Genomic DNA, 57671 nt, shown 5'->3' on the forward strand with positions numbered 1-57671 from the left:
AAAGGACTGTTGATTCATATCTTCGGAAAAATCGCTTCCGCTTTTATAAACTTAACATTTTAACCCTTGATTCGCATTATCAATGTTATTATAAGCATAATCCAAGTTATAACACTCATCACCCAGGCCCTTGAGATAAGTTTTTGATTAAAAGTATTGCTGATGAAATAGCAATAAGTGATAGAATTACTAAAGTTATATTTTTTCTGACAGCCATTTGAACAATGCTATGATGGTCCATTAATGGATTTTTCCACAAAAAAGTATAATATTGATTGCAAGTTAAATAGACAAAAAACCATATTAAAATACCGAGGCAAATCTGAATTCCAGATAGTATAATTTCAAACATTCTCCAATTATGTTTCATTGACTTCCGCTAAATTAAACATTGTGCATTCTCATTTTTGTTGGTACTGAATATGTTCTTTGGCGAACTGGATAGAGGATTGATAGCTATTTTTTGGATTTACTTCTTCACCAACTCAAACACCAAAACCTGCGTTTTTTGTTTATCTGAAAAATTATTATCTGAAATGAAAATAATAGATTGATTACCATTTGCCAATTTTGGACCAAAAGTAAGTCCTTCGATATTATCAATAAAAATTCCCAAATCATCCATGTTAAGTACCAGTTTTTTAGAAGCCAATTCGAATTTTTGATTTTGCAAAGAGCTGTAGTTTTTTATATTAGTTGCTTTTTTTAAATCACACATAAATACTTTAACCGAACAGGCTTGTGTCCCGGTAGAATAGGAGCGTTCCACAACCAGCAATTGGTTTTTACCATAATACTGAATTGCCGAAACGCCATTTACACCAAAAGCACCTTTCGGAACAGGTTCATGAGCAATAGGTTCCAGTTTATAGCCGTATTGAGCGGTGTTCTTTTTTGTTTTGGCATCAAATTGATACAGCCGAATCAAACCGCCTTTGCTAGTATTGGCTTGGTCGCCATCTTCAAATAATGGTTCTTCAATATTGGTATAGACATTTTTATAGTTTTTGTCAAAAGTAATTCCTTCTAAAGTGCCGTTGTTTCGCGGACCTTTTTCCAGTTTCTGCATTTTTAAATTTTCCGGTAAGGTGACATTGCCTAGAAAATCACCTTTTAAATTCATGAAATTTAGAGAAGGATCTTGTAAAATTTCTTTATCTGCTGTTAGCACTCGAGCGCCTTCGCTACTCCAAACCAAAGTGTTCGTTTTTGGATTGAATCGGATGTCTTCCGGGTCTGCTGAAGTAGTTGGCATGGTGTTCCAATTGCCAAACGCTTTCCCAGTTGCATTTTTTAAAGTGGTGACACTTTGGAAATCAATACGTTCAACTTTATTTTCGAGCAAATGAATTTTTGCCGTATAAAATCTTGAATTGTTAAACATGGATCTATCGTCACTGATCAAATAATACAAATCATTCTTGGCATCATAATCGATTCCGGACAATCCGCCCACTTTTGTGTTTTGAAACGTTTCCTCAAAAGGAATTTCAATGGAACTGATTAGTTTTAAACTTGGGGTTGACTTGTTGTCAGCTGTTTGCTTTAAATTGGAACAAGAAATGAGGAAAGCTTGTAAAACGACAAGTAATAATAAATTGCGCATATAATAATTTGTTGCTGTTTGCAAAAAGGAACATATTTTGGATTAAACCCACTTTAAAAACTATGAATTGTCCGTTTGACTTTTCTCAAGATTGCGGAAGTAGTCAATTTTGTAATTAAACATTTCAGCCATATTTTTTGCCCGAAGTTTAGCTTCGTCGGCTAATGGACCAGAAAATAAGTTGTCAGTTGTTTCAGTGAAAATTTGCATCCAGCGGTCAAAATGTTCTTTGGCGACCGGTAATTGTTTGTGTGGTGGAAATGGACTTCCGGAATAGGAATGCACTTCAAGTAAAATAGTTTGCCAAAAGCGATACATTTTTTCTAAATGTTCCGGCCAGCGATTGCCTATTTTTTCGTTGAATATGGGTCCGATAAATTCGTCTTTTTGAACTTTAGAATAAAAAGTATTCACTAGTAATTTGATATCTTCGAATGTGGAAATGTCGTTAAATTGTGCCATAATTAGGTATAAAAAAAGCCTACGCAAAGGTAGGCTTTTATGTTGAAATGTGATGGTAAACTATTTTACTTTGGGCGGAAATTGTTCAAGAATTTTTGCCACAAATTCGTTGATTTGTTTTTCTTTTTCACTTCGGGTTTCGGTCAAATAACCAACTCCTTCGCCTTGCCAAACCAATTCTTTTTTCTTGGCATCAATTAAATCAATATACAATGTCCCTTCTGTTGATGAGGAAACAAAACTGCTGCGGCCTCCCCAAAAGTAAGGATTCCATCCCCAACCCCATCCGTAACCCCATCCTGCGTTGAACTGATTTACGTCAGTGCGTTCTCTTTCTTTAGTTAATATATTAATCAGCAAATCTGGATTTTCACTTTTGGTCATTCCTTTTTTGCTTAATTCTCGATCTATGGCATTGAGTATTCTTTTTTTGTCCAATTCTGATATTTCAACTCGATCTATGCCTTTTTTATGAAAAGCATACGTTTTGTATGGAGTAAAATCGACATTATTATCATAATCAGAATATACTTTTACGGAAGCGCAAGAGGCAAATACTAAAAGTAGAAATGCGAGAAGGAGTTTAATTGCTTTCATGACCTGTTTTTTTTGATTACTAAATGTTTATTAAAGATACGTTCAAATTTTTAAAAATCCAACAAATTGTCAGCGACTATATTAGGGATGGTTACTTTCAATAAAGGTTCCGTTTGCATCGCTCTTTTTATTGCAAATACTGCTCCTTCATTTCTAGCCCAGCTTCTTCTGGAAATTCCGTTGTTGACATCCCAGAAAAGCATTGATGCTAAACGTCTTGACGCTTCCTTTGAACCATCAAGAACCATACCAAATCCGCCGTTTATTACCTCTCCCCAGCCCACGCCACCGCCATTGTGAATGGATACCCAAGTGGCTCCACGAAAGCTGTCTCCAATGACGTTTTGTATCGCCATATCGGCGGTAAATCTTGAGCCATCATAAACGTTAGAAGTCTCTCTGTATGGAGAATCGGTGCCGGAAACATCATGGTGATCGCGACCTAAAATTACGGTTTCTATTTCGCCTTTGGCAATAGCCTGATTGAAAGCTTCGGCAATATTTACGCGTCCTTCAGCATCTGCATAAAGGATTCGTGCTTGTGAGCCTACAACCAATTTGTTTTCTTGTGCGCCTTTTATCCAATGAATATTGTCTTGTATTTGTTGCTGAATTTCTTCGGGAGCTGTTTTGGACATTTCTTCCAAAACCTGGCAAGCAATTACATCTGTTTTGGCTAAATCTTTTGGTTTTCCCGAAGCACAAACCCATCGGAAAGGGCCAAAACCGTAATCAAAACACATGGGTCCCATGATATCCTGTACATAACTCGGATATCTGAAATCGATGTGATTCTCTGCCATGACATCTGCACCGGCACGGGAAGCTTCCAGTAAGAAAGCATTTCCATAATCAAAGAAATACGTTCCTTTGGCAGTGTGTTTATTGATTGCTGTCGTATGACGTCGTAATGTTTCTTGTACTTTTGTTTTAAATAAATCAGGAGTTGATGCCATCATTTCATTGGCTTCTTCAAAGGAAATGTCAGCAGGATAATAGCCACCTGCCCAAGGATTGTGTAGCGAAGTTTGATCTGATCCTAAATCAATATGGATGTTTTCCTGGTCAAATTTTTCCCAAACCTCAACCACATTTCCAAGATATCCGATGGACACAATTTCATTATTGGTTTGCGCCAAAGCGACTCTTTTTACCAGCGCATCAATATTTTCAATCACTTCATTAATCCATCCTTGACTGTGGCGAATATGTGTAATTTTAGGGTTTACTTCGGCACAAACGGTGATACAACCGGCAATATTTCCGGCTTTAGGTTGTGCGCCAGACATTCCGCCCAAACCAGAAGTAACAAATAATCCGCCCTTTGGACTGCGTTTTATTTTACGAAAACCATTCAAAACCGTGATAGTTGTTCCGTGTACAATTCCTTGCGGGCCAATATACATGTAACTTCCGGCGGTCATTTGGCCGTATTGAGAAACGCCTAAAGCATTCATTTTTTCCCAATCATCCGGTTTAGAATAATTAGGGATTACCATGCCGTTTGTTACTACAACTCGTGGCGCTTCTTTATGCGAGGGAAATAATCCCATTGGATGCCCGGAATACATCGTCAATGTTTGCTCATCGGTCATTTCTGATAAGTATTGCATCGTCAATAAATACTGTGCCCAGTTTTGGAATACAGCTCCATTGCCGCCATAGGTTATCAATTCGTGCGGATGTTGTGCCACGGCGGAATCCAGATTGTTTTGAATCATCAGCATAATTGCTTTGGCTTGTTCGCTTTTTCCAGGATATTCATTTATTGGACGCGCACGCATTTCATAATCGGGACGAAAGCGATACATATAAATACGGCCGTATATTTCTAATTCTTGTCGAAATTCTTTTATTAGCTCATTATGATGTTTTGGTTCAAAATAACGCAAAGCATTACGAAGGGCTAATTTTTTTTCTTCATTCGAAAGGATTTCTTTACGCTTTGGTGCGTGATTGATGTCTATATCGTATGGTTTTGGTTTTGGTAAAACCGATGGGATTCCTTGTTGTATTTGTTCTTGAAAAAGGGTCCTGGTTTCTGAAATCGGAATTGTGGTAGGAGTTATGTGAGGTGAATTAGTCATAGTAATGTAAGCTTTTATTATTCATAATCTCTTCTTTTTCCCCCTTTGGGGGTTAGCGGGCTTTTATACGGACAATGGCGACAGCCACTTTTACAGCAATAACCCCGTTTTAAATGGTGTTTTTCAGTAAAACATTTATAGCCTTCGGGTGTGTAATAGAAATCTTCCCCTTCTATTAATTTATTTTCAGTACTTTGGTCCATCATATTTGGTATTGTGCGATTGCAGGCGTCATTCGATTTCGTTCAATTGCTAAATTGGGATTCAAATGATTGCGCTTTTTCATTAAAAAGCACCATTTTAGTAGTACAAATTTATAATTTTATAGCGAATGTTTCTGATTGTTTCTAAATATTTAATTCCAAAAGGATATCATGGATTAGAGATGAAAAACGATTTCCATGAGTTGTCACTTCCAGCTGGTGTCAATAATACCCAGTTTGAAATTACCTTTAAAAACAATTCCCGTTTAGGAGTTGAAGAGGCAGTGCGTAAAAATTTTGTAATTTATCAAAACAATTCTGCAAAAGATCTAAAAATCAGTAATCTCTTGTTATTGGATCTTGTTGCTTGTGGTTTATATGATGTAGCCGGAAAATTGATTTTTTAAGAAAGAAAATTCGGGAGTTAATACCTGCTATGCGTTTTCTACTGCGGGTCTTTGCGATGGTATTTACATTGTAAAATTAGCTACAAAAGACAAAATAGAGGTGGTCAGAAAATTATAATTAAAAATTAAATCCACTTGAAAAGAATTAATACAAAATGCAATCTATAAAGGTTGTATTTTTTTATATATAAATTTACCTTTGTGTCAAAAAATATTCGTTTGAATCAAAAGGTAATTACAGCATTTCCGAACTCTATTTCAGTAACCATCAAACGAGAAGATTTGATTCATCCTTTTGTTTCCGGAAATAAGTTTAGAAAACTGAAATACAATTTGCTTGAAGCCAAAAAAAACGAGCAGACCACATTGCTTACTTTTGGAGGTGCTTTTTCCAATCATATAGCAGCTGTGGCTTATGCGGGAAAAGAAAAAGGATTTAAAACCATCGGGATTATCCGTGGTGAGGAATTAGAAAGTAAAATCTCAGAGAATCCAACATTAATTTTCGCTCAAAATTGTGGAATGCAACTGGAATTTATTTCAAGAGACGCGTATCGGTTAAAAAGTGATGACTCATTTTTGGAGAAATTAAAACAACAATTCGGTCGTTTTTATCTCCTGCCGGAAGGCGGGACTAATGATCTTGCTATCAAGGGATGTGAGGAAATTCTAACTCAGGAAGATGCTCAATTTGATTATATTTGTTGTGCGATAGGAACTGGCGGTACCATTTCCGGTATCATAAACAGTGCTTTGCCGCATCAAAAAGTTTTAGGGTTTCCGGCCTTAAAAGGCGACTTTTTGAAAGAAGAAATTCGTAGTTTTGTACAAAATGAAAACTGGGAGTTCATTACAGACTATCATTTTGGGGGCTACGGAAAAGTTAATGAAGCATTAATCGGGTTTATCAATTCATTTTATAAGCAAAATAAGATTCCTTTAGATCCAATTTACACGGGAAAGATGGTTTTTGGTGTTATAGATCTAATTCAAAAAAACTATTTTCCTGCCCAATCAAAAATTTTACTAATTCATACGGGCGGAATTCAGGGAATTCAGGGAATGAATATGAAACTTCGGAACAAACAATTACCAATAATTGAGATCAATGATTAAGAAAATCCTACTGCTATTTATACTAATAACTTTGGTGAGTTGTAATGCCACTAAACCAATTATTGTTACTACCAAAAAAGCGCCTTCAAAATCAAAAATTGCTACGACGGCTAAAAAGGGATATGAAAAGAAAACCAAAACAGTACGTGCCACCGCAGGAAAATCATCAAGTAAAGAACTGAATAATAGTGAAACGGAAGAGATTGTTTCAACTTCAAAAACAATAGTTACAAATGATGTGATTGTAACCTACGTTTCCATATTCAAAGATATTGCAATGGGCAATATGAGGAATTATGGTATTCCTGCAAGTATTATTTTAGCGCAGGCCATTTTAGAGTCTGGTGCCGGGAAGGGTAATTTGGCTTTAAATGCGAACAATCATTTTGGAATAAAATGCCATGTAGGCTGGACAGGTGAAAGTATCAGGCATGATGACGATGCTGCACAGGAATGTTTTAGAAAATATGACAATCCATCAGAATCATTTAAAGATCACGCTTTATTTTTAACAGGAAGAAGCCGCTATGCTGGATTATTTGAATTCTCAAAAGGCGATTATAAAGCTTGGGCCAAAGGCTTAAAAGCCGCCGGATATGCCACAGATCCTAAATATCCGGATAAATTGATTTCGTATATTGAACGCTACAATTTGCATGAATATGACAATCAGGTTCTGGATATTAATTATGTGTCCAATGAAAAACAAATGATAACAGAATTAACGGTTGAATCCAGAAATACAATCCCTAAGGGGCTGGATTCCTATGTGGTTCAAAAAGGCGATACGCTATATTCTATTTCGAAAAAATTCGAATTAAAGATTGAGGATTTAAAACAAAAAAACAACCTCTCGGACAATGCCCTTTCTATTGGACAAAAACTGGTAGTAAAATAATTTTAAAATAACGATAATTCATAATTTCATACATGTTATATAAAAGAAGTAGTCAGCTTTTTGCTGAAGCAGAAAAAGTAATTCCTGGTGGCGTAAATTCACCTGTAAGAGCGTTTAAAGCAGTGGGAGGAACTCCTATTTTTGTCAAAAGTGCCAAAGGTGCTTATTTGTACGATGAAGACGGCAACCGTTTGATTGATTATATCAATTCATGGGGACCAATGATTTTAGGACACGCTTACGAACCGGTTGTGAACGCCGTGATAGAGAAAGCGAAGTTGGGAACCTCGTTTGGGATGCCCACAGAATTAGAAACACAAATTGCTGCTTTAGCCGTTGCTATGGTTCCAAATATCGATAAAATTAGATTTGTAAACTCTGGTACCGAAGCCTGTATGAGCGCTGTACGGCTGGCTCGTGGTTTTACAAAAAAAGATAAAATAATCAAATTTGCAGGTTGTTACCACGGACATTCGGATTCGTTTTTGATACAAGCCGGAAGTGGAGCCATTACTTTTGGTTCGCCAAACAGTCCTGGTGTTACAGCAGGGACGGCCAAAGATACTTTGCTGGCACGATACAATGATTTAGAAAACGTAGCCACTTTAATAGATGCGAATAAAAATGAAATTGCTGCTATAATCGTGGAACCTGTTGCGGGGAATATGGGTTGTATTCCGCCTAATAAAGGCTTTCTGGAAGGCTTACGCCAATTGTGTACCGACAACGGAATTCTCTTGATTTTTGATGAGGTAATGACCGGATTCAGACTCGCTGCTGGTGGTGTTCAGGAATTATTGCATGTAACGGCTGATATCGTTTGTTTTGGGAAAGTAATCGGTGGAGGATTGCCTGTTGGTGCATTTGCCGCCCGAGCAGAAATCATGAATTATCTTGCTCCGTTAGGTCCTGTGTATCAGGCAGGAACATTGTCTGGAAATCCATTGGCAATGGCCGCAGGATTAGCCATGTTACAAGCTTTAGACAGTGATCGTACTATTTTTAAAAGACTAGAAGAGAAAACAGCGTATTTGGCGGCAGGAATTGATAAAGTGCTGAAAGCAAATGATGTTACATTTACAATCAACACTATTGGCTCAATGATTTCGGTTCACTTTGATGCGGCTCCGGTTGTAGACTTTCAAACGGCTGCAAACGGCGACAACGAAACGTTCAAGAAATTCTTTCACGGATTATTGCAGGAAGGAATTTATATTGCGCCATCCGCTTACGAAACGTGGTTTATTACGGATGCATTAACGTATGCAGATTTAGATTTCACCATTCAAGCGATAGCTAAAGTTTCGAAAACATTTTAAATCAAAAAAGCCCCAAATTTTGGGGCTTTTTTATGAAGTAAGATGAAATAAGTAAGTCGAAAGTTTAAAAGGCGTAAAGTCAAAAGAATTAACTTTAAGTAAAATAGTTTTAAATCAGATTGTTATATAATTTTATCCTGATTTTAAAATACGACATTATACCATGGTTATTACTTAGTTTAAGTGAAAGGATTATTTTTTATTACCCGTTTCTACTGGTTTTTTGTTTTTATGATGCATCATTCTTTTTTTCATTCCGTGATGTTTGTTCCCTTTCATTTCATCCCATTTTTTATATTGGTCTGCTGAAAGAATTTTTTTTATTCGTTTTTTCATCACAATTTGCTCATCTAACATTTGGCTTTTCTTAGCAAAAAGTTCGTCAGAAGTCGGTTGTTTTTTAGCTGAATCTTTAGTTGCTTTTCGTTCGGCCATTTTAGCTTCTCTTTTAGTACTTTGTTCCGCGATGATTGTACTCATTTCTTTTTGTTGTGAAGCATTCAAATCTAATTCCAGAGTCATCTTTTTTAACTGCAGTTGATTTCTTTGATCAGGAGTTAATTGCTCCATTTGAGCTCTTTCCGGTCTTGCTTCTTTTTCTTGTGCAAAGCTTGTCATTCCGACAACTAATAATGCAACGATAAATAATTTTTTCATTTGTTTTGTTTTAAGTTTTATGTATATAAGATAACAATAGACCTAAAAAGTTTAATCCTTAACAAAAAATTATCGTTTGATTTTAGGGTAGTAAAGGTTTAAATCATATTTAAAATCCTGATTTGGGATAGCTTTACTTATAATTAATGCGATAACTCAATCGTTAATTTGTTGTGAAATTCTAAAAAACTATCACTATGGTTTATTATTTGTTTTTTTGCACCCCTAAAACAGTAGTAATTTAACTCTAGACTCGATGGTAAAGACTATCAAAAAAAAGCTAAATATCGTAGTAAAAGAGTTAGATATGGTTTTGAAATCTAAATTTTATAGTACTTTAGCTAATTATAAAGCGACAAACAAAAACGAATAGCCATTGACGGAAATCGCTAAAAAAAGTGGAAGCTGGAATTTATAAAGGGATTAATTCCATTTGACTCTAAAACTAGGTTTTTGTTTTTCGTCTCGGAAAAAATAAACGAGATGTTGGTTTGCTCTTAACACTATTCAAATGATTACAGAAAGAAAACAATACCAATTATTCGGAAATATAATTTTTGAAAAAGTGACAATAGAAGTACCATTCAAAATCCCAAATCCAGTGCCTAATGAAGCTTGTTTTCTATACATGCTCGAAGGGCAAGTAGACTACAAAATGCAGCATCAAAGTATATCAGTACCCGTAAACGAAGCGGTTTTGCTCAAATGTGGTACTTACTTCAGTCAAATGAAAGGCAATACTCTTTCTAAAAAAAGTCAGATCGTATTTGTCCATTTTCATCCTGAAATACTCAAGAAAATTTATGAGACCGATCTGCCTAAGATTTTTCAGCAACCAAAATTAGTCGATCAAACTATTGATATAACCCAAATCAATAACGATTTTCTAATCCAAAAATACATAGAAGGCTTGCTTTTTTATTTTGACAATCCCACACTTATTAACGAAGATTTGTTAGTCATTAAATTAAAAGAAATAATTCTGCTTTTATGTCAAACCAAAAATGCGCCTGTTATTCAACAAATTTTATCTCAACTTTTTTCTCCTACTAGTTATACTTTTAAGCAAATTATAGAAAATAGTTTATACAATCCTATAAGTTCGGAAGAGTTGGCTCAAATGACCAACCTAAGTCTTTCATCATTCAAGAGAGAATTCAAAAAAAATTATGACGATAGTCCAGCCAATTATATTAGAAATAAAAAATTAGAAAAAGCAGCTGAACTTTTATTAATATCTGATGAACGCATTACAAACATTGCTTTCGATTGTGGTTTCAATGATTTAGCCAATTTTTCGACACTTTTTCACGAAAAATACAGTCAAACGCCATCGAATTTCCGTTTGAACCAATTATCCAAATAGTTGAACGAATTACAAAAGTCTAAGCTTCTTATTTGTTGCACCTTTGTAATGTTGAATAACAAATACTAATTAATATAAAACAAAAATTATGGCACATTTAAAATTAGAAAATAATCCAGTTTCTCCAATATCTCAAGCAATTTTTGACAACACTCAAAAAACATTAGGATTTGTACCTAATATGTACAAAGGCATGGGGCAAAATCCAGCGTTGTTAGATATCTATATTTATGGATACAACAGCTTTAGAGCCAATTCAGGTTTTAATTCTGTAGAACAAGAAGTTGTTTTTCTTTCGGTAGCTTATGAAAATAATTGTGAATATTGTACGGCTGCTCACAGTTTTATTGCCGATAAAATGTCAAAAGTACCCACTGAAGTAACCAATGCCATTCGCGATGGAAAAGAAGTGCCAGATCTAAAACTAGCCGCTTTATCAAAACTAACGCGTTCGCTTACTGCAAACCGCGGGAATGTTGCACAAGAAGAAGTTGATGCCTTTTTAGCCGCAGGATATACAGAAACGCATGTTTTAGGTATTATTGCTGGAATTGCGGTAAAAACAATTAGTAACTATTCTAATCACAACACAAATCCTGAATTAGATGATGCTTTTGCCGGAAGAGCTTGGAAAAAATAATCAGACATCTTTTTTAATTGCTAATGCAGTTACTCACTGTGTTGGCTTTTACCACAAGTCGTAAATGGATGAATTCCTTGGATAGTAACCATTAGTCCTATTTAAACTATATGACTATCCGTTACTTGTATCAATGGCAAAAAAGTATATATTTGGGTCTGAATCAAAAAAGTAACTGCTATGAAATCCGCGATATCGGGTTAGATTGATGATTACTGCTTTAGAAACAACTTGGTATCAGTTACGGACAGTCATAAAAAATAATATTCTTTATAAAAAAGGAGCTTCAATTTGAAGCTCCTTTTTTATAAATATAGCTCTATAATACACTTAGGCTTTCAATCGACACGCTTTGCTGTCGCCATTTACCACAACTTCGGTCAATCCTAAAGAAGATAAATTTTTCATGGCTTTATCCCATTTTTTACCGCTCAGTTCCGATTTGATTTTTAGTAAACCAAAATCCATTTGGTTTTCATTGACTTTCAAAAGGTCAATAATCAATTTTTCATCGTCTTCCAATTCAATTTTAACTTGAGTTTTTTCTGGGCGCATTTGCGGGAACAACAACACTTCCTGGATAGAAGCATTATTTGTCAAATACATAATCAATCGATCCATTCCAATTCCCATTCCGGATGTTGGAGGCATTCCGTATTCTAATGCTCTCAAGAAATCTTCGTCAATTATTCCTGTGGCTTCATCATCTCCTTTTTCAGCCAATCTCATTTGGTCTTCAAAACGGGCTCTTTGATCAATTGGGTCATTCAATTCAGAATAGGCGTTTGCCACTTCTTTTCCGCAAACCATCAATTCAAAACGTTCTGTCAATTCTGGATTGTCACGGTGTTGCTTGCAAAGCGGAGACATTTCCTTTGGGTAATCCGTGATGTAAGTAGGCTGAATGTAATTTCCTTCGCATTTCGCGCCAAAAATCTCATCAATCAGTTTCCCTTTCCCCATGGTTGCATCTACATCAATTCCCATTCCTCTGGCAGCATCAAATAACGCTGTTTCACTTTTTCCTGAAATATCAAATCCAGTAAAATGTTTGATAGAGTCCGTCATTGTCACTCTGGCGTAAGGCGCTTTAAAATTGATGGTATGTTCTCCAAAAGTAACTTCTGAGCTTCCATTTACGGCAATCGCGCAATGTTCTAAAAGGTCTTCGGCAAATTTCATCATCCAGTTGTAGTCTTTGTAGGCTACATATATTTCCATGGCAGTAAATTCTGGGTTGTGGGTACGGTCCATTCCTTCGTTACGAAAATTTTTCGAAAACTCATAAACCCCTTCAAAACCACCAACAATCAATCTTTTTAAGTATAATTCGTTCGCAATACGCATGTACAAAGGCATATCAAGCGAGTTGTGATGCGTGATAAAAGGACGCGCTGCAGCACCACCGGGAATTGGTTGCAAAACAGGCGTTTCTACTTCAAGATATCCTTTGTCATTAAAAAAAGAACGCATTGCATTGAACAATTTTGTTCTTTTGATAAACGTTTCTTTTACATGATCATTCACGGTCAAATCCACGTACCGACGACGGTATCTTTGTTCCGGATCAGCAAAAGCATCGTGTGTTTTTCCATCAGCATCCGTTTTTACAACAGGAAGTGGTTTCAAGGCTTTGGCCAAAACCGTCAATCCATAAACATGAACCGAGATTTCTCCCACTTGCGTTTTGAAAACCGTTCCGCGAATCCCAATAAAATCGCCAATATCCAACAGTTTTTTGAAAACGACATTATACATGGTTTTCTCCTCATCTGTCGAAATATCATCTCTCGAAACATAGATTTGAATACGCCCTTCAGCATCTTTCAATTCGGCAAATGACGCCTTTCCCATGATACGCTTCCCCATCAAACGACCTGCTAAAACCACTTCCTTACCTTCGTATTTTGCAAAATCAGCTAGGATTTCGCTAGAATATGAGGTTGTAATAAATTCGGCTGCAGGATAAGGCTCAATACCTAAATTGCGTAATTCTGTAAGTGCTTCTCTACGTAATATTTCTTGTTCGGATAATGCCATTTTATGCTGATTTTAAGAGCGCAAAGATACTATATAAGTTTTAAAATTTAAAGTTTAAAATGTACCGTTTTTTGGAGCAGAATATTTTGTTTCTTCAAGACGATCCGTCCCGCTATTCGTTCTATCTTTTTTCCTTGTTCAAAAAAAAACAAGAAAAAAAGGATGCCACTGCTATCGGGGCTATGCTACGACTTTTATTTTTTTAAATCAACATGAAAAATAGTACAAATAACATATATAGAAACCAATAAGTATTTTAAATTACCAAATGGAAAAACACGATTTACTGCTTTTAGTATTATTTTTGATCAGTTGCCAAGTAACAGAAACCATTTGTCTAAACCAAGACGGAACCGGAGAAATTGAAACAGAATTACTCCGCGATGAACATCGTTGTATGTAATTTATAGCTGAAAATCACTCCAAAGAAGACGTTTTTCTTGATACAACTTATGTTTTTAAAGATCTGATAACCAAAAATTCCGAGACGTTTTCCAAATTACCAGCATCCGAAAAAGCCATTTTTAAAAAAATTACTACGGTAAAAGTCCATAGTAAGAAAAGTTCCTTCGAGAAAGATTTTTGCATAATAATCAGTCAAAAATTTAATACAATAGCCGAAGTTGCTGATTTATACAAAACCGAAGAATAGGCGGATGATATAGAAAATAATTATGCATTGGTTGCCGAAGAACATTATTATAGTGTTAGCTTTACTTTTGATGGAAGTACTTTTAAAAGAATTGTCAAAATTACAGACGCAGTAGAATTAAAAAAGCAACAAGAAGAAATTGAAAGATTAAAAATACGCTTCCATAAATTTAAAGCCGTTCAAAATTTTATTTTGAAATATCATTTTCCTCGAAAAATAAAATCGGGTTCAAATATAAATTCAAAAATAAGCGATGACAAAAAAGCAATGGAAATGCAATTTCTAATCACAGATTGTTTAAAAATCCGGTGAGTATAAATCTTGAAGTTGTTTTGGAATAATAATATTGAACTTAAATAATCGCCTTATGGTCAAGTCGAGCGCAGTCGAGACTCATTTGGTTAGTCTCGACTGCGCTCAACTTGACAGAAATATGAGTTAATCCTTCAATGGTTTTTTCAAATCTTGTAGGTGACTTTTTTGGCGCAATGATAAAACATCGAAATTAGTTCAAGTCCGAGACTAATTATTTTTGATTCATAATTTTATATCATACCTGCAAGGTTTGAAAAAAAACCTTATAGGAAAAAACAGTAAACTCAAAACGTTGTACCTTTGTCATTCAAAAATAAGTGAACGAAATAGGATTGCTTCGTTCCTCGCAATGACACATGAATAAAAACATCCAACTTCAAGATTTAGGAACTAAAGGTTACAAAGAAACTTGGGAATACCAAGAAGAATTGTTCAAAGAAATAGTTGACTTAAAAATTAAAAATAGGAGAGAAGAAACGAGTTTACAAACACCCAATTATTTCCTTTTTGTAGCACATCCGCATGTATATACATTAGGCAAAAGTGGTGATTTAAGTAATTTACTTTTGTCTGAAAAACAATTGGAAGCTAAAGGAGCTACTTTTTATAAAATCAATCGTGGTGGCGATATTACCTATCACGGACCTGGACAAATCGTAGGGTATCCTATTATAGACTTAGAAAATTTTTTTACGGATATTCATAAATACCTACGGTTTCTGGAGGAAGCTATTATTCTTACCCTTGAAGAATATGGAATTGTTTGTGGCAGAAGCGAAGGCGAAACCGGCGTTTGGTTAGGCGCAGGAACACCATTTGCCAGAAAAATTTGTGCAATGGGCGTTCGCGCTTCCCGTTGGGTCACTATGCACGGATTTGCTTTAAACGTAAATGCTGATTTGGGTTATTTTGACAATATTATTCCCTGTGGGATTCGCGGTAAAGCCGTAACTTCTTTGAACGTAGAACTAGGCGTAGCCAAAGTGAATGAACAAGAAGTCAAAGAAAAAATCCTGAAACATTTTGCCATTCTTTTTGATGCCACTTTTGAGAAACCTGCACTCAAAAATCGTTACACGAGCCTGTAAGGCGAACTGGCGAAGCAATCTAAATTCAAAAATCAAAACAATACTGTTCCGGCAACAAACGAAATGTCATTCGGTGGTGTTTTGTAACCCCATATTTCCGAATGGCTTCCCGGTGTTCTTTGGTAGGATATCCTTTATTTTGTTTCCAATTGTACATTGGGAATTCCTCATGAATCCGATTCATATATTCATCCCGATACGTTTTTGCTAATACGGAAGCGGCGGCAATACTCATAAATTTTGAATCTCCTTTTATGATACTGGTATTCGGAATCGAATGTAGGATTTCAATTTCAGCATCGGTAAAAATCTTTCCTCCGCGATTTTTAATCCCACCCTTAGGAATCAATAGAGTATTTCCGTCTACAATAATGGATTCAGGTCTTGGATTTAGTTTTAAAATACTTTCCTGCATTGCTTTTATGGAGGCGTTCAAAATATTTATTTGGTCAATAATCAACGGTTCCAGATGGGTTACGGCAAATGAAACACATTCTTGTTCTATAATAGGTTTTAATTTTTCTCTTATTTTCTCAGACAATTGTTTGCTGTCATTTAATAACTCATTTTGGAAATGCGCAGGTAGTATTACGGCTGCTGCAGTCACGGGGCCCGCCAGACAACCCCGACCGGCCTCATCAGTTCCGGTTTCTAAATATGGCGTTAAAAAAAAAGGACTTAACATTAAATTGATTTTGACAAAAATAAGATTTTTGAAGTGATTATCCGCAGTTTGTAGTGTCATAATAACTAAATTTCATTGGTATGTTTATTTTTTGAAGAGGAATGGTGTCAAAAACACAAAGTGTTAAATTTTATAAAAGCTTGTTTATTTAAAGAATTATTAAGATTTTTGTGAAATAACTAATTCAAAACAAATTAATATGAGATCAAAATTTAAATGGATTTTTACGTTGCTGTTGGCTTTGTCAATGCAATTTGTGTTCGCACAAGAAAAGACCGTTACAGGAGTAGTGTCTGATGCTACAGGACCTATTCCTGGAGTGAATGTTATTATTAAAGGAACAAATAGAAGCACACAAACAGATTTTGATGGTAAATATTCCATTAAAGGAAGTAATGGGGAAGTTTTAGTATTTTCATTTGTTGGTATGAAAGATATGACAGCAAATATTGGAGCTTCATCCACAGTTAACATTAAAATGTTACAAGCAGATAATACCCTAGAAGAGGTTATTGTTGTAGGTTATGGTGTTCAGAAAAAGAAAGACCTTACTAGTTCGATTTCCTCCATTAGTGGAGAAGCTATAAAAGGTCTAATTACACCTAGTTTTGAAAGTCAATTAGCAGGAAGAGCTGCAGGTGTGCAAGTTACTACACAAAACGGGATTTTGGGTGTAGCGCCGAGGGTTAGAATTAGAGGTGTGGCTACCATTAATAGTGGTACTCAACCTTTGTATGTAGTGGATGGTTTACCAATTTACTCTGGAGATATTGGAGGTTCTGCTGATACCAATGGTTTGGCCGATATTAATCCTAACGATATAGAGTCTTTCGAAGTCTTGAAAGATGGTGCTGCGACTGCAATTTATGGTTCTAGAGCTGCAAACGGTGTGATTTTAATTACTACTAAAAGAGGTAAAAAAGGAACAATGAAAGTTTCTTACAGTAATGTTACTGGATTTGCTTCAGCAACAAAAAGATTTGATTTACTTAAAACGGCTGATTTTTTAGTTATAAATAACGAAAAAAGACTAAATGCAGGTCAAGCGGCGTGGGCAGCTGGGAGTAATTTTGATACTGATTGGCAAAGTCAGGTTCTGAATAAAGGGGCTGTTCAAACTGATCATTCTCTGTCTTTTAGTGGAGGTTCTGACAAGACTAGATATTTCATGTCTTTAGGTTACTCTACTCAAGATGGTATTGCGAAGTCAAACAGTTTAGATCGTTATTCTCTTAGGTCAAATCTAGAACATGAAGTAACGTCATGGTTAACAGCTGGGGCTAATATTGGGGTTACCAAAACTAATACCTACGGATTGAATACAGGAAGGAACTCTATTTCAGGAAATATCTTTAGTGCAATAAGACAGTTGCCTAATACTTCTCCTTTTGATGCAACAAACCCAACAGGTTTTAACCTTAATGCATCCGGAAATATTGGTCAAGGTACAAATCTTACACAAGCCACGGATAATTTATCCAATATTAGCTTTGTATTAGCAAACAACAAGTTTGAATCTAAGGTAACTAGGATTATATCCAGTGCTTTTTTATCCGCTGATATCCTTAAAGGTTTAAATTATCGTTTCCAAATTGGAGTTGATAACGCTTCAACAAACGGATTTTTATATTGGAATCCATTACATGGTGATGGACGTGGAACTAATGGACGATTAAGTAATAATAATAATACTTTAACTCGTTGGAATGTTCAAAATGTTTTGTCCTACAATAAAACATTTAGTGATGATCACAATTTATCTTTGACAGCAGTTTATGAAGCTCAAAAAGAGAGAAATGAAGGTTTTTTTGGTACTGGTACCAATATAACTGATCCATTTTTTAATGAAAATGTGGTAACAGGGGCTTTTGGTACTCAAGAATCAGGGGGTGGTGTCAGCGAAGAAGGTATTATTTCTTATATTGGAAGAGCAAGTTATAATTATAAAGAAAAATATTTTGTTCAAGGTACTATAAGACGTGATGGACTATCGAAATTTAATTCAGATATTCGCTACCAAAGTTTTCCTGGTGTTTCTGGAGGTTGGAATATTGCGAATGAAAGTTTTATGGAAAATTTTAAAAGTGTCATTTCTCAATTCAAAATCAGAGGGTCTTACTCTTTAACGGGTAACACAAATGTGGGAAGAAGTAATTATCCTTATTTGAGTACATATTCTCCTTCATTTTATGGACCAAACAATGGTATCGCATTTACAACTTTTGCAAACAGAAATTTAAAATGGGAAACAAGTACTAAAATTGATTATGGAGTAGATTTGTCTTTATTTAATAATCGTTTGACTTTAAACTTTGATTATTTCAAGAATACCTCTGAAGATGTAGTACTTCAGTTTCCGATAGATCCTTCATTAGGCGTTCCAGGAAATGCAATAGATAGAAATGCTGCAAATGTATTAAACAAAGGGTATGAATTTGGAGTAGATTATAGTGTTATAAACACTAAAGATTTCAAGTGGAATGTCAATGCAAATTTAACCTTACAGAAAAATAAAGTTTACAATTTGCCAAATAATGGTGCAGATATCATTGGTGGAAGCTCAGGAGATATAAATATTCAGCCAAATATCATTATTCGGGAAGGTGAATCATTAAACTCACTTTATGGATTTACATATTGGGGTGTAAACGCTGCAAACGGTAATCCGGTCTATTATAAAGCTGATGGTAGCTTGGTTCAAGGAAATATCGCAACAGCTAATTACAAAGTATTTAATCCAGCCGATCCCACAAATGTATCCGTTGCATCGTCTTTAACACAAGCCGATAAAAAGATTCAGGGAAATTCACTTCCTACTTATTTTGGTGGATTTAATTCTAGAATGAGCTATAAGGATTTTGATTTTAGCTTCTTGATTCGTTTCAGTGGTGGAAACAAAGTTTTTAATGGTACTAGAAGAGATTTACTTAATTTAGGTTTAAGCAACAATAGCACAGAAATCCTTGGTAGATGGCAAAGTCCAACAAATCCTGGTGACGGAGTTACGCCTAGATTAGTTGCTAACCAAAATCCATTTATTAACCAAGCAAGTAATCTAACAACTCGTTTTGTAGAAGATGCAGACTTTATTAGTTTAGATAACATAAGTTTAGGGTATTCGTTTCCAAAAATTTTAACCGAAAAAATAAGCGTTGAAGGAGTGAGATTGTCAGCTCAGGTACAAAATTTATTTTTAATAACGAAATACAAAGGATTAGATCCAGAATTAGAAACTTCTGGAGTTGATTTAAACGGTACACCAAGAGCAAGAATTTTTTCAATTGGTATTAACGTAAATTTATAAAAAAATGAAAAAATACATAAAAATAGTAACTAGTGTAATGCTAGTAATGGGATTGTTTTCTTGTTCAGATGAGAAAATATTGGAACTAACTCCTATAAATGCGGTAGCGTCTGATGTTGCATTCACAACACCTACTTTGATAACGGCTTCAATGAACGGTATGTATAACGCGGCTTCGGTTGGTATTTTTAATAATACAGCAAACAATCCGAATAGTGGTCGAGGTTATATCTGGGGTGCAGCTTTTGTTCAGCAAGGAGATAATAGAGGAGAAGATGTAATTAATTTAGCCGGATTTTATCAGTTAACATATACAGGTACATACGATGCTGGTACGGCAAACAACACCTATTATTTTGTTGATGGTTACCGATTAATTAACAGATGTAATCTAATTATTGAAGGTGTAACTGATGCTGTAAGTAAAAATGTTATTACAGCTCAGCTTGGAAATAGTTACATAGCGGAGGCAAGATTTTTAAGAGCAATAACACATTTTGAAATGTTGAATTATTTCGCAAGGCCTTACAATTTTACTGTCGGTGCTAGTCACCCTGGTCTACCATACAGAGAGGTAGGTGTTGATACTGACGCGGAAGTAGAGAGCGAAAAAGCGCAAGGAAGAAATTCAGTAGCGGAGTGCTATGCTAAAGTTTTAGCTGATTTGAATTTTGCTGAGAGCAACCTCATTGGCACTAATAAATTTAGAGCAACAAAAGAAGCTGCTATCGCTTTTAAAACTAGAGTGTATCTGCAAAAAAGAGATTGGGATAATGTTGTAGTTGAAGGGTCGAAATTATCTGCTCTTTCTTTAGCTCCAACTCCAGCCGGTGCTTTTACGTTAGGTACGAATGTTGAAACTATTTTTTCAATTCAACATGGTGCCACAGCTGGTCAAAACCCTGGTGTCAACGGTTCACTTGCGTCAATGTATAAAAATAGAGCTTTAATTTGTATTAGTCCAATCATTTGGAGAGACGCGATGTGGTTAAATGATGATAAAAGAAGAGAGAATGGTGTGATGACAACGATCAATGCGGGTAATGTTTTAACAAACAAATATACTGATATTACAAATTCAACTGATCCCGCTCCAGTAATTCGTTTCGCAGAAGTACTTTTGAATATGGCAGAAGCTAATGCTAGAAAAACTTCGCCGGATTTAACATCAGCTTTGACACAGTTGAATAGAGTAAGAAATAGATCATTAGCTGTTCCATCTACTCAAACTTATACTACAGCAAGTTTTGCAACAGCAAAAGATTTAGTTGGTGCAATATTAAAAGAACGCAGAATAGAATTTATTTGTGAAGGAAGAAGATGGTCAGATATTCACAGATTACAAGGGGATGATTTGTTTCCAATTGATGGAATTCCTTCTAAATTAGCTAATGGTAATCCTCCTGCTGGTTCATTTACTTTGGGAACACCGTATACAGGCCCAAGAACAAATGCTGCGATCCCAGGAAGTGATTTTAGGTTCTTATGGCCAATACCATTATTGGTAACAACAACTAATAAAATTTTAGCTGGTCAGCAAAATCCAGGTTGGTAATGTAGATTCATATTTTAACAAGAGAGAACCTTCCCCAGTCATTTTGATTGTGGAAGGTTTTTTTATTTAATGATTTTTAGTATTTCAGCGTTATAAAGGTAAAAATTCATGGCTTATTTGATAAGAAAATTCATTGAGTTATACCAAACGAAAATATAATATAGAAATAGTACTAAATACGGTAGGTGATTTTAACTAAGTTAACTTATGTTTTCAAGATGAAGCTCGTTTTGGTTTGTTCACTCAAAATGAAAAATCTGTTACTGATATTAAAGTTTGACCAATTTGTCTTTTCAATAAGTTTTTAAATCAACTTTTCTGTTTGGTTTTTCTAATAGGTTGTCAAGTTTACTATGTCGAGTGTCTTGATAAAAAATCCTTGATTTTTGTGTCTTTTGAACTGTTTCAGGCATACAAGATTCAAATAGTCTCATATTTAAAGAATAGTTTCAGTTTTTGGACCTAATAATTGTTGATAATTAAATCCGCTCCAGTTTCTAAATATGGCGTTAAAAAAAAGGACTTAACATTAAATTAATTTTGACAAAAATAAGATTTTTGAAGTGATTATCCGCAGTTTGTAGTGTTATAATAACTAAATTTCATTGGTATGTTTATTTTTTGAAAAGGAATGGTGTCAAAAATATAATATGTTAAATTTTATAAAAGCTTGTTTCTTTAAGAAATTATTAAGAAATTTGTAAAATAACTAATTCAAAAAACAAATTTAATATGAGATCAAAATTCAAATGGATTTTTTCGTTGCTGTTGGCTTTGTCAATGCAATTTGTGTTCGCACAAGAGAAAACTGTTACAGGTGTAGTGTCTGATGCCACGGGATCCTTACCTGGGGCGAATGTCGTAGTCAAAGGAACTACAAGAGGAATACAAACGGATCTAGACGGGAAATATTCTATCAGAGTAAGTGCTGGAGAGGTATTAGTGTTTAGTTTTATAGGCATGGAAAATGTCTCAAGAACGGTAGGAACTGCTAATTCAATCAACGTTAGTATGATTGATGGCGGAAATACTTTAGAGGCTGTTGTTGTTCAAGGATACAGAACGGTAACAAAGAAAACAGCCGTAACTGCAGCTGCCACAGTAAACAGCGAAACAATTGAAAACCGACCAAATGCAAATGTTTTGAATACAATTCAAGGACAATTGGCAGGTGTTAATATTACCGCAAGTACAGGTCAGCCAGGAGCTAAATCTTCAGTTATTATTAGAGGAGCAGGAACAATCAATGGGAATACAGATCCTTTGTATGTAATTGACGGGTTTCCTTCAAATAGTGATAACTTTAGATCGATTAACCCAAATGATATTGCAAGCTTAGACGTTTTGAAAGATGCTGCTGCAATTTCTCAATACGGTTCTAGAGGGTCTAATGGTGTAATTGTTATTACAACAAGAAAAGGAAGTTACAGTGAACCAAAAACTACTTTTAGATATTCTTCACAATTTGGTATTAATGATTTACAAACTCCAAGATATTCTTATGCCAATTCAAAACAATTGTTAAAAATTGAGAAGAATTTCGGAGCGGGTCGTGGATCTACGTTAACAGATGCTCAGATTAATGCGTATAATATTAATACAAATTGGGTAGATTATTTTTTTAACCAAGGGACTTCTACAAACCACAATTTTAGTATTGAGAATAATGGTAAAAACATAAATTCGTTTACTTCGGCCAGTTTCTTTGATCAAGAGGGGGTTTTAGAATCTACAGGTCTTAAAAGGTTTACAGTAAGAAATAATTTGAATGGAAAGTCAGATGATGGGAAATTTAAATTCTCTGTAAATTCAGCTTTTGGACATTCAAGAAATAATGAAGCAACGAACTTAGGAGAAGGTGCTATTAATAGAAATTATGTAACTGGGGCTTATTTAGGTGCGCCTTATGTTTCTCCTAATGAATATCAAAATTCTGCACAATTATTCAGTTTGTATCAGGCTAATGGTACATTGTTGTATACGCCACTGATGTTGGTTGATAAATTGAAAACGTATCAAAATAGTACTCAGGAAACCAGAATTGATCTGGCAACGGAGCTTTCTTATGAGTTTGTTGATGGACTAACGGGTAGAGTACGAACTTCAGGACAATTGTTGCAAAATAGATTTCATCAAGCGGAATTTCCAGGATCATTTAATGCGTTGTTGTTTTTAGCTCCTAGTCAAGTTTTTGGTGGTTTTGAGGATATCAATGAACGAAGAGAGTTTTTATTCAATAATTTGTTTATGTTGGATTATAATAAAACGTTTGGGAAACATACGTTTAATGTTTCTGCAGCGTCTGAGTACAATCATTCAAGATTAACGTCGAATAATATTAGACAAAGAGGCTTGGATCCAAAACTTTTTGTACCTAATACAGGAGCGGGTTATATTTCGGATACTTCAGCAAATGATTTCTACGTGCCTACTATTTCAGCCTCTCAATTGAGAAATGATTTGATTTCTTATTTCACAACATTTGATTATGATTTCAATAGTAGATATGGACTTGTTGCTTCCTATAGAATTGATGGAAGCAGTCGATTTATTGAAGAAAATCAATTTAATAATTTCTGGTCTTTAGGTGGTAGATGGAATATAGATGAAGAAGAGTTCATGCAATCATTAGATTTTATTAATGTTTTGAAACTTAGAGGATCAATAGGAACTTCTGGAAATCAGAGAATTGTAGATGGTACTATTTTCGCAGGAATAAATCCTCCCGCATTTGCAGATATTTATCCAGGTTCAAATAACGCTTACAATAATGGTACTGGATATAATCTTAACCTTGGTTTTCCTGCGTTGAAATGGGAAACTACTGAACAGTATAACGTAGGTGTTGATTTTGAACTATTAAGAGGCAGAATTAGAGGGTCTTTTGATTATTATAATAAAAAAACAATTGACTTATTTATAAGTGAACCATTAGTGCCTTCAACAGGAGCAACATCGCTTACGAAAAATTCAGATGCTTTTATTGTTAACAAAGGATTTGAATTAAGTATTGGATATGATGTTGTTAGAACCAATGACTTACGATTAACAGTTCGTGCTAACGGATCTAGTAATGACAATAGCGTTGGTGGAATTATAGCAAATAATGGAAGAATTATTACGGGGAATTTGATTACTCAGAACGGAGGTAGCATCAGAGAACCTTTTGTGTATCATTATTTAGGAGTTAATCCAGTAAATGGTAATTTATTATTTCAAGACATAAATGGTAACCCAACAGAAACTCCAGTAGCAGCTGACAGAAAGCCATTAGGTAAAAACAATGTTCCAAAGTATCAAGGTGGTTTTGGGTTTGATTTTGACTATAAAGGGTTCTTCGTGTCATCAACTTTTACTTTTGCTCAAGATGTTGTGCGTTATGATTTCGATTTATCTAACTTGTACAGTCCAGGTAATATTGGTACATTTAATGTAACGGATGATTTGTTGAACGCTTGGACAACGACGAATACAGCTACTGATGTTCCTTCTTTAAGAGCTGGAAATATTTCGGCTCAAAATCTTTCAGATCGATTTATCAAAGATGCTTCTTATGTTAGGCTTAGAAATGCTCAAATCGGATACAGAGTGCCAAAAATATTTTTAGCTAAAACATTCTTGACTGATCTCTCTTTCACTTTGCAAGGTGAAAACTTATTTAACATCACACAATGGCAAGGTTTTGATCCTGAAAGTTCAAGAGCTAGTGATGTATACCAATACCCAACTGCCAGACAATTTACTTTTGGGGTAGATTTGAAATTTTAATTTATAAAATCTTATGAAAATGAAAAAAATATTTATTTTATCAATATTAGCGGGTACTCTTTTTGTATCGTGCAATAATGATTTATTAGACCCTTTTACTCCGGGATCGCTAACAGAAGAAGTTGCGTTCACTAGTTCTACGGATTTACAAAGGTTGATGAACTCCACTTATGGTTTATTAACCAACAGAGAGGATATTATTTTTAGTTCTGTTTTTACTGATGAAGTTGGTATTGGATTTGCTAACGGAGGTCAGGGAATTAATGATGATTATGTTTTCTTTTTGAACGTAAGTTCTGCATCACCTTCTAATATCTGGACCGCTTCTTATTTCACTCTTTCAAGAGCTAATCGTGTAATTGTATTTGCGGATCAATTATTGGCAACTACAACTGATGCAGCTGAAAAAGCAAATTTGAACAGGCTTAAAGCAGAAGCTTTAACGGTAAGAGCACTATCTCACATGAAGTTGCTTTCTTATTTTTCTCCGGATCTTAAGAGCAACGATGCGTTGGCTGCAGTTTTAATTACCAGAGTAGTTACTTCAGCTGAACCGGGGATGCAAAGATCTACAAATGGTGTTTTTTATGCGTCTATTCATAGTGACCTAGATGCTGCTTTGGTGTTGTTTAATGCCGCCACTTCAAGTCCGTACTCAGGAGCTACTGCGAAATTATATGCAGGTAAGAATTTAGTAAAAGCGTTAAAATCTAGAGCATTTGTTCTAAAAGGCGATTATACTAATGCTGAAATTTGGGCTAATGATGTGATCAGTACATCAGGTCTAGTGTTAGCGGATGTCTCTAATTACAACAGTGTTTTTCACACGGATTCAGAACCAGCCAATGTAGAAGTAATTTTTAGACTGAAAAGAACATTGCAACAATCTTCTCAAGCAGCTAACCTTGGTAATGGTTATGCCTCTGTAAATCCTACGAAGGATGGTTCTCCATTCTATGAAATAGGTAGATCGTTGTACAATGCTTTAAGTACAACCGACATAAGAAGATCAACTATAGTGCACCCAACATCAGTTCCAGATGCTAATTATGCAACTTCTACTGATTATAGAAACACGGATGTATTAGTTTTAGCTAAACATCCAGGTACTTCTACAGTAGGTAATTTAAATAGTGATTTTAAAATCGTTAGATTATCTGAGATGTATTTTATCAAGGCCGAAGCGAGAGTGGCTGCGGGTGATTTAGCAGGTGCTGCTTCAGCAATAAAATCTATTTTAGATAAACGTTATTCTACTGCACAAACTTTACCAGTATATGCTAATGCTACGGCAGCTTGGAAAGCTATTTTAGATCAAAGAAGACTAGAATTCGCTTTTGAAGGATACCGTTTCATAGATTTAAAAAGAATAGGTGTTTTAGCAGGTGCAGGTATCAATAGAGATCCTGCGGACTATAGTTCAAGTTCAGCGAACTATCCGGCTGGAAATCCATCTAATTTACCATTGACTAGTCCTAAATTTGCATTGCCAATTCCTCAGGTTGAGTTGAATGCAAACCCTACTATTCAACAAAATGCAGGATATTAATTAAATTAGTATTTCCTATAGAAACCGGCTTTATGCCGGTTTTTTTATGTCTTTTGGTTTTCTTGACGTTTGATTTTTATCTCTTTTTATAGGATGATTTAGTTGCGATTTCTGTAATATCAAGAAAAACCAGTGTACATTAGGTGCTATTATTAAAACCCGTACAATTATCCCACACAAAAGCATTTCTTTGGGAGCTTCAAAGAAATACAAACGATCAGGCATCCGGTACAAATGACAATAAAGGATTCTTTTTTTTCAAAAAGAAGTATTGATAAATATATTTGAATGAATATTGCGTCAACTGAACAGACCAATTTACAACGACTCTGTTTTTGCTAATAGATCCAAAATAGTGACGTTAAAGGCGCATTGAGCTTAAACTATTCTTTTAAGGTACTTTTGTTTTCATATTTATTTCAGTGACGAATTACATGTTTTTTTAAAATTTTAAAAAACCATTAAATTGGTAGTTAAAAAATTTTAATATTTGTTTAGAATAATTCAGGTATAGTAAATTAAGATGTTACAATAGTGTAGGAATTCTTTTTTTATTTTGGATGGCCAGTCGCACTAAAATAATTCCGCTGGTTACCATTAAGGGTAAAACTATTACTAAATGTGCTTTGTTGATTATCAAAAAGAAATAGAGTACAACGGAGAGCAGATTAAATAAAACCAAATTATAGATCCCTTTTTGGCCCTTTTTCCAATAAAAATACAATAACCCTATTAAGGTTGGGTTAAACAACAAAATGTTGTAGTTGTAACCCAGCTCAAGATGATCTGAATAAAACCCAATAAACGTAAAGAATAGTCCTATTGTTGCCATTAGAATAAGGTACAACAAATTGATACCCTTTTTGTTTATAAAAATGATTAGAGCAAGCAGTAAAAAATAGGTATACGGATTGTTCCACCAAGAGAAGGGAACTTCATTTTTGAATTCGATTATGGTTTTGTTTTCCGGTGCCAGCGGACGGTTTTGAAAAAAAACTTTTTTCAGGCTTTTTTGCAATTCAAAGGGAAGAAATAATTGCGTGCCTAATTGATCTACTTTTTTTCCAAAAATGATACTAGTCCCTAACTTTTCATAGAAATGACCATAAAAATACGGATACAAAATAGTTCTGTAGGTGAGGTCAGTATCAGCATTTTTTACAATAGCGGTTGTATCTAGTGTTTTGTTGATAATGGCAACAACCATCGAGGTGCAGTTTTTATCGATAAACTTATAGGTGTAATAACTTTCTCCTGATGCTAAGGATGTATTGAGGTTGTCAAACAGTTTTTGTTTTAAATGTTTAGGAATATTCAGCTCCTGCTCATAAACAGATCTTCTTTCGTACTGATATTGATTGATGAAATCTGGATAGGAATTTGCTACAGCAAAATACTGTAGGTCTCCTTTTATAAATTTCATCACGAAATTAGGGGTGTTAAAATCAAAAGCTCCATAATTATATACCACATCAATTGCATTTATTGTATCCTGAACGCGAATTGCCGTGTGGCCAAAAAGAGAATACGATTCATTGCCTGTTCCACAGGTTAGTACACTGACCTTCGTGTTTTTTGATAATTGGATGTTTTGTCCAAAACTACACGGTGCCGTTAAAAATAAAAACAGGAAGAAAATTATTTTTTTGAAAGAAGAGGTTTGCATTCGTTAGCTTTTAAAGGGTAATAGGGCGCTTATGTATTTAAAAAATAAATTTGCGTCCGCATTGATTGTATTTGTTTTCCAAAGATACTCAAAGAAACAAAAATGAAGCAGAAAGTTTGGTGGTTAAAATCAGAATTCATGTTTTCTAACGTATCGTGAACTTTTAAAAAATGGAATCATAATCCACAGCATTATTTGATTATAAAGGTTCTGTTAAATTAATTTCGGAACATTCCCAAATCTACTTTCACCGAAAAAATATTTGAGTATAAAGCGGTACTTTGATTGCCTAAATCGGTCAATGCATAGTCAATCTGAATACCTTTGTATTTAAATCCCAAGCCAATATTAGGTTGGAAACCTACTCTTTCCGTCTGGTCTAATTGCTGTACATTCTGAAAATTACCCACTCCGGCACGAACGAAGACCAAATCAGTGTAGCCAAATTCCAGTCCTAAAGCGGGATCAATACTTATAAAATTAGTTGCAATTAAATCATTGGTTCTGGCAAAGCGCATATTCACATTGGCTGCAGCCTGAATGCTGTAATCATACCGAATGATGAACCTTTTAGCAATACCCAATTGTGCTTTTGGGGCAGTAATTTCGGTACTTTCCGGTAATTCTTGGTTTTCTTCAGGAATGGCACCAGCAATTTTTTTATATTCGTCTTTGTCAATATTCCACACGTTATACGTCGTGGTAATGTCGCGGAGCATTAGCCCAAATTGCCAGTTGTTTTTTTCGAATTGGATTCCGGCATCAAAACCAAATCCCCAAGAATTAGCAAATTTCCCGATGATTCGGCGAATCACTTTAGCGCTTATACCATATTGAAATCCGGGAACGGGTAGTTTTCTGGCATAGGAAAAGGTAAATCCATAATCAGCCGTAGAGAAAAGACTGATTCGGTTGTAGTCAATATTACCCTGACTATCGATTAATTCAGTGGTGTTTAATATATCATCAACTCCAAAACGTATTAATGAAATGCCCCAAGCACTGTGATCATCAATTGGGCTGGCGTAGGCCAAGTAATCGTATTGGGCAATATTTGCAAAATAATTAGCATGCATTACTGAAACCTGATGGTCTTCCAGATGAATCAAGCCAGCGGGATTCCAATATCCTGAATTGACATCTCTGGTTGAAGCCACGACAGTATTTGACATGCCCAATGCAGCCGCATCAACCCCGATATTCATGAATTCATTGGAGTATTTTCTAACCGCTTGGCCATACGTGAGGGTGCTTGCCAAGAGGATTGCTACTAAAAAGCTTTTTTTTAAGGGCATCATTTTTACGAACTAAAAGTCTGTTTAATTTTTATCAAAAATATAATTTTTTACTGAGGATATTTCATTTTGCTGCTGAATTTAGTATTGCGGATCAATTTAGTGTGGATTAGTCCTGAATTTATTGGATCTTCTAGTTTCTTGAGCTAAAAAATTTATGGGTAACAATGGTCGTAAAGAATTAAATTAACACGCGGATAGTACTTGAAAAGTTTGTTTTTATTCATTTTTTTAGAATCATAGTAAATTACAAAAGGAAGAATACCTTTTTTACAGCTGTTGTTTGAATTATTTGCACATAATTTAGAAATGCCCCTTTCAGAGTTTTGAGTCCTTAAAAAGCTACTTGGCTGTAGCGGTTTAAATCTCTATTACAAAACGTACTTTTCATTCACTTATTATGTTAAATTTGCCATCTTTGTGTACTTAAACTTTATTATGATGACTATTAAAAAGCATATCCCGAATTTAATTACGTTACTGAATCTTTTTTGTGGGTGCATTGCGCTGGTATTTGCTTTTAATAAAGATTTTGAAATGGCCTTTTATTTTGTTTGTCTGGGTATATTTTTGGACTTTTTTGATGGTTTTTTTGCCCGATTATTCAGGGTGTCAAGTCCGTTGGGATTGCAGTTGGATTCTTTGGCAGATATGGTGACCAGCGGAGTTGTCCCGGGTTTAGTGATGTTTCAAATGATGATTAGTCATGCAACAACTGCACCAGCAGGTTATTTGCAGTTTTTCCCTTATTTGGGTTTTGTAATTGCGTTGGGCTCTTGTTATCGTTTGGCTAATTTTAATATCGATACCCGTCAAACAGATTCTTTTATTGGTTTGCCAACGCCTGCCAATGCACTGTTTATTCTGAGTCTGCCGTTGGTTTTGAAATATACCGATTCTATATTTATTGTTGAACTATTGACCAACCCATGGTTTTTATTAGTGCTAACCGTATTGAGCGCCTTTATGCTAAATGCGGAAATTCCGTTATTTTCTCTGAAAATCAAGAAATTCAGTTTCAAAGAAAACACCCTTCAAATTGTCTTTTTGATCTGTGCTTTTCTATTGTTGGTTTTCTTTCGCTATTTAGGAATTCCATTACTGATACTGTTTTATGTTTTACTGTCGGTTTTGAATAATAAAGTAGTCAAAAAGTAATTTTTGAATGAGAAAACAAACCGTACGAAGAAAAACTACCCTTGTCCGTAAACATAAGAAGAAAGCAACTGTTTTCTCCGGAAAGGTTTTACGCTATTCTATTGGTACTCTTTTAGTAGCACTGATGGCTGCTGTTGGATATCATTATAGAGATGGTTTAGCGTACTATTTTAGTTTTAAATCGGATAAAATTCTACAAGAAGAAACTGAAGCCAAGCGCATTTCTGATGTTCGAAATTTTCAGGTTTTAGAAAAGCACGAAGGAAAAAGTATCGGTTTAGATGTTTCAGAATACCAAGGTAAAATCAGATGGACTTATGTGGATACTTTAGAAAATAAATATCCACTACATTTTGTGTTTATTCGCGCTACGGTTGGGAAAGACCGGAAAGACCGAAATTTTGAGCGGAACTGGTTGGGTGCCAAAGAAAATAAAATGATTAGAGGCGCCTATCATTATTATCGTCCTAACGAAAATTCAATTGAACAAGCCCAACTTTTTATCAAAACCGTCACCCTTCAAAAGGGAGATTTACCGCCTGTTTTGGATATTGAAAAATTACCTAAAAACCAGTCGATTGAAAATCTTAAATTAGGCTTGAAAAGGTGGTTAAATGCTGTAGAATCCCATTACGGGGTGAGGCCTATTATCTATACCGGCGAGCGCTATTACGATGATTTTTTGAAAGAGGAATTCGGCGATTATCTTTTTTGGATAGCCAATTATAATTTTTACAGGGAGGAAATAGCCAAAGACTGGTTGTTTTGGCAATTTACGGAGAAAGCTTCTGTTCCAGGAATAAATGGCAATGTAGATGTCAATATTTACAATGGAGATTTGGAGCAGTTGCGGTATATTACCGTGGAGTAGTTTTTTTTTAATGAGAAGTGGTCAGTGAGAAGTGAGCAGTGTTCAGTGTTCAGTATTCAGTGATCAGTATTCAGTAGTCAGTGAGCAGTAGTTAATAAGCAGTGTTCAGTGAATAGTGAAAAATAAATTAGTGAAAGGTTTTAGCTTCTGATTTGCAACTCTTACGATTTTAGAGTAAAATAAGTTATTGAATTTTTACTTTAGTTATTTTTCAATACTGTATCTATTTCGATTTTTAATTTTGGTAAGTGATTGGTAAGTATAGCCCAAATAGTTTCATCGGATATGTTATCGTAGGCATGAATTACTTGGTTTCTTAATCCAACGATTGCGGTTGCATCAGTAATTTTGGAAGTAAAAGAACTGTCAGTTTTTAATATGCTGTTTATTGCTTCTCCTATAATTTCAAGATTCCGTTCTACGGCTCTTTTTCTCATTATGTTTTTTCTGTATTCAAAAAAATCCATCTTTTCATCTATAAAATAACTGTTTATTTCATCAATAGACACTTGGACATCATAAAGCCGTTTTAGGATTTTTTTATCCATAAATTAATTGTTTGTTTTCTTCAATAGAACTAATTAAGTAGGGGTTTTTTAAAGTTTGTTCTTCTACTAAATCAATTTCTCTTTGCAGTAAATGTTTAAGTTTAGTTTTAAGATCAATGTAGTTTAAGAAGTATAATTTAAGGTCAAAAGATTTAAATTTCACTAAGAAATCAATGTCACTTTTTTCATTAAAAGAAGAAGTTGTTGCAGAACCAAAAAGATATAACTTTTCTACATTATGTGTTTCACATAAATTTTTAATTGTTTCTTTATTTAGGCTTATTAGATTCATATATCAAAGATATAGATTTTTTCTTATATGTTGTGAGTTTCTGAAAAGGTCGCAGGTCAAACGCATTAAAATTGAACCACATAGAAGCATAGAATTTAATTTAATTTTTGATTTAAATCTGTTACGAACAGTCGAAATTTAGGTGACATAGAAAAAAAGCCACTGCTTTTTTTTCTATTGTGAACTCTTATCACCATCAATTTTTTTTTTCACAGGAATAAATACTATGCTTCTATGTGGTTTGACTTAAATTTATTTTAATGCGTCTGATTGGAGGTTGTTTTAGCAATTCACTGAAAAGGCATCAGTTCCGGGGATAAAAGGGAATGTCGATTTTAATATTTATAGTGGAGATTTGCAACAGTTGCGCTATATTGCTGTGGAATAAATTATTGCTATTTTAGGATAGAAAAGGTCACAAAGGCAAAAAATAATAGGGCTCCAATCAAAAAAAGTACTGATTTAGGATTGGCAAAATTTATTGTGTTGCCCATCCAAGCATTTTTTTTAGGGGGTAAAATACGTTTATCTCCTTTGTTGTAATAAAACACTCCCCAAATCCAGTTGTCGGGATCTTTACTCCATTTCTCTAATGTCTCTTGACTTGGGTTGTCTTGATCTACCATTTTTGTAAATTTTAGGTTTAAATAAAAAATTATGAAATAGTAATTTTATAACCAAGCTTCTGATCACTTAAGAATTGATCACTTTTTAAAATTCCAATTTTTTCTTTCTCAACTCGAAATTTTGCCCCAGATACACACGACGTACCATTTCATCCTCAACTAATTCTTCTGGAATTCCGGCTTTAAGGATGCCACCTTCAAACATCAGGTAGGTTTTATCAGTGATGGCTAAGGTTTCCTGAACGTTGTGATCTGTAATAAGAATTCCGATATTTTTATTTTTTAATTGCGCTACAATTCGCTGAATGTCTTCAACGGCAACAGGATCGACACCGGCAAATGGTTCATCTAATAAAATGAATTTTGGATCTGTAGCCAGACAACGGGCTATTTCAGTTCTGCGGCGTTCACCGCCGGAAAGTAAATCCCCACGATTGGTTCTAATGTGTTCTAAACTAAACTCATCAATTAAACTTTCCATTTTTGCTTCTTGTTCCGCTTTGGATAATTTTGTCAATTGCAAAACACTTAATATATTGTCTTCGATGCTTAATTTTCTAAAAACGGAAGCTTCTTGAGCTAAATAACCAATTCCCTGCTGTGCTCTTTTATACATCGGGTAATCTGTGATGTTCAAATCATCTAGGAATATATTTCCGGAATTGGGTTTTACTAATCCCACAATCATGTAAAATGAAGTTGTCTTTCCGGCACCGTTAGGCCCCAAGAGTCCAACGATTTCGCCTTGATTTACCTCTACCGAAATGCCTTTGACAACACTGCGTCCTTTGTAGGTTTTGATTAGATTTTCGGCTCGTAATTTCATTTTTTTTGGTTTAATCGTTTAACGCATCAATAGTTTAATTGTTTAATCGTCAAATAAACGAATAAACAATTAAACGATAGAACTTCTTAACAAATTATTTTGTTGCGGTTTCCTCCAGTGCTTCCCAGAACTCATAGGCTCTGCGCAAATGAGGCACAACAATAGTTCCGCCAACAAGTGTAGCAATTCCCATCGCCTCCATCATTTCTTCTTTGGTGACACCTTCTTTGAAGCTCGTCTCCAAATGGTATTTTACGCAATCATCGCAGCGTAAAACGGCCGAAGCAACAAGGCCTAAAAGCTCTTTTGTTTTTACATCCAAAGCGCCTGGAGCATACGCATTGGTATCCAAATTAAAAATTCGCTTTACAATTTTATTATTGTCTGCCAATAATTTTTCGTTCATTTTCGAACGGTATTCGTTGAATTCATTTATGATATCAGCCATTTACTTTTTTTTGATTTTTTACAACTATTTTCGATATTAAGATACTTGCTTCATAGATTAACAACATCGGGATGGTTACAATTATTTGACTCACCACATCCGGAGGTGTTACAATTGCCGCTACTATAAGGATGATGACTACGGCATATTTCCAATATTTCCTCAAAAATTCAGGGGTTACCAAGCCTAATTTAGTCAGGAAATAGATAATTATTGGTAATTCAAAAAATAATCCGCAAGCGATAACACTGGTTTTTACCATCCCAATGTAGGAATCAACGCTAAACTGATTTTTTACTACATCACTTATGGTAAATGTAGCAAAAAAGTTCATCGACATGGGGACAATTACGAAATAACCAAAAAGGACACCCATGAAAAAGAGCAAGGAGGAGGTGATCACAAAAAGCTTTGCGTGTTTTTTTTCGGTTTCATACAATGCTGGGCTTATAAATTTCCAGATTTCCCATAATACAAAAGGAAATCCCAATATAAAACCGGCAGTGATACAGGTCCAGATCAATACATTGATCTGCCCTTCCATATTGGTGTTTTGAATGATAAAAGCCATTTCGGTTACGCAAATACTATCAGCAAAACCCAAATAATGTGATAAATCACAAAAAGCACGGTAGGTAATAAAATTTGGATTGGTTGGTCCAAAGATGATAACGTCAAAAATATAGTCACTGATAAAAAATGTAACAGTGGCCAGGATTAATATAGCCACAGTACTTCGAACTAATAACCATCTTAATTCTTCAAGATGATCTAAAAAGGACATTTCGTTTAAGTTTTTCTTTGCCATTATAGTATTCCTTCTTTTAAAATGTCGTGTATATGTAAAACTCCTTTGTATTCGCCATGATCAACCACTACTAATTGGGTGATAGAAAAATCTTCCATTATGTTGAATGCCTCAACTACCATAGCTTCCGAAGAAGTCATTTTTGGGTTTTTTGTCATAATATCTTTTGCGGTTAAATCAGTGAAATTATCTCGTTCATTGAGCATTCTTCTTATATCTCCGTCCGTAATGATTCCGATTACCTTATGCTGATCTACAACTGCAGTGACGCCAAGACGCTTTTCTGAAATTTCGAAAATAACTTTCTTGATTGAAGCATCCGGAGTAACCATCGGTTTGAGACTGTGCTCTAACATATCTTTCACTTTGAGCAATAATTTTTTTCCTAATGCGCCCCCAGGATGGTAGACTGCAAAATCTTCCGGTTTGAAATCGCGCATTTCCATCAGGCAAACCGCAAGTGCATCCCCCATGACAAGTTGTGCGGTAGTGCTGTTTGTAGGCGCAAGATTGTTTGGACAGGCTTCGGAGGTGACGGTAGTATTCAATACAAAATCAGATCCTTTGGCAAGAAAAGAGGACGTATTTCCAGTAATGGCAATCAAGGTATTGCCAAAACGCTTCAATAACGGAACCAGTACTTTTATCTCCGGACTGTTGCCGCTTTTCGAAATACAAATAATCACATCGTCATTTTGTATCATTCCTAAATCACCATGAATGGCTTCGGAGGCATGAAGAAACAACGACGGAGTTCCGGTAGAGTTAAAAGTAGCCACCATTTTTTGGGCAATAATAGCGCTTTTTCCTATCCCTGTTACTACTAGTCTTCCGGCAGTATTATAGATGCTTTGTGTGGCACTAATAAAGTTTTCATCCAGAAAATCAGCGAGTTTTGCAATGGATTGGCTTTCCGATAAAATAGTTTTTTTGGCACTGGCCAATATATTTTCTGTAGTTATCAAAACTGAATAATTAAAATTTGTGTGTGTAAAAGAAATTTGTACCTTTAGATGATGCAAATTTATACAAAATACCACATAATAAAGAATGAATTCAAACGAAATTGAAATACACAAAGAATTAAAGAAATATTTTGGCTTCAGCCAATTTAAGGGATTGCAAGAACAAGTCATAAAAAGTCTGTTGAATAAGCAGAACACTTTTGTGATAATGCCAACTGGTGGGGGAAAATCACTTTGCTACCAGCTGCCAGCTTTAATTCAGGAAGGAACTGCAATAGTAGTATCGCCTTTAATCGCTTTGATGAAAAATCAAGTTGATGCCATTCGAAGTTTATCCTCAGAAAACGGGATTGCTCATGTTTTAAATTCCTCCCTGACCAAAACTGAAATTGCGCAAGTAAAAAAGGATATTACCTCTGGATTGACTAAGCTTTTGTACGTTGCGCCAGAATCGTTGACAAAGGAAGAATATGTCAATTTTCTAAAAACCGTACCCATTTCTTTCGTAGCCATAGATGAGGCTCATTGTATCTCAGAGTGGGGACATGATTTTAGACCAGAATACCGGAACCTGAAACACATCATAAAACAACTGGGTGATTTGTCTATTATAGGACTAACGGCTACTGCTACTCCTAAAGTACAGGAAGACATTCTCAAAAACTTGGATATGTGTGATGCTACCACTTTTAAGGCATCCTTCAATAGACCCAATTTGTATTATGAAGTCCGTACTAAAACAAAAAATATTGAATCGGATATTATTCGGTTCATCAAACAGCATAAAGGCAAATCGGGTATTATTTATTGCCTGAGCCGTAAAAAAGTCGAGGCTATTGCCGAGGTGTTGCAAGTCAACGGGATAAGTGCCGTGCCATATCATGCGGGATTAGATGCTAAAACCCGTGCCAAACATCAGGACATGTTCCTTATGGAGGATGTCGATGTCGTAGTGGCCACCATCGCTTTTGGGATGGGAATAGACAAGCCGGATGTGCGTTTTGTAATTCACCATGATATTCCTAAATCATTAGAAAGCTACTATCAGGAAACAGGACGTGCCGGTCGAGATGGTGGTGAAGGCCATTGTTTGGCGTATTACTCCTATAAAGATGTCGAGAAATTAGAAAAATTCATGTCCGGGAAACCCGTTGCAGAACAGGAAATTGGATTTGCTTTATTACAGGAGGTTGTGGCTTACGCCGAAACTTCGATGTCCAGAAGAAAGTTTCTGTTGCATTACTTTGGAGAAGAATTTGACGATGTCACGGGCGAAGGAGCAGATATGGATGACAACGTTAGAAATCCAAAAACAAAAACAGAAGCTAAAGCGGATGTAGTACAACTGCTGGAAGTGGTGCGTGATACCAAACATTTATACAAATCAAAAGAAGTTGTTTTTACCTTGATTGGTCGTGTCAATGCAGTGATCAAGGCGCATAGAACGGATGCGCAGTCTTTTTTTGGATGCGGTTCAAAACACGATGAAAAATATTGGATGGCCTTGCTGCGACAGGTTTTGGTAGCTGGCTATTTATCAAAAGATATAGAAACCTATGGCATTGTCAAAATTACCGGCAAAGGACTGGATTTTATAAAAAAACCAAAATCCTTTATGATGTCGGAAGATCATCAATACAATGAGTCAGTCGATGAGGCTATTGTAACCGCATCAAAATCTACCGGAGTTGCAGATGAAGTTCTGATGGGTATGTTGCGGGATTTACGTAAAAAAGTAGCGAAAAAAGTTGGCGTTCCACCATTTGTGGTTTTTCAGGATCCATCACTAGAAGATATGGCTTTGAAATATCCGGTTTCTCAAGAAGAATTGATTAATATTCATGGGGTTGGAGAAGGAAAAGCCAAAAAATATGGAAAGGAATTTCTGGAATTAATCAGCCGCTATGTTGTAGAAAATGACATTACGCGTCCGGAAGATCTTGTCGTAAAATCGACAGGAGTCAATTCAGTAAATAAACTCTATATCATTCAGAATATTGACAGAAAATTATCGCTCGATGATATTGCTTCCGCAAAAGGGATTAAGATGGATGTTTTAATAAAAGAAATGGAACAAATTGTGTATTCTGGTACCAAGCTGAACATAAAATATTGGATTGACGACATGCTTGACGATGAACAACAAGAAGAAATTCACGAGTATTTCATGGAATCCGAATCGGATAATATTGAAGCAGCGCTCAAGGAATTTGACGGTGAATATGATCTTTGTGAATTGCGTCTGATGCGAATAAAATTCATTAGCGAAGTGGCGAATTAAAATAATTTTATGAAGTTTTTAAAAGTGTTTTTTGCTTTTTTAGCATCAGTCAGCTCATTTGCAACAGGTCAGGTTCCGGATTATTTAATTATCGAAAAAGATACTTTAGCCATACAATCAAATCCTTTAGAAGGGTATTTTAAAGATCATCCAATTCCAGAAAAATTAATAACTAACCTTTCCAGTGCCAATTGGAGAGGTTATGTTGCTTATTTTAAATTTATAGATGGAAAATTTGTTGTTGAAAACATTTATAAAGAAGATTATAAAGAAAATAGCAACGGTAAGACTGATTATTTTCTGACCTCTATTTATAAAGATGTTTTTGGGACAAATGTTACTTTTGAATGCAATTATTATTCGGGTTTATTAATATGTCCTTCAGGAAAAATAGTGCAAACTTGATTTAAAGTGATGTAAGGTTCTATGATTAGGCTTAAATTTTGATAACAACCGTTGTTTTGATTTTTTTGTACAATTAGACCTTCGGCTTTATGACTTTAGACTGTAAATAATTCTCCACGATGCGGTTTCAAAGCATCTCGTACCTGAATCATGTTTTCATCGGTGACCACCATAAAAGCAATGGCAAGCATTTCGCTTTGGATTTCGAACCCAGTGATATTCAATGGCAATTTTTCAATAGCGATGTATTCTTTTAAATGGATTTCATGGTGTTCGGCAGTTTTTGCGGAAGCTGGCCCACGGAAATCCCATATCAATTTTATTTTTCTGGACATTTTTCCTTAAGATTAATCGGTTAATGGTTTAACTGGGTAACTGTTTTAGCATACAAAGTTACAACCTCTAATTCGAAAACTAGTCAATTTTAAAAATTGAAAACGGATTCTGTTTTCTACAAGAAGAAGTCAGTACAAAATACTACTTTTGTACGTGGATTATTTTGACATTTTAAAAGTCAAATAATCTGAAAATCGAATAATCTAAAAAAATGCCTCAAGAACTCTTATTACAAGTATCCCCGGAAATTGCAGCAAATGATGTGTTGCTAAAAAAACATTTATCAAAACAAATTACCGTTTCTGTAAATGAGATTCAGCATGTTTCTATTTTAAAGAGGTCGATCGATGCCCGCCAAAAAGCCATTAAAATCAATCTTAAAGTTGTAATTTATTTAAAAGGAGAGCTTTTTCAAGAGCAAAAAACACAACTTCCGGAGTATAAAAATGTTTCCTCAGCTCAAGAAGTAATTATTGTTGGTGCCGGACCCGCCGGACTTTTTGCTGCTTTGCAATTGATCGAGTTAGGGTTAAGGCCTATAGTTATCGAGCGTGGAAAAGACGTTAGGGGCAGACGAAGAGACTTGAAAGCCATCAATCTCGATCATATCGTCAATGAAGATTCCAATTATTGTTTTGGCGAAGGCGGTGCCGGAACCTATTCGGACGGGAAGTTGTATACGCGTTCTAAAAAAAGAGGTGATGTAACGCGTGTCTTGGAATTGTTTGTCGCTTTTGGAGCCTCTGAAGATATTCTGATTGAGGCGCATCCGCATATTGGAACAAATAAATTACCTCAGATTATTCAGGACATTCGAGAGAAAATCATCGAATGTGGTGGACAGGTTTTATTTGAAACCCGATTGACCGATATTTTATTAAAAAATAATGAAGTTCAGGGTGTTGTTACTCAAAACGGCGACACCATTCTTGCCAATAAACTCATTTTGGCTACGGGACATTCAGCTCGTGATATTTTCGAATTGTTAGACCGAAAAAAGATTTTTATCGAGGCCAAACCTTTTGCCTTGGGCGTGCGGGCAGAACATCCGCAATCTTTGATTGACAGCATTCAGTACAGTTGTGATTACCGTGGGGAGTTTTTACCTCCCGCTCCGTATTCTATTGTGAAACAAGTAGGAGGCCGGGGAATGTATTCCTTTTGTATGTGTCCTGGCGGCGTGATTGCTCCTTGCGCCACGAGTCCCGGCGAAGTGGTTACTAATGGTTGGTCCCCATCCAAAAGGGATCAGGCTACTGCTAATTCGGGAATTGTAATCGAATTGCAACTGGAGGATTTTAAACCTTTTGCTAAATTTGGTGCTTTGGCCGGAATGGAATTCCAAAAAAGTATCGAGCAACGCGCTTGGCATTTAGCTGGCGAAAGCCAAAAAGTGCCAGCACAACGCATGATTGATTTTACACAAAACCGAGTTTCATCGGATATCCCAAAAACATCGTATGTTCCCGGAACTACTTCGGTAGAAATGGGACAGGTTTTCCCCGATTTTTTAACGCAAATATTACGGGAAGGATTTACTGAATTTGGAAAATCAATGCGAGGTTATTTGACTAATGAAGCCGTGCTTCATGCGCCAGAATCCAGAACGTCATCCCCGGTGCGTATTCCCAGAGATCCCTTGACCTATGAACATGTTCAAATAAAAGGGCTGTATCCTTGTGGAGAAGGCGCAGGTTATGCAGGCGGAATTATTTCTGCCGCTATTGATGGCGAGAAATGTGCGTTGATGATTGGAGCGATTTTAAACCAAAAATAATCTGAATAGGAATTTAGGTTTTACTACAGATTTTCCAGCTTTGAAATAAACTTCACTAATTGCCACCAATATCAATTATTATTAATTGGCATTGGTGGCTTATGCTTAGAATTGCAGCCGTGCCAACTTTAAGTTTTCCCACTAAATCTAACCAGTTTTTTATAGCGTTCTTTATTTCTACTTTCAATGAATTTGAAAAAGTTAAAAAAAAAGAATTAATCCCCAAAATAAAAGGGATATAATATTCAGATTTTTGGCTTATTTAGGAAGTTTAGTAGTTGATTAATTAATGTCAACAAGATGGGTATTATCTGTTTTTGACAGCAACGGCAATTTTTGAATCAGCCGTTCCATAATACAAGAACCATTGTTTTTTAAAGTAAACTAATCCTTCTACAAAACAAACCTCATTTACTTCGCCTGTTTTTTCATAAGGCTTGTCCGGATGAAGGAAATAACTATCCATTCGGTCTATTAATTTATAGGGCTTTTCTTTGTCAAATAGCGCCTGGCTTGCTGCATAAGTGAATTTAGGTAAACTTGAATCATTATAATTTTCGGCATTACTTCCGTTGTAAATCAGCACGATACCTTGCTTTTGAAGTAATGCAAAAGGACCGGGTTCTACTAAACGACTATCAAAATATCCCATTCTGGGATGTAAAACAGTAATCATTTTTTTGTTTTCATTATTTTCGGCTACTTCCCAATGGATGAGATCTTCAGAGGTTGCTATATACAAATCAGTATCCCCAAAATACATCCAGTATTTGCCTTTAATTTTTGTAGCTATGATTTTATCTTTGTATAATTTGCAAACTATAGCTCCGGATTTTGACCACAAGTCTTTGTATTTTTCTTCCCTTAATACTAAACCGTGTTTTGTCCATGTTTTTAAATCTTTTGAACTGGCTAAACAAAGACGCGCAGTTTTACCATCATAGGATGTGTAAGTCATAATGTAAGTCCCATTCTCGCTTTCTATAATTCTAGGATCTTCAACACCTCCTTTCCATTCGTATTGTTTCATCGTGTCGTTGTCCGGATAGAATATTGGTGTGGGTTGTTTTTTAAAGTGCAGTCCATCATCGCTGATAGCTAGGCCTAATCTTGATGTCATGTCTTTGTCTTGCGCTCTGTAGATGAGGTATACTTTTCCGTCTTTGACAATAGCGGATGGATTAAGAACATTTCGTTCTTCCCAGTGGACTTTTTTGTTGCTTATTGGAGATTGAAAAACAGGATGTAACTGTGGTTCTAAAATAGGGTTTAGGCTATCTACTTTTACAAAGTCGAGCATCGCCCAATCCTTACTTTTACTTTGTGATTTATAGATAGAATTACCGCCGCAACTCAGTAGGATAAATGCGAATATGAGCATGATGGTTAGTTTCATAATGGTTATATAAATATGGTTTTAAGTATTCTTGAAGGAGTTTATGATTCCTAACGTTATTTAGTATTTATTTGTCTCCAATAGGTGTGAAAGAGTCTTGTACGGTAAAGTTGCATCTATTTTATTAAACAACAATTCTCTTTTTGAAGTTACTATGATTTTAATGCTTTTAAGATGGTTTTTTCACATGTATTCGGCTCATAAGATGAAATTGTTTGGCTTATTTTTTTGTTACAAAAGGCAACCAATTCAAATAAAGCTCTCTGTTTCTTGATTTCAACCCGCAACTCATGGAAAGTTTTAACAGTATAGGAGTCAGACGTTTTTTATAAGACGAGGTTCTACGCCCTTTTTGGTATTTAAAATAGGTTTCAAGTACTTTCATTTTACAGCTTTTTAGTTGGCAATTTTCCTAGAGATTTCTTTTGAATATGTTTAGTGTTTCCTTGACAGAATCAACTTTTAAGATGCAGACATAAATTTACTAAAAATCGTTAAAAAAAACAGGTTAAGTTGCTTTAAATAAATTATTTGAATATTATTTTTTTGAATCATACAAAGGTGTAAAAAAACCGAAAATTTCTTTTCGGTTGTAGTTTTAAAAACTTTTTAAAATTGTCTATTCAGGTACTGATTTATTTTTTAGCATTCATTTCCATATAATCTATAGTTAGGTCGGACATTGCTTTCATTCCTAATACAAAACTACCCTCGTCGATATAAAAATCGGGGGTATGATGTGAGGCTGTTTCGGCAGGATTTTTGCCTTTTGGCATTCCACCCAGGAAAAAGAAAAGTCCGGGAACTTTGTCTTGATAGTACGAAAAATCTTCAGCTCCAGTTGCTGCAGGAGTCAATACCACATTGTTTTTCCCCGCTACAGTTTCTAATGTAGGGAGCATTTTTTCAGTCAATATAGGATCGTTATAGGTAATCAGGGTTTGTTTAGTGATGATCACCTCGGCAGTAGCTCCGGCACTTTCTGCAATATTGGTGGTAATTTGTTTCAATCTATTATGGATCATTTCCTGAACTTGTTTGTCTAGGGTCCGAATCGTTCCTGCCATTTCAAGTTCTTCCGGTATAATATTACTTCTTACGCCAGATGTAATTTTTCCAACACTAACCACGGCCGCGGACTCCGTTAAATCTACATTGCGACTCACAATAGTTTGTAATCCCAATATTATTTGGGAAGCCGCAACAATAGGATCTACGGATTGCCATGGGCTGGCTCCGTGTGATTGTTTTCCTTTTATTTTTATCTTGAACCAGTCTGAGGAAGCCATCGCTCCTTTTGGACGGTAATTGATTTTGCCGACTTCGGTGTCTGCGCTAATGTGTAAGCCAAAAATCACATCTACTTTTGGATTTTCCAGAACGCCTTCTTTTACCATTAGTGCAGCTCCACCTTCTTCACCATCGGGAGCGCCTTCCTCAGCAGGTTGAAAAATGAATTTAACCGTTCCTTTTAATTCACTTTTGATAGCGGCCAGAATTTCAGCAGTTCCCATCAGCATGGCTATATGCGAATCATGTCCGCAAGCATGCATGACACCTACTTCCTGACCGTTGTATTCTCCCATTGCTTTTGAGGCAAAAGGAATGGCGACTCTTTCTGTTACAGGCAAGGCATCCATATCTGCCCTAAGTGCTACAACCGGACCGGGTTTTCCGCCTTTTAAAATTCCTACCACGCCAGTTTTGGCCACACCAGTTTGTACTTCCATGCCCAAAGAACGCAAATGTATTGCTATTTTTTCGGCAGTTTTAAATTCTCTATTGCCTAATTCAGGGTTTTGGTGAAAGTCTCTCCGCCAGGTACTGACTTTAGATTCTAAGGAGGCTGCTTTTTGGGCAACCGTGGCTTTAAGAACGGAATTTTGTGCAGTAGCAAAAAAGGAGAAGGAGCATAAGCCAGCAAAAAGAATAATTTTTTTCATTAGTTGGTAGTGTAAAATTTGGTTGCTAAACAGCCTTTATTTTAGTTAGAAACACAGCTGTTTCGATTCTAAAGAAGGTCAGTTAGAAACAAATATAGCAAAATTATTTCGTCTGGCATTAATTTTAAATAGGGGTGTAAAGTGTCTTTTTTTTGAGTAGGATATAAAAATACCGTCTTGTTATTTCAAACAAGACGGTATTCTTACTCTTTTATTTTTGTTTCTTCAATCGGTTTTTAAAAAGCTTTTCGAATTTCTCCATTTTAGGTTGAATTACCATTTGACAATAGGGTTGGTTCTTATTGTTGGCGTAGTAATTTTGATGGTAATCTTCTGCTTTGTAAAATTTAGTCAACGGTTCTAGTGTTGTTACTACCGGACTATCATAAATCTTGGCCTTTTTCATTGCGTTGATTATCGTTTGTGCTGATTTTTTTTGTGCTTCATTTTTATAAAAAATAGCGGAACGGTATTGTGTTCCTACATCGGCGCCCTGCCGGTTAAGTGTCGTTGGGTCATGTACCGTAAAAAAGACTTTGAAAATCTCATCTAGATTCGTTACGTTTTTGTCATAGGTAATTTTTACCACTTCCGCATAACCCGATCTTCCAGTTGACACATCTTCATAGGTAGGATTGGTATTTTTGCCGCCTGCATATCCTGAGATTACCGATTGTACTCCAATGAGATTCTCATAAACGGCCTCAACACACCAGTAACATCCACCGGCTAAAGTAATGGATTCAAGATTGGATTGCTTTGGTGTTTGACCTTGCGCAAACAAGCTACTGGTCGTTAAAATACATACTAAAAATAATTTTTTCATGTTATTTGGTATCAGGTATAAAGTCAAGTGCGATTGAATTCATGCAGTATCTTTTTTTGGTTGGTTCCGGCCCGTCATCAAAAAGATGACCTAAATGACCATCACATCTTCCGCAGAGCGCTTCAGTTCTTTCCATTCCCAGTGAATTATCGGTTTTATAAACCACACTGTTTTTATTGTCTTGTTCGAAAAAGCTTGGCCAGCCGCAAGTGCTGGAAAATTTGGCGCCGGAACGAAATAATTTGTTGCCACAGGCGGCACAATAATAAGTCCCCTTGTCATCTGTATTCCAGAATTTTCCTGTGAAAGGTCTTTCCGTATCCGCATTACGAGTTACTTCATAGACATCTTCGGGTAGAACTTTTTTCCATTCGGTATTACTTACTTTGAGTTTTGCAGTATCTGTATTGGAGTAATATGGGTTTTCAGGTTTTTCAATTGTGTTTTTCATTGTGACAGTTTTTTTTATAGGATCTTGTTTCTTTGTTGTTTGTGCACAGGCAGTGAACATGAATAAAGAGGTTAAAAATAATACACTTACGAATTGGTTTTTTGTTTTCATCTTTTTTTTATTTACAGTACAAATGTAAAGCGCTTTTTATTTTAAAATGTCGGCTACTTTGCAATTGAATTTTCTTTTATTTAAGTTTTTGATTCCTCTATATTTACGAAAAAAATAGCCTTTTAGTTTTGCGGGTCTTACCCACGCTAAATTGTAAATTAGAAGACTAATACAAAGAATATAAAATTAGAATATTAGGATATTCAACACTCGTTAAACTTTTCACAAATTCAAAAACGGTACAGATACCCGTTCTTTTTTTGTATTTTTGACCTAATTATAAATCCACATGTTAGAAGAAAATGTAATCTTAGTTAATGAAAATGATGAGCAGATAGGGCTGATGCCTAAGCTTGAAGCGCATGAAAAAGCAGTTCTGCATCGTGCCTTTTCAGTTTTTGTTCTAAACAGTACGAATGAAATCATGCTGCAGCAGCGGGCAGGTCAAAAATACCATTCCCCGTTATTGTGGACTAATACATGTTGCAGTCATCAACGCGAGGGAGAAACAAATATTCAGGCGGGAAACCGAAGGTTATTTGAGGAAATGGGTTTTAAAACAGAACTCAAAGAACTTTTTCATTTTATTTATAAAGCGCCGTTTGATAATGGCTTGACGGAGCATGAACTTGATCATGTGATGATTGGCTATTATAACGACGCACCGGTCATCAATCCGGAGGAAGTGGAAGACTGGAAATGGATGAAAATTGAGGATGTTAAAATGGATATGGAATTGCAGCCGGCCTTATATACCGTTTGGTTCAAAATAATTTTTGACGAGTTTTATTATTTTTTGGAAGAACATAAAAGCCCTTTGTCTCTGAACTCGAGCACAGATAACCCCTAATTTATACGTTTTATGAAAGTGACTATTTCACGAAAAGCCCATTTCAATGCGGCTCACAGATTGCATAGGAAAGATTGGACTTTTGAACAAAATGATGCCGTTTTTGGCAAGTGCAACAATCCAAATTTCCACGGGCATAACTATGAACTGATAGTAAGTGTGACTGGGGAAATTGATCCGGAAACGGGTTATGTAATGGATGTGAAATTTCTGAGTGATATTATTAAAGAGGAAGTTGAGCATCAGTTTGATCATAAAAATCTGAACTTGGATGTTCCGGAGTTTCAGGATTTGAATCCAACAGCTGAAAATATTGTAGTAGTCATTTGGAATAAAATTAGAAAAAGAATCAAGGCAGAGTTTAAATTAGAAGTGGTTTTATACGAAACACCTCGGAATTTTGTAACTTATAAAGGAGAATAATGGAGCTAAAAGTAGGAGATACTATTCCCCATTTCATGGCGAAAGACACCAATGGAACTGATTTTGACAGTAGAAACGTAGTAGGCCAAAAACCGCTTGTAATTTATTTTTATCCTAAAGATAATTCGCCTGGATGTACTGCGCAAGCCTGTAGTTTTAGGGATCAATACGAAGATTTTAAGGATTTGGGTGCAGAAGTGATAGGGATTAGCAGCGATAGCGTTGCCTCACATCAAAAATTCAGCAAACAATTCAAACTGCCTTTTATTCTCTTGTCCGATTCTGATAAAAAAATAAGAAAACTTTTTGGGGTTCCCTCTGGAATGTTCGGGTTGCTTCCGGGACGAGTGACTTATGTAACGGATAAAAACGGAGTAGTACAAATGATTTTTGACAGTATTCTGGCAACAAAACATATTCCTAAAGCACTTGAAGCCATTAAAAAATTAGTATAATCAATTACAAGATGTGATTTGCTACCTTTCTGATTGGAATTAATTTATACTTTTTTCGGTAGTTTAACGGACTCCTGTAAATGGAAACCTATTTTGGTAGAAAACAATATTGATTTGTTTACATTTGGGACTCAAAAAAAATAGTTACATGACATTTTATCCCTTACAGTTTGAACCCATTTTGAAAGAAAGAATCTGGGGTGGTGAAAAATTAAAAACAATACTTAATAAACCCATTGCCTCAACGCATATTGGCGAAAGTTGGGAGTTATCGACTGTAGCAGGAGATGTCAGTATTGTGGCTCACGGAGATTGGAAAGGCAGTGCATTGACAGATATTATTAATGAGTTTCCTGAGAAAATCCTAGGGACAGCGGTTTATAATCGCTTTGGAAAGCAATTTCCGTTGCTTTTTAAATATTTAGATGCCCGTCAAGATTTGTCTATTCAAGTACATCCTAATGATGCCTTAGCAAAAAAACGCCACAATTCTTTTGGTAAAACAGAGATGTGGTATATCATGCAAGCAGATGATGACGCCCGAATTATTGTAGGTTTCAAAGAAAAATCGAATCCCGAAGCCTATTTAGAAAACCTAAAAAATAAAACCCTGCTCTCTATTCTGGATGATATAAAGGTACAAGCAGGAGATGTTTTCTTTCTGGAAACCGGCACTGTTCACGCTATTGGTGCTGGATTAATGGTGGCCGAGATTCAACAAACTTCGGATATTACGTATCGATTGTATGATTTTGATCGAGTAGACACGAATGGGAATACCAGAGAATTGCATGTGGATTTGGCATTGGAAGCGATCAATTACAACACAGTTGAAACTAAAAAAGAATACTCTAAGAATAGCAATGAGTCTAATCCAGTGGTTGATTGTCCTTACTTTACCACTAACTTTATCCCGCTAGATGGAGCTATTTCAGTTTCTAAATCTGGAGAAAGCTTTACCGTATATATGTGTGTGGAAGGAGCATTTGAAATAGAATTTGACAATTCAAAACTAGAATATAAAAAGGGAGATACCGTTTTGATTCCTGCTGCCATGCATGCATTCATTATCAATGGAAAAGCTTCAATTTTAGAAATTTACATTTCATAGTCGGTAATAGAAAGATTATGTGTACTTTTGCAGACGCAAATTAAAATTCAAATTTTAAAAAAATAAAAATGGCAAACATTAAGAATTTAAAAAAAGACATCAACTACGTTTTAGGAGATATTATTGAAGCAGTTTACTTGTTCGAAATTTCTACAACAGGAAAACCAACAACAGAAACGAATGCTTTAATTGACGAAGCGATTGCTGCTTTTGACACTTTAATCACAAAGGTAAATGTTAAAAAAGTAGAAAATAAAAAAGCACACTTCAAACAAATTAATGTTGAATTGGAACAAACTGCTAATCAATTGATTGCTAAAATCAACGAATTGTAGTCAAAAAAAAAGCAAAAAAAGTTTGAATTTGTTTTGGAAAACAGAAATTCAGACCTATATTTGCACCCGTAATGAGTCGCCAGCGTAGCTCAGTTGGCTAGAGCAGCTGATTTGTAATCAGCAGGTCGTGGGTTCGAGTCCCTCCGCCGGCTCTTTGATAAAACCATCCCGTCTTAAGCGGGATGGTTTTTTGTTTTTGGGGACATGACAATTGATTCCTATTTAATGCTTTTCATAATTTTTTTTGTTAAATTTGGGTTCTAACAAAAAAAACAAATACATATGGAAGAGCATTCAGTGATTGAAAGTTTCGAAATGAAACTTAGCGCCTCTGCTAAGGGCTTTTTGAAAGAAACCGCAAAGTGGGCCTATTTTTTGTCCATTCTTGGTTACATCGGAATTGGGTTTATTATTTTTGCCGCTTTATTCGCCGGAACGCTATTCTCTGCTATGGCTAAGGTGAATCCTGCTATGGGAATGATGGGATCTTCTTTTGGGTTTGTAATGGCTTTTGTATACTTTTTGATAGCCATTCTTTATTTTTTTCCAGTATATTACTTGAATAAGTTTGCTTCAAATGCCAAAGCAGCATTCCAAAACAATGATTCAGATGCCTTGACTACTTCGTTAGAATACCTAAAGTCACATTATAAATACATTGGAATTATGACTCTGGTTGTTTTCTCTCTTTATCTTTTACTATTTGTAGGAATGATTGTTGCTGGAATAACTTCTAGTGCGCTATAGTGTGTTTTTAGGTCCTTAAACTGCTTTTATTCAGTATGTTAATCGGACTGTAATTATAAAACAAAAAACCATCTTGCCTTAACAAGATGGTTTTTGTTTCATTTTTTTTTAGAACATAAATTATGAAAAAATACTACTCAGGATAGAATACGAGGAGGTTCTAATAGTACTTCTCTTAATTTGTATGATTATTGCTGTTTTTTGATTGTTGCTACATACTCTGTTAATTGCTTTCCATAAAGAGATTTTGCCACTTTAGGAGACATTGATTTTTGAATCGTATCTAAGTATTTTATGTTGATGTCGTAAATCTGGGATAAGGCAATATAAGGCGCCACTTCGTAGTCTCTGTTGTTTAGAGCGAAATTTGTGGCAAATAAGTATTTTCTTTTCAAGTTAGAATCCTGTTTTGCTCCTATGCTATCAATGGTTTTTATGTTTTGACTTTTTACTGCATTGAATTTTTTTTCTATTAAAGTAAGACTTTCATCGGTGAAGCGGCTGTTTATTTTTTTAAATTCTTCAAAGATTTCATTGTTTTTAGAACCTGTAATTGTAGCATCAGATAAGTAGCGATCTAAACTGGTTTCAATAGTTATTTTTCCTGGCTCAGCAAAGAAAGGCAGGTTGTTGTCCATGGAATTACTCACGCCTCTGTCTAGAAACAAGTATAGCATTTCAGGTGATTTTAGATCTAAGTGACTTTCAAAAACGGCGCTTCCGTCAATATGAATCGTGTCAATTGCAACCAGCATTGTATCAACGACTCTTTGGATGTATAAAGTTCCTTTTTTTAATCCTTTAATATTTCCGGTAATGTGTACATTCCCTCCAGGTTCCTCCTTATTACAGGACGATAAAAGGATTAAAGTGATAAATGCTAGAATAGTTTTTTTCATGTGAAGTTAAAATTTGTTTTTTAGGACATGGCATCGTCATTTTTTATGATTTGTCCTGATATCTCGGGATAGAATCCTGGCGATTTGATTAGTGTTTAGATTTTGGCGCAAAATAAAGAAAATTGTTGGAATGATTTTGCTAACACATTCAAATTTATCAAAAAAAATCCCAATTTATTTCTAAATTGAGATGTTCCTCATTAAATTATCAATTTAAGCTTTTAACCAGGCTTCTTTTAAAACGGTTTTGGACGTATCAGTGGCTTTAAGAACTTCTTTTTCTTCGTAAGGAAGTGTAACTTTTCCTTTGATTATTTGTTCTTTTCCATCCCGTTTTATCTTAATTGTGATTGTATCGTTCTCTTTCCAGTTTTGACTTTCAGCAATCATTTCATAAATATTGTCTAATGAATAAGGTTTTTCATTTATAGAGATGATGATGTCGCCTCCTTTTAGCTCTAAAGTGGTATAAAAATCGTTTAGTTCTATAGTTGGAATTACGATAATTTCCTTTGTTTGTTGGTTCACGGTTATGTACGGGGATTGTCCTTTTAAGAACACATTACCAGGTACTTTTGCCATAGCTTTTGTGATGCCTACTTTAGCTAAGTACGTTTCATACGGTATTGGTGTTGGTCCGGAAACATAAGTTGTTAAAAAAGTCCCTACTTCAGGGTAGGTAAATGAAGTTATTTTTGCAAAAAGGTCCTTGTCATTAAACGGTTTTGAAGCGCCATATTCATTTGATAACTTTTGCATCAAATCAAGAATTCCTCTTTCTCCGTTGCTTTTTTCTCTGATAATGATATCCAGACACATTCCAATAAGAGCTCCTTTTTCATATACGTTCAAGTATTGGGCTTTGTAAGGTTCAGTCAACACATTTGCGCTCATCGTTGTGAAAGGCATCGTGTCATTCATTGCATTTGCATGTGCAATTTTTTCAGACATACGCGTATAAAATTCCTCTTCTGTAATTAATCCTTGATTAATCTGAAAAAGATTGGCAAAATATTCCGTCACCCCTTCGTACAGCCATAAATGTTCTGACATTTTAGGCGTGTTGTAATCAAAATAGTGAATTTCTTTAGAATGAATGGTTAAAGGAGTTACGATATGAAAAAATTCATGCGAAACTACATCTTTCATTGATTGTACCAATTCTTCTTTTGGCATCATTTCCGGTAAAACCACTGTAGTGGCCGTAGGGTGTTCTAAGGCTCCAAATCCCTTTGCATCAGTATCTTTCATGCTTGATAAATACAACAAGACGGTATATTTTTTGGTAGCGTTTATTTTTCCTAAAAATGTTTTTTGAGCAGTCATCATGGTTTTCATCTCTGGAGTAATACTTTCAGCAGTTACTTTTCCGGTAGGCGAAAAAACACTGATCAATATTTCCATACCGTCTACAGTAAAAGTAGTGTAGTCCGGTTTAGCATACATAATTGGATTTTCAACTAATTGAGCATAACGAGCTGTTGTAAATACATCATTTGTAGTACTTGCGTCTTGATCTGTCATGGAAGTTGCTCCCCAAAGTGTTTCCGGATGGGCTATATTTACCGTATAAGCAAGGTCTTTTTTGTCTTGAAAATAGCCCACAAAACCATGCATGTTTAGCATGAAATTGACTCCTGCATCTATATTTGTTCCGGCAGGAGAGAAAACATCATTCTTGCCAAAGCCGCTTCCCTTTTCAGTATCAAATGTGTCGTTAACCCAATAGGTTATTTTAGTGACAGTTTTGGCATTCTTGATATTCCAGGTGTTGTCATCCGTTTTGTTAACCGGAAGTATATTGCCCTTACTGTCAAAAGCTTTTAGATCTTCAGTGTATTTTCCATAATCATCAATAGAGTAGGTGCCAGGGACAATTTTAGGAATGCTGTAAGTGACTTCATCAGTGCTAATTTTTGGTGCGGTAATCGTAACCATTACTTTGTCCTCTTTAACGTCATTTAAGTTGATTGCTACGTGTACTACATCGGTAATTGATTTTGAAACATTTGCTGAAGTGCCAACAATTTTACAGCTCCAAAGAAGAGTAGCAAATGCTATTGCAAAAAATATTTTTTTCATTTGTATTGTTTTTTGTTTATTGTATAGGTCTTTTACAAGAGGGAATTGTTACCCCTTATAACGATTTTATAAAGCCAGTTATTGCTGTCACCACTTTTGGAGCAATGGGTAAGTCCGGATTAGAATAGGATTTCATATTTACAGAATCATCTCCATTTATCTCTTTGAAAATATGATTCATTTTCTCGATCAGAACTAGCTCTGCTTCCGGTTTGGCTTTTTTTAACAGTTCTGCTTCAGCAACTGACACCTGTAAATCTGCAGTTCCGTTTAGCAGTAGTACGGGTATTTTTAACTTTGCAATTTCAATTTGCGGATTGTATTTTATCCATGAAATCATATAGGGCTGGATGCTTGCTCTAAAAAGGGAAGCTAACATGGGGTTTTTTAACTCGAAAGTTTCTCCGTTTTTAAGAATGTCCAGGTTTTTCTGAACTTCTTCTTTGAGGTAAGGGGCTTGTTTTGCTATTTGTTCCACCAGAACGGCATCAATGGTTCTTCCGGCTCCAGCTAATGAAATAAAAGCATCCGCTTTGCCATTTGCAGCAATCATTCCTATTAATGAACCTTCGCTGTGTCCGGCAATTATTATTTTGTTGTACTTTTTTTGATTTTTAAAAAACAGCAAAACGGTGGTTGCGTCAGTGATGAAATCATCAAAAGTAAGGGTAGCTTCATTTACCGTTCCACTCTTCATTTGAGCAAGGATTCTTTTATCATAGCTAAAGACGGCAATATCATTTTTAGTTAATTCTTCGGATAAATATTTCAGGGAATTATTGGGGAGTCCTTTTTGATTTCCGTCCCTGTCTGTAGGGCCTGAACCTGCAATAAGGATGACAAGATTCGTCTTTTTGTTTTGTTTTAAAGGAGAGTACAACGACCCATTTAACAATGGATTTATAGTAACTTCATCCTTATTAAAAGATTGAATTGCTGTTTCTGTTTGTGAATGGCAGAGTATTGAACACGAGATCAGGAGTACGAGTAGTAATTTTTTCATTTTATTTCGCATTTAATTCGTTTATTGTTTCTTCCGGATTTTCGACTTCAATAATTAGTTTATTGTAATAGGAATCTTTGAGTTCAACAATAATTGCATTTTTTTTATTGCAAACGTCCCAAAAGTTGCGTTTTCCTTTTTTGATATAAGTGCCAGCAGTTATAACCCATGGTAATTGGGTGCCTGGCATTTTCCAGCCGATCCAAAATGTAAATTCATCGTTGCTTTGATACGCTCGGATTATTTTATCTTTCGGTACACGAATCTTATTTTCGAAAGCCCAAAATGTATGACTTCCTAGAATATCAAAAATAAATTCGTTTTCGTTTGATGTTACTGAAACCATAAATGTATGAGTTGAGACTGCTGTTTTAAAACAGAAAACTCCCGAATATCAGGAGTTTTATTTTAATCTAGTTTGTTTTTTATGTAATATTTACCGTCTAAGTCTTCGTCAAAATCATCCACTTTTATGGGTTTTGGTTTTGGTTTATTTGCGGTAGCTTTCTTTTTCCACATTTCAAATTTTTCTGCCGGCATCTTCTTCTTCATTATCTCTAGGATCTCTTTTTCGGCCAAACCAAATTCTTTTTTAATGATTTCAAAAGGATTTTTTTCTTCTAAAGCCATTGTAACAAGTTTTTCTGTTTGCTCCCAGTTCAATTCTTTGCGGTTACTCTTTTTCATCACGTGAAAATTAATTCAAATAGGTGTTAATGATTATTAAATTAAATTTTTTAATTTCATTCAATATTAAGAAAAATTATAATTACTTTTTCTCAAAAGATGATTTTTTTTAATTTTTTTTCTTTAATGGCTGTTTTTGAAACGGTATTTTCAATAAATTCTTTAATGCATTGTGTTCCTCAGGATTGGGATGGGTATCAATTCCGTAAATAATTTCTTCTTTTGGAAGTGTCATAAATGTGCCAAATAACCGATCCCAGATTGAAAATATATTGCCATAATTACTATCGGTATAGGGCAAAACATGATGGTGGTGTACTTTGTGCATGTCTGGCGATACGATAAAATAGCTCATAATAGTATCTATTTTTTTAGGAAGTGAAATGTTAGCATGATTGAATTGCGTGGCTACAACAGATAATGTTTGGTAAAGGAAAACCATCCACATGGGGCTTCCAATGATTAAAACACCCAAAGCGGTAAATGTAAATCGGATCACACTTTCTCCCGGATGGTGTCTATTGGCGGTTGTGGTGTCAATCCAGGTGTCTGTATGATGAATCAAATGAAAACGCCACAGGAACTTGGTTTTATGTTCCACTAGATGCACCAGATAAGCGCCTATTAAATCCAATAAAAGCAATCCAATAAGGGCGTAAAGCCATAGCGGCATTTCAGGAAGCCATTGTAAAATTCCAAAATTTGTAGCAATTGTCCAGTCAGCCGCTTTTAATAAAATAAAAGCCAGGCAAAAATTGACAGCAATAGTCGTGAAGGTCATAAAAATATTGATGCCGGCGTGATGCCATTTTTTATAGGTGAAGTTAAAAAGCGGAAAAGCATTTTCGATCAGCCAGAAAAAAGTGATTCCGCCCACAAGAATTAAACTTCGGTGTGTCGATGGAATGGTAGAAAAATAAGTAATGATATCATTCATAATTCAGATATTTATTCCAAATTTAATAATTTTTTATGAAAGTAATTATTTGATTACCCGGAAAGTGCCATTTATTCTGGGGCCAATAGGTTTTGTGGTTTTTGGAATCTGGTGTTTCCAGAAATGTTGTGTCGTTCCTTTCATCAGCAACAAACTTCCATGTTCCAATAGGATGCTTTTTTTTAGGTCTTTATCTAAATTATGTTTGAGCTGAAAGGTTCGTTGGGCTCCAAAACTCAACGACGCAATTATGGGATTGATTCCTAATTCTTTTTCGTTGTCAGCATGCCAACCGTTGCTGTCTTTTCCGTCGCGATATTGGTTGAGTAAGACGGTTGTAAAAGTAGTATCAGCACTTTTTTCGACTTGAGATTTTAGCTTTTGCAAAAGCAAATTCCAAGGATGTGGCTGCATCGTTATATTCGAATACGAGTAAGGTTTTCCTTCGTTTCCAAATAAAGCCGTCAAACGAGGCTGCGGATGAATTTTCCCGTATACACGAATATCGTCTTGTTGCCAAGGGATATCTTGCATTAATTCGGCAAAAATAATATCGGCTTGTTCTTGGTCAAAAAAATGAGGATAGTAGATGATCTCCGCATCTGGCAAGTCAATAAATACGGGTTCTGATGTGGATTCGAAAAGTGATTTCACGAGATTAAGTATATTGGTACGCCCAGTAAATTAAAAATAATTGTAGTGGCATTCGCAATAGTAAGGCCCATTTTGGCAGACCCATTCTTGCTTTTTCATCAAAATACATATACAAATGTGTTGGAAAAATAGCAATCAACAAAGCGATCACCCCCCAAGCGGCATAGTTGGAAAGTAACGGAATACAAAGCGAAATTCCCAGAAATATTTCTGCTAAACCACTGATGTAATTTAATAATTTTGGATTTGGAAAGTACGAAGGAATGATTTTCAAGTACAGTCTGGGATTCCTGAAATGGTTTAATCCTGCGATAAAGTAGACGAAAGCCATCACATATAAATGCCAAGGTAAATTCATAGTAAAGTTATTTAATACGAATTTATAAAAATTTTATTAAAATCAGTGCAAATGGATTGAAACTGCAATTAGGAGGTTCGCTTCAGGTTTACATTCATTATGATAATTGCTAAAATAATTAAAATAATGCCAAGCCATTGGATCAGGTTTACCTGCTCATTCAATAAGAGATATGCCATAAGTACCGATACGGGAAGTTCCAGTGCCGAAACAATACTTCCCAGTCCGATTCCAGTCAGCGGAAAACCGGCATTCAACAATAAAGGTGGAATTATGGTTCCGAAAAGGGCTAAAATGATTCCCCATTTTATGAAAATTTCAAAGTTAAAAGGAGTAGTTTGTGTTGAGATTGCAAAAAAGGTCACGATGACAGCACCTCCCAACAACATGAATAAACTGCGTTGTGCCGAGGAAATATGAGTTGCCACACGATTAGCGGTAAACATAGTTGTAGTAAAAGAAGCTGCTGCTAAAAGCCCTAAAGCAATACCGCGCCAGTCTAAAACGATACTATTCTCGAAGACATTGGTAGCAAGGATAGTTCCGGTTAAGACAATAAATACGGAAACTATTTTTTGAGTAGAAGGAATTTTTTTTTCTAAAATCATTTCGAATAAAACACCCATCCAGACGGTTTGCATCAATAAAACAATCGCAATAGAAACAGGAATGTATTTTACTGCCAAATAATAAAAGATACTCGTAAATCCTAAAGAAGTTCCGGCAAGCATCAGCTGAGTGATGTTTTTTTGGGATGCTTTTATAACGGTTTTTCCTTTCTTAGCTTTTTGAAACATATTGATCAGCAGCATTCCCATGATTCCATATACAAATTGGGCAACGGTAACTTCGGGTGTGGTGTAGCCTTGACCGTAGGCTATCTTTACAAAAGTAGCCAGCATTCCGTAACTCGTTGCGCCGAGACCAACTAAGAAAACTCCTTTTAAGACACTATTTTTTATCATTTTTTTAATTTTAAAAAGCGGGCAAAGATAGGGTTTAGTTCCTAGTTATAAGGTGTAAATTGGTAGATAATATCAGAGTCAACCATAAATTCAGGTTTTTGATTTCCAATTAAATTACATCATTTTGCTTTTCGTGGTAGGTTTTTTTTAATCCTCTTATGATTGCAGCATTAGCCAAAAACCGGTTGGTATACACCAATAAAATCAACGAAGTTGTGCTAAAAAGTAATGCTAGAGTTTCTATTTGTAAAATCATAATTTAATCGAATCATTGTAAAGGCAAATATTGCTAATCTTTTGATGCATTTTAGTATTGCAATGAATAAGAGGAGCTTTCCTTTACTGACTTAAATTTTTAAAGTGTAATCCAGTTAAAGGTTTGTTCGATGATTCTTGTTTTTTCTTTTTGAATAAATTTTAAATAGGCATCGGCTACAGGTGAAAATTTTTTGCCTTTTAACCAAATTAAATTCCAGTTGGATTGAATAGGCAAGCCTTTTACCGGAATAATTTGTAGGTCTCCATTATTAAGCTCGTTTTTTATACCAATTAAAGGCATGATCGAGCATCCAAGTCCAGCCAGTACGGCTTGTTTTACCGCTTCATTTCCGGTCAGCACCATTTTTTTTGAAACTGTTAATTGATTCTGTTCTATAAATTTTTCCATCACATATCTTGTTCCTGATCCTTGCTCGCGATAGATGATGGGTAAGGTTTCTATGATTTTTTTTTCTTGAATTCCTTTTCCCATTTTTTGATCACTATTAGCAACAAGGAAAAGGGAATTAGGCATAAGCTCCACTTTCTCGATTTGCAGGGTTT

57 protein-coding genes and 1 tRNA gene (1 of these 58 running past the window's edge) are annotated in these 57671 nt (G+C 35.3%); 24 read left to right on the forward strand and 34 right to left on the reverse strand.

Annotated features, from left to right (window positions below; all coding sequences use genetic code 11):
* Positions 1–469: 469 nt before the first annotated feature.
* Genes EKL98_RS10165 through EKL98_RS10185 form a run of 5 tightly spaced genes read right to left on the reverse strand, consistent with a single transcriptional unit; the run spans position 470 to position 4958 of the window.
* Complete coding sequence (locus EKL98_RS10165) at positions 470–1630, reverse strand: esterase-like activity of phytase family protein (RefSeq protein ID WP_233589418.1); 1161 nt, start codon at positions 1628–1630, stop codon at positions 470–472.
* Positions 1631–1666: 36 nt separating this feature from the next.
* The gene (locus EKL98_RS10170; RefSeq protein WP_126562216.1) at positions 1667–2068 is read right to left on the reverse strand and encodes a group III truncated hemoglobin; all 402 of its coding nucleotides are present in this window, start codon (positions 2066–2068) and stop codon (positions 1667–1669) included.
* Between the two features lie 60 nt (positions 2069–2128).
* A complete protein-coding gene (locus EKL98_RS10175) occupies positions 2129–2665 on the reverse strand; it encodes a DUF4136 domain-containing protein (protein WP_126455339.1) in 537 nt (178 codons plus the stop codon).
* Positions 2666–2715: 50 nt separating this feature from the next.
* Complete coding sequence (locus EKL98_RS10180; RefSeq protein ID WP_126562218.1) at positions 2716–4752, reverse strand: urocanate hydratase; 2037 nt, start codon at positions 4750–4752, stop codon at positions 2716–2718.
* 17 nt (positions 4753–4769) lie between these two features.
* Complete coding sequence (locus tag EKL98_RS10185; RefSeq protein ID WP_126462011.1) at positions 4770–4958, reverse strand: DUF5522 domain-containing protein; 189 nt, start codon at positions 4956–4958, stop codon at positions 4770–4772.
* A 125-nt stretch (positions 4959–5083) separates the two neighbouring features.
* On the opposite strand from EKL98_RS10185, the gene EKL98_RS10190 reads away from it, so the two are divergent.
* The 4 genes from EKL98_RS10190 to hemL all read left to right on the forward strand — a co-directional run bounded on the left by EKL98_RS10190 (position 5084) and on the right by hemL (position 8695).
* Positions 5084–5362, forward strand: coding sequence for a hypothetical protein (locus tag EKL98_RS10190; protein WP_126462014.1), 279 nt, complete (start codon positions 5084–5086; stop codon positions 5360–5362).
* A 201-nt stretch (positions 5363–5563) separates the two neighbouring features.
* On the forward strand, positions 5564–6478 hold the full coding sequence (locus EKL98_RS10195) for a 1-aminocyclopropane-1-carboxylate deaminase/D-cysteine desulfhydrase (protein WP_370453903.1): 915 nt from the start codon (positions 5564–5566) through the stop codon (positions 6476–6478).
* Positions 6471–7376: a glucosaminidase domain-containing protein gene (locus EKL98_RS10200; RefSeq protein ID WP_126462017.1), complete on the forward strand. Its 906-nt coding sequence runs from the start codon at positions 6471–6473 to the stop codon at positions 7374–7376. The genes EKL98_RS10195 and EKL98_RS10200 overlap by 8 nt, the downstream gene beginning before the upstream one ends.
* 32 nt (positions 7377–7408) lie before the next feature.
* On the forward strand, positions 7409–8695 hold the full coding sequence (gene hemL, locus EKL98_RS10205) for a glutamate-1-semialdehyde 2,1-aminomutase (protein WP_126562220.1): 1287 nt from the start codon (positions 7409–7411) through the stop codon (positions 8693–8695).
* A 192-nt stretch (positions 8696–8887) separates the two neighbouring features.
* Here hemL and EKL98_RS10210 read toward each other — a convergent pair whose 3' ends face one another.
* Positions 8888–9352: a hypothetical protein gene (locus tag EKL98_RS10210; protein ID WP_126556142.1), complete on the reverse strand. Its 465-nt coding sequence runs from the start codon at positions 9350–9352 to the stop codon at positions 8888–8890.
* Positions 9353–9863: 511 nt separating this feature from the next.
* Between EKL98_RS10210 and EKL98_RS10215 the strand changes: the two genes are divergently transcribed.
* Together EKL98_RS10215 and EKL98_RS10220 are read left to right on the forward strand one after the other, a co-directional pair.
* Positions 9864–10718 (forward strand): helix-turn-helix transcriptional regulator, encoded by an 855-nt coding sequence (locus EKL98_RS10215; RefSeq protein WP_126562222.1) that lies wholly within the window; start codon positions 9864–9866, stop codon positions 10716–10718.
* 88 nt (positions 10719–10806) lie between these two features.
* Positions 10807–11358, forward strand: coding sequence for a carboxymuconolactone decarboxylase family protein (locus EKL98_RS10220; RefSeq protein WP_126556148.1), 552 nt, complete (start codon positions 10807–10809; stop codon positions 11356–11358).
* A gap of 330 nt (positions 11359–11688) precedes the next feature.
* Here EKL98_RS10220 and lysS read toward each other — a convergent pair whose 3' ends face one another.
* Positions 11689–13398 (reverse strand): lysine--tRNA ligase, encoded by a 1710-nt coding sequence (gene lysS / locus EKL98_RS10225; RefSeq protein WP_126462030.1) that lies wholly within the window; start codon positions 13396–13398, stop codon positions 11689–11691.
* 268 nt (positions 13399–13666) lie between these two features.
* On the opposite strand from lysS, the gene EKL98_RS18430 reads away from it, so the two are divergent.
* Both EKL98_RS18430 and lipB read left to right on the forward strand, forming a co-directional pair.
* Complete coding sequence (locus EKL98_RS18430) at positions 13667–13801, forward strand: hypothetical protein (RefSeq protein ID WP_255416231.1); 135 nt, start codon at positions 13667–13669, stop codon at positions 13799–13801.
* Positions 13802–14721: 920 nt separating this feature from the next.
* Complete coding sequence (gene lipB / locus EKL98_RS10235; RefSeq protein WP_126562224.1) at positions 14722–15453, forward strand: lipoyl(octanoyl) transferase LipB; 732 nt, start codon at positions 14722–14724, stop codon at positions 15451–15453.
* 25 nt (positions 15454–15478) lie between these two features.
* Here lipB and EKL98_RS10240 read toward each other — a convergent pair whose 3' ends face one another.
* Positions 15479–16138: a ribonuclease HII gene (locus EKL98_RS10240; protein WP_126562336.1), complete on the reverse strand. Its 660-nt coding sequence runs from the start codon at positions 16136–16138 to the stop codon at positions 15479–15481.
* Between the two features lie 199 nt (positions 16139–16337).
* On the opposite strand from EKL98_RS10240, the gene EKL98_RS10245 reads away from it, so the two are divergent.
* From EKL98_RS10245 to EKL98_RS10260, 4 genes are all read left to right on the forward strand, one after another.
* A complete protein-coding gene (locus EKL98_RS10245) occupies positions 16338–19442 on the forward strand; it encodes a SusC/RagA family TonB-linked outer membrane protein (protein WP_126462036.1) in 3105 nt (1034 codons plus the stop codon).
* 4 nt (positions 19443–19446) lie between these two features.
* Complete coding sequence (locus EKL98_RS10250; protein WP_126555187.1) at positions 19447–20997, forward strand: RagB/SusD family nutrient uptake outer membrane protein; 1551 nt, start codon at positions 19447–19449, stop codon at positions 20995–20997.
* A gap of 732 nt (positions 20998–21729) precedes the next feature.
* Positions 21730–24765 carry a SusC/RagA family TonB-linked outer membrane protein gene (locus EKL98_RS10255; RefSeq protein WP_126562226.1) on the forward strand — a complete coding sequence of 1012 codons (3036 nt, stop codon included), beginning with the start codon at positions 21730–21732 and terminating at the stop codon, positions 24763–24765.
* Positions 24766–24784: 19 nt separating this feature from the next.
* Positions 24785–26314, forward strand: a complete 1530-nt coding sequence (locus EKL98_RS10260; RefSeq protein ID WP_158618326.1) for a RagB/SusD family nutrient uptake outer membrane protein — start codon at positions 24785–24787, stop codon at positions 26312–26314.
* A gap of 526 nt (positions 26315–26840) precedes the next feature.
* On the opposite strand, the gene EKL98_RS10265 is transcribed toward EKL98_RS10260, so the two are convergent.
* A complete protein-coding gene (locus tag EKL98_RS10265; RefSeq protein WP_126562230.1) occupies positions 26841–27980 on the reverse strand; it encodes a lipoprotein N-acyltransferase Lnb domain-containing protein in 1140 nt (379 codons plus the stop codon).
* Between the two features lie 218 nt (positions 27981–28198).
* On the reverse strand, positions 28199–29275 hold the full coding sequence (locus EKL98_RS10270) for a putative type IX sorting system protein PorV2 (protein WP_449404010.1): 1077 nt from the start codon (positions 29273–29275) through the stop codon (positions 28199–28201).
* A 441-nt stretch (positions 29276–29716) separates the two neighbouring features.
* Here EKL98_RS10270 and EKL98_RS10275 point away from each other — a divergent pair, with 441 nt between their 5' ends.
* Both EKL98_RS10275 and EKL98_RS10280 read left to right on the forward strand, forming a co-directional pair.
* A complete protein-coding gene (locus EKL98_RS10275) occupies positions 29717–30433 on the forward strand; it encodes a CDP-alcohol phosphatidyltransferase family protein (RefSeq protein ID WP_126555203.1) in 717 nt (238 codons plus the stop codon).
* 7 nt (positions 30434–30440) lie between these two features.
* Positions 30441–31304: a glycoside hydrolase family 25 protein gene (locus EKL98_RS10280; RefSeq protein WP_126562232.1), complete on the forward strand. Its 864-nt coding sequence runs from the start codon at positions 30441–30443 to the stop codon at positions 31302–31304.
* Between the two features lie 200 nt (positions 31305–31504).
* Here the strand turns inward: EKL98_RS10280 and EKL98_RS10285 are convergent, their stop codons facing one another.
* The 7 genes from EKL98_RS10285 to EKL98_RS10320 form a co-directional block, all read right to left on the reverse strand.
* Complete coding sequence (locus EKL98_RS10285) at positions 31505–31852, reverse strand: HepT-like ribonuclease domain-containing protein (RefSeq protein WP_126562234.1); 348 nt, start codon at positions 31850–31852, stop codon at positions 31505–31507.
* Positions 31845–32144 carry a nucleotidyltransferase family protein gene (locus tag EKL98_RS10290; RefSeq protein ID WP_126562235.1) on the reverse strand — a complete coding sequence of 100 codons (300 nt, stop codon included), beginning with the start codon at positions 32142–32144 and terminating at the stop codon, positions 31845–31847. The genes EKL98_RS10285 and EKL98_RS10290 overlap by 8 nt, the downstream gene beginning before the upstream one ends.
* 395 nt (positions 32145–32539) lie before the next feature.
* Positions 32540–32770 (reverse strand): DUF5808 domain-containing protein, encoded by a 231-nt coding sequence (locus tag EKL98_RS10300; protein WP_126562237.1) that lies wholly within the window; start codon positions 32768–32770, stop codon positions 32540–32542.
* A gap of 85 nt (positions 32771–32855) precedes the next feature.
* Positions 32856–33596 (reverse strand): LPS export ABC transporter ATP-binding protein, encoded by a 741-nt coding sequence (gene lptB / locus EKL98_RS10305; protein ID WP_066082639.1) that lies wholly within the window; start codon positions 33594–33596, stop codon positions 32856–32858.
* 94 nt (positions 33597–33690) lie between these two features.
* Positions 33691–34044: a carboxymuconolactone decarboxylase family protein gene (locus EKL98_RS10310; RefSeq protein WP_126453460.1), complete on the reverse strand. Its 354-nt coding sequence runs from the start codon at positions 34042–34044 to the stop codon at positions 33691–33693.
* Complete coding sequence (gene tatC / locus EKL98_RS10315; RefSeq protein WP_126453463.1) at positions 34037–34852, reverse strand: twin-arginine translocase subunit TatC; 816 nt, start codon at positions 34850–34852, stop codon at positions 34037–34039. Before tatC ends, EKL98_RS10310 begins: the two co-directional genes overlap by 8 nt.
* Positions 34852–35817: a KpsF/GutQ family sugar-phosphate isomerase gene (locus EKL98_RS10320; RefSeq protein WP_199740693.1), complete on the reverse strand. Its 966-nt coding sequence runs from the start codon at positions 35815–35817 to the stop codon at positions 34852–34854. Before EKL98_RS10320 ends, tatC begins: the two co-directional genes overlap by 1 nt.
* An 85-nt stretch (positions 35818–35902) precedes the next feature.
* On the opposite strand from EKL98_RS10320, the gene EKL98_RS10325 reads away from it, so the two are divergent.
* The gene (locus EKL98_RS10325) at positions 35903–38098 is read left to right on the forward strand and encodes a RecQ family ATP-dependent DNA helicase (protein WP_126562239.1); all 2196 of its coding nucleotides are present in this window, start codon (positions 35903–35905) and stop codon (positions 38096–38098) included.
* A 9-nt stretch (positions 38099–38107) separates the two neighbouring features.
* Entirely contained in the window at positions 38108–38503 is a 396-nt protein-coding gene (locus EKL98_RS10330) for a hypothetical protein (RefSeq protein WP_126562241.1), read from the forward strand.
* Between the two features lie 95 nt (positions 38504–38598).
* Here EKL98_RS10330 and EKL98_RS10335 read toward each other — a convergent pair whose 3' ends face one another.
* A complete protein-coding gene (locus EKL98_RS10335; protein ID WP_126462062.1) occupies positions 38599–38838 on the reverse strand; it encodes a hypothetical protein in 240 nt (79 codons plus the stop codon).
* 212 nt (positions 38839–39050) lie between these two features.
* Here EKL98_RS10335 and EKL98_RS10340 point away from each other — a divergent pair, with 212 nt between their 5' ends.
* Positions 39051–40616, forward strand: a complete 1566-nt coding sequence (locus tag EKL98_RS10340; RefSeq protein ID WP_126562243.1) for an NAD(P)/FAD-dependent oxidoreductase — start codon at positions 39051–39053, stop codon at positions 40614–40616.
* Positions 40617–40923: 307 nt separating this feature from the next.
* Here the strand turns inward: EKL98_RS10340 and EKL98_RS10345 are convergent, their stop codons facing one another.
* The 5 genes from EKL98_RS10345 to msrB all read right to left on the reverse strand — a co-directional run bounded on the left by EKL98_RS10345 (position 40924) and on the right by msrB (position 45343).
* Complete coding sequence (locus EKL98_RS10345) at positions 40924–42012, reverse strand: glycoside hydrolase family 130 protein (protein ID WP_126462068.1); 1089 nt, start codon at positions 42010–42012, stop codon at positions 40924–40926.
* Between the two features lie 220 nt (positions 42013–42232).
* Positions 42233–42397 carry a hypothetical protein gene (locus EKL98_RS17605; protein ID WP_158618327.1) on the reverse strand — a complete coding sequence of 55 codons (165 nt, stop codon included), beginning with the start codon at positions 42395–42397 and terminating at the stop codon, positions 42233–42235.
* Between the two features lie 250 nt (positions 42398–42647).
* Positions 42648–43955 carry an amidohydrolase gene (locus EKL98_RS10350; RefSeq protein ID WP_126562245.1) on the reverse strand — a complete coding sequence of 436 codons (1308 nt, stop codon included), beginning with the start codon at positions 43953–43955 and terminating at the stop codon, positions 42648–42650.
* A gap of 211 nt (positions 43956–44166) precedes the next feature.
* Positions 44167–44781: a peptide-methionine (S)-S-oxide reductase MsrA gene (gene msrA, locus EKL98_RS10355; RefSeq protein ID WP_126562248.1), complete on the reverse strand. Its 615-nt coding sequence runs from the start codon at positions 44779–44781 to the stop codon at positions 44167–44169.
* Position 44782: 1 nt separating this feature from the next.
* Positions 44783–45343, reverse strand: coding sequence for a peptide-methionine (R)-S-oxide reductase MsrB (msrB, locus tag EKL98_RS10360; RefSeq protein ID WP_126555145.1), 561 nt, complete (start codon positions 45341–45343; stop codon positions 44783–44785).
* A gap of 289 nt (positions 45344–45632) precedes the next feature.
* On the opposite strand from msrB, the gene idi reads away from it, so the two are divergent.
* The 7 genes from idi to EKL98_RS10395 all read left to right on the forward strand — a co-directional run bounded on the left by idi (position 45633) and on the right by EKL98_RS10395 (position 49264).
* Positions 45633–46193, forward strand: a complete 561-nt coding sequence (idi, locus tag EKL98_RS10365) for an isopentenyl-diphosphate Delta-isomerase (protein WP_126462079.1) — start codon at positions 45633–45635, stop codon at positions 46191–46193.
* Positions 46194–46205: 12 nt separating this feature from the next.
* On the forward strand, positions 46206–46616 hold the full coding sequence (locus EKL98_RS10370; protein ID WP_126555142.1) for a 6-pyruvoyl trahydropterin synthase family protein: 411 nt from the start codon (positions 46206–46208) through the stop codon (positions 46614–46616).
* Positions 46616–47071, forward strand: a complete 456-nt coding sequence (locus tag EKL98_RS10375; RefSeq protein WP_126562251.1) for a peroxiredoxin — start codon at positions 46616–46618, stop codon at positions 47069–47071. Before EKL98_RS10370 ends, EKL98_RS10375 begins: the two co-directional genes overlap by 1 nt.
* A 148-nt stretch (positions 47072–47219) precedes the next feature.
* Positions 47220–48182, forward strand: coding sequence for a type I phosphomannose isomerase catalytic subunit (locus EKL98_RS10380; protein WP_126562254.1), 963 nt, complete (start codon positions 47220–47222; stop codon positions 48180–48182).
* 68 nt (positions 48183–48250) lie between these two features.
* On the forward strand, positions 48251–48517 hold the full coding sequence (locus EKL98_RS10385; protein WP_126453511.1) for a hypothetical protein: 267 nt from the start codon (positions 48251–48253) through the stop codon (positions 48515–48517).
* A 78-nt stretch (positions 48518–48595) separates the two neighbouring features.
* Positions 48596–48669, forward strand: a tRNA-Thr gene (locus EKL98_RS10390).
* A gap of 130 nt (positions 48670–48799) precedes the next feature.
* The gene (locus EKL98_RS10395; RefSeq protein ID WP_126555133.1) at positions 48800–49264 is read left to right on the forward strand and encodes a hypothetical protein; all 465 of its coding nucleotides are present in this window, start codon (positions 48800–48802) and stop codon (positions 49262–49264) included.
* Positions 49265–49452: 188 nt separating this feature from the next.
* Here EKL98_RS10395 and EKL98_RS10400 read toward each other — a convergent pair whose 3' ends face one another.
* The 11 genes from EKL98_RS10400 to EKL98_RS10450 form a co-directional block, all read right to left on the reverse strand.
* Positions 49453–50163, reverse strand: coding sequence for a DUF4369 domain-containing protein (locus EKL98_RS10400; protein ID WP_126453513.1), 711 nt, complete (start codon positions 50161–50163; stop codon positions 49453–49455).
* 213 nt (positions 50164–50376) lie between these two features.
* A complete protein-coding gene (locus EKL98_RS10405; protein WP_126562257.1) occupies positions 50377–52245 on the reverse strand; it encodes a M61 family metallopeptidase in 1869 nt (622 codons plus the stop codon).
* Positions 52246–52300: 55 nt separating this feature from the next.
* A complete protein-coding gene (locus tag EKL98_RS10410) occupies positions 52301–53248 on the reverse strand; it encodes an alpha/beta hydrolase (protein ID WP_126562260.1) in 948 nt (315 codons plus the stop codon).
* Position 53249: 1 nt separating this feature from the next.
* Positions 53250–53594: a hypothetical protein gene (locus EKL98_RS10415; RefSeq protein ID WP_126462104.1), complete on the reverse strand. Its 345-nt coding sequence runs from the start codon at positions 53592–53594 to the stop codon at positions 53250–53252.
* 62 nt (positions 53595–53656) lie between these two features.
* The gene (locus tag EKL98_RS10420; protein ID WP_126462107.1) at positions 53657–53935 is read right to left on the reverse strand and encodes a DUF2805 domain-containing protein; all 279 of its coding nucleotides are present in this window, start codon (positions 53933–53935) and stop codon (positions 53657–53659) included.
* Positions 53936–54044: 109 nt separating this feature from the next.
* On the reverse strand, positions 54045–54872 hold the full coding sequence (locus EKL98_RS10425; RefSeq protein WP_126562263.1) for a sterol desaturase family protein: 828 nt from the start codon (positions 54870–54872) through the stop codon (positions 54045–54047).
* A 45-nt stretch (positions 54873–54917) separates the two neighbouring features.
* On the reverse strand, positions 54918–55526 hold the full coding sequence (locus EKL98_RS10430) for an alpha-ketoglutarate-dependent dioxygenase AlkB family protein (protein WP_126562265.1): 609 nt from the start codon (positions 55524–55526) through the stop codon (positions 54918–54920).
* Between the two features lie 4 nt (positions 55527–55530).
* Positions 55531–55884: a DoxX family protein gene (locus EKL98_RS10435; RefSeq protein WP_126462116.1), complete on the reverse strand. Its 354-nt coding sequence runs from the start codon at positions 55882–55884 to the stop codon at positions 55531–55533.
* Positions 55885–55952: 68 nt separating this feature from the next.
* Positions 55953–56849, reverse strand: a complete 897-nt coding sequence (locus tag EKL98_RS10440) for a DMT family transporter (protein WP_126562268.1) — start codon at positions 56847–56849, stop codon at positions 55953–55955.
* 109 nt (positions 56850–56958) lie between these two features.
* Positions 56959–57105 (reverse strand): DUF2721 domain-containing protein, encoded by a 147-nt coding sequence (locus EKL98_RS10445; protein ID WP_126555112.1) that lies wholly within the window; start codon positions 57103–57105, stop codon positions 56959–56961.
* Between the two features lie 99 nt (positions 57106–57204).
* On the reverse strand, positions 57205–57671 hold the 3' portion of the coding sequence (locus EKL98_RS10450; protein WP_126555109.1) for a LysR family transcriptional regulator. Its footprint extends 454 nt past the window's final position; the window shows 467 of its 921 coding nt (coding positions 455–921); the start codon falls outside the window, past its right edge — the gene reads right to left on this strand; its stop codon occupies positions 57205–57207.

It is taken from the genome of Flavobacterium bomense, from assembly GCF_003970355.1.

Coding starts and splice junctions, on each gene's coding strand:
- EKL98_RS10170 (WP_126562216.1), bottom strand. CDS start 2,068: ATGGCACAATTTAACGACATTTCCACATTCGAAGATATCAAATTACTA.
- EKL98_RS10175 (WP_126455339.1), bottom strand. CDS start 2,665: ATGAAAGCAATTAAACTCCTTCTCGCATTTCTACTTTTAGTATTTGCC.
- EKL98_RS10180 (WP_126562218.1), bottom strand. CDS start 4,752: ATGACTAATTCACCTCACATAACTCCTACCACAATTCCGATTTCAGAA.
- EKL98_RS10185 (WP_126462011.1), bottom strand. CDS start 4,958: ATGATGGACCAAAGTACTGAAAATAAATTAATAGAAGGGGAAGATTTC.
- EKL98_RS10190 (WP_126462014.1), top strand. CDS start 5,084: ATGTTTCTGATTGTTTCTAAATATTTAATTCCAAAAGGATATCATGGA.
- EKL98_RS10200 (WP_126462017.1), top strand. CDS start 6,471: ATGATTAAGAAAATCCTACTGCTATTTATACTAATAACTTTGGTGAGT.
- hemL (WP_126562220.1), top strand. CDS start 7,409: ATGTTATATAAAAGAAGTAGTCAGCTTTTTGCTGAAGCAGAAAAAGTA.
- EKL98_RS10210 (WP_126556142.1), bottom strand. CDS start 9,352: ATGAAAAAATTATTTATCGTTGCATTATTAGTTGTCGGAATGACAAGC.
- EKL98_RS10215 (WP_126562222.1), top strand. CDS start 9,864: ATGATTACAGAAAGAAAACAATACCAATTATTCGGAAATATAATTTTT.
- EKL98_RS10220 (WP_126556148.1), top strand. CDS start 10,807: ATGGCACATTTAAAATTAGAAAATAATCCAGTTTCTCCAATATCTCAA.
- lysS (WP_126462030.1), bottom strand. CDS start 13,398: ATGGCATTATCCGAACAAGAAATATTACGTAGAGAAGCACTTACAGAA.
- EKL98_RS18430 (WP_255416231.1), top strand. CDS start 13,667: ATGGAAAAACACGATTTACTGCTTTTAGTATTATTTTTGATCAGTTGC.
- lipB (WP_126562224.1), top strand. CDS start 14,722: ATGAATAAAAACATCCAACTTCAAGATTTAGGAACTAAAGGTTACAAA.
- EKL98_RS10240 (WP_126562336.1), bottom strand. CDS start 16,138: ATGTTAAGTCCTTTTTTTTTAACGCCATATTTAGAAACCGGAACTGAT.
- EKL98_RS10245 (WP_126462036.1), top strand. CDS start 16,338: ATGAGATCAAAATTTAAATGGATTTTTACGTTGCTGTTGGCTTTGTCA.
- EKL98_RS10250 (WP_126555187.1), top strand. CDS start 19,447: ATGAAAAAATACATAAAAATAGTAACTAGTGTAATGCTAGTAATGGGA.
- EKL98_RS10255 (WP_126562226.1), top strand. CDS start 21,730: ATGAGATCAAAATTCAAATGGATTTTTTCGTTGCTGTTGGCTTTGTCA.
- EKL98_RS10260 (WP_158618326.1), top strand. CDS start 24,785: ATGAAAAAAATATTTATTTTATCAATATTAGCGGGTACTCTTTTTGTA.
- EKL98_RS10265 (WP_126562230.1), bottom strand. CDS start 27,980: ATGCAAACCTCTTCTTTCAAAAAAATAATTTTCTTCCTGTTTTTATTT.
- EKL98_RS10270 (WP_449404010.1), bottom strand. CDS start 29,275: ATGCCCTTAAAAAAAAGCTTTTTAGTAGCAATCCTCTTGGCAAGCACC.
- EKL98_RS10275 (WP_126555203.1), top strand. CDS start 29,717: ATGACTATTAAAAAGCATATCCCGAATTTAATTACGTTACTGAATCTT.
- EKL98_RS10280 (WP_126562232.1), top strand. CDS start 30,441: ATGAGAAAACAAACCGTACGAAGAAAAACTACCCTTGTCCGTAAACAT.
- EKL98_RS10285 (WP_126562234.1), bottom strand. CDS start 31,852: ATGGATAAAAAAATCCTAAAACGGCTTTATGATGTCCAAGTGTCTATT.
- EKL98_RS10290 (WP_126562235.1), bottom strand. CDS start 32,144: ATGAATCTAATAAGCCTAAATAAAGAAACAATTAAAAATTTATGTGAA.
- EKL98_RS10300 (WP_126562237.1), bottom strand. CDS start 32,770: ATGGTAGATCAAGACAACCCAAGTCAAGAGACATTAGAGAAATGGAGT.
- lptB (WP_066082639.1), bottom strand. CDS start 33,596: ATGAAATTACGAGCCGAAAATCTAATCAAAACCTACAAAGGACGCAGT.
- EKL98_RS10310 (WP_126453460.1), bottom strand. CDS start 34,044: ATGGCTGATATCATAAATGAATTCAACGAATACCGTTCGAAAATGAAC.
- tatC (WP_126453463.1), bottom strand. CDS start 34,852: ATGGCAAAGAAAAACTTAAACGAAATGTCCTTTTTAGATCATCTTGAA.
- EKL98_RS10325 (WP_126562239.1), top strand. CDS start 35,903: ATGAATTCAAACGAAATTGAAATACACAAAGAATTAAAGAAATATTTT.
- EKL98_RS10330 (WP_126562241.1), top strand. CDS start 38,108: ATGAAGTTTTTAAAAGTGTTTTTTGCTTTTTTAGCATCAGTCAGCTCA.
- EKL98_RS10335 (WP_126462062.1), bottom strand. CDS start 38,838: ATGTCCAGAAAAATAAAATTGATATGGGATTTCCGTGGGCCAGCTTCC.
- EKL98_RS10340 (WP_126562243.1), top strand. CDS start 39,051: ATGCCTCAAGAACTCTTATTACAAGTATCCCCGGAAATTGCAGCAAAT.
- EKL98_RS10345 (WP_126462068.1), bottom strand. CDS start 42,012: ATGAAACTAACCATCATGCTCATATTCGCATTTATCCTACTGAGTTGC.
- EKL98_RS17605 (WP_158618327.1), bottom strand. CDS start 42,397: ATGAAAGTACTTGAAACCTATTTTAAATACCAAAAAGGGCGTAGAACC.
- EKL98_RS10350 (WP_126562245.1), bottom strand. CDS start 43,955: ATGAAAAAAATTATTCTTTTTGCTGGCTTATGCTCCTTCTCCTTTTTT.
- msrA (WP_126562248.1), bottom strand. CDS start 44,781: ATGAAAAAATTATTTTTAGTATGTATTTTAACGACCAGTAGCTTGTTT.
- msrB (WP_126555145.1), bottom strand. CDS start 45,343: ATGAAAACAAAAAACCAATTCGTAAGTGTATTATTTTTAACCTCTTTA.
- idi (WP_126462079.1), top strand. CDS start 45,633: ATGTTAGAAGAAAATGTAATCTTAGTTAATGAAAATGATGAGCAGATA.
- EKL98_RS10370 (WP_126555142.1), top strand. CDS start 46,206: ATGAAAGTGACTATTTCACGAAAAGCCCATTTCAATGCGGCTCACAGA.
- EKL98_RS10375 (WP_126562251.1), top strand. CDS start 46,616: ATGGAGCTAAAAGTAGGAGATACTATTCCCCATTTCATGGCGAAAGAC.
- EKL98_RS10380 (WP_126562254.1), top strand. CDS start 47,220: ATGACATTTTATCCCTTACAGTTTGAACCCATTTTGAAAGAAAGAATC.
- EKL98_RS10385 (WP_126453511.1), top strand. CDS start 48,251: ATGGCAAACATTAAGAATTTAAAAAAAGACATCAACTACGTTTTAGGA.
- EKL98_RS10395 (WP_126555133.1), top strand. CDS start 48,800: ATGGAAGAGCATTCAGTGATTGAAAGTTTCGAAATGAAACTTAGCGCC.
- EKL98_RS10400 (WP_126453513.1), bottom strand. CDS start 50,163: ATGAAAAAAACTATTCTAGCATTTATCACTTTAATCCTTTTATCGTCC.
- EKL98_RS10405 (WP_126562257.1), bottom strand. CDS start 52,245: ATGAAAAAAATATTTTTTGCAATAGCATTTGCTACTCTTCTTTGGAGC.
- EKL98_RS10410 (WP_126562260.1), bottom strand. CDS start 53,248: ATGAAAAAATTACTACTCGTACTCCTGATCTCGTGTTCAATACTCTGC.
- EKL98_RS10415 (WP_126462104.1), bottom strand. CDS start 53,594: ATGGTTTCAGTAACATCAAACGAAAACGAATTTATTTTTGATATTCTA.
- EKL98_RS10420 (WP_126462107.1), bottom strand. CDS start 53,935: ATGAAAAAGAGTAACCGCAAAGAATTGAACTGGGAGCAAACAGAAAAA.
- EKL98_RS10425 (WP_126562263.1), bottom strand. CDS start 54,872: ATGAATGATATCATTACTTATTTTTCTACCATTCCATCGACACACCGA.
- EKL98_RS10435 (WP_126462116.1), bottom strand. CDS start 55,884: ATGAATTTACCTTGGCATTTATATGTGATGGCTTTCGTCTACTTTATC.
- EKL98_RS10440 (WP_126562268.1), bottom strand. CDS start 56,849: ATGATAAAAAATAGTGTCTTAAAAGGAGTTTTCTTAGTTGGTCTCGGC.
- EKL98_RS10445 (WP_126555112.1), bottom strand. CDS start 57,105: ATGATTTTACAAATAGAAACTCTAGCATTACTTTTTAGCACAACTTCG.